This window comes from Paenibacillus apiarius, assembly GCF_017052585.1.
Lineage (GTDB): Bacteria > Bacillota > Bacilli > Paenibacillales > Paenibacillaceae > Paenibacillus_B > Paenibacillus_B apiarius.
The window spans coordinates 3,215,001-3,272,671 of the sequence record NZ_JAFFHZ010000001.1; the positions used below are offsets into that span (position 1 = coordinate 3,215,001).

Genomic DNA, 57,671 nt, shown 5'->3' on the forward strand with positions numbered 1-57,671 from the left:
AGCGACTGTTTAGCAAAAACACAGGTCTGTGCGAAGCCGCAAGGCGAAGTATACGGGCTGACGCCTGCCCGGTGCTGGAAGGTTAAGGGGAGTGGTTAGCCGCAAGGCGAAGCTATGAACCGAAGCCCCAGTAAACGGCGGCCGTAACTATAACGGTCCTAAGGTAGCGAAATTCCTTGTCAGGTAAATTCTGACCCGCACGAATGGCGTAACGACTTGGGCGCTGTCTCAACGAGAGATCCGGTGAAATTTTAATACCTGTGAAGATGCAGGTTACCCGCGACAAGACGGAAAGACCCCATGGAGCTTTACTGCAGCTTGATATTGGACTTTGGTACGGTCTGTACAGGATAGGTGGGAGCCTGCGAAGCCGGTGCGCCAGCATCGGTGGAGGCATCGTTGGGATACCACCCTGATCGTATCGGAGTTCTAACCTAGGACCGTCATCCGGTTCGGGGACAGTGTCAGGTGGGCAGTTTGACTGGGGCGGTCGCCTCCTAAAGAGTAACGGAGGCGCCCCAAGGTTCCCTCAGAATGGTTGGAAATCATTCGAAGAGTGCAAAGGCAGAAGGGAGCTTGACTGCGAGACCTACAAGTCGAGCAGGGACGAAAGTCGGGCTTAGTGATCCGGTGGTACCGCATGGAAGGGCCATCGCTCAACGGATAAAAGCTACCCTGGGGATAACAGGCTTATCTCCCCCAAGAGTCCACATCGACGGGGAGGTTTGGCACCTCGATGTCGGCTCATCGCATCCTGGGGCTGAAGTAGGTCCCAAGGGTTGGGCTGTTCGCCCATTAAAGCGGTACGCGAGCTGGGTTCAGAACGTCGTGAGACAGTTCGGTCCCTATCTGTCGCGGGCGTAGGAAATTTGAGAGGAGCTGTCCTTAGTACGAGAGGACCGGGATGGACGTACCGCTGGTGTACCAGTTGTCTCGCCAGAGGCATGGCTGGGTAGCTACGTACGGAAGGGATAAGCGCTGAAAGCATCTAAGCGTGAAGCCCCCCTCAAGATGAGATTTCCCAATTAGTAAGACCCCTTGAAGACGACGAGGTAGATAGGTTCGGGGTGGAAGCACAGCAATGTGTGGAGCTGACGAATACTAATCGGTCGAGGGCTTATCCTAATAATAATGATTCTAGAGCAAATGAAACTTTCGCGTTCAGTTTTCAAGGCGCAATCCTTGAATATCTGTTTGGTGACGATAGCGGAGGGGTTCCACGCGTACCCATCCCGAACACGACCGTTAAGCCCTCCAGCGCCGATGGTACTTGGACCGCAGGGTCCTGGGAGAGTAGGACGTTGCCAAGCAGAGAAACCACTGACATTATGTTAGTGGTTTTTTTGCCTTGTCCACAACTTATCCCCATACTTTGTGGACTTGTGAGTAAGTTCGATTGTTGGCATCATCTTTTGGAAATCATCCACAGGTGAATAAGTCAGCAGATCAGTTGCGAACGCGCTTTGTTTTCCTTGTTTTCATTCACACATTCCTCCACAAATGTTTATAACCTATGGGTAAGTTGAGTGTCGTCCACATTTTCATTCATGTATGCTCTAAGGGTGGAAATTAATTGATTTTATTGTATGATCGGATGTGCAATTAATAAGCTTTGTTATATCCACATGTTAATAAGTTTTCACAACGATACCAACAGCATTATCTTTCAGCATTGTAAGGCAAGCGAAAGTTAATTCGATGGGACAGATTCCTTCTTTTTCATACAATAGCAGTAGAGAAAGGAGGTCGAGTCTGATGAGAAGCATCAAACGAGGATATACTATTCATGCATCGGTTCTGATTCCGCTGCGCGCGAAGGCTGCACACACGTTCTCCGAACGGAAGCAGCATCCAGAACAGGAATGCGCCGCAACAGAACATCGACCTGAATCCAAGGAAATAATCGCCTATAAATCGCGGTCCATTCGGTGGAAGCGTTGGGTTATATATAGTTTGTTAATCACTCTTATTGCCCCGGTGTTGGTTTGGGCCGGGATGGCTGCCATTGCTCCGGTATGGATGGACCAAGAGAAGCTGGCTGCATTCCGTCAGGAGATTGAACGGGGTGCCGTTACGGTGCAGGGACAGCATCGGGTCCACATTGCGGAAATGCCCGTTTATGTATCGGGTGCGCTGCTCGCAATTGAGGACCATCGATATCGTCTGCATCCTGGCATCGATCCGATCGGAGTGGCACGTTCGATATGGATTAATGCGACGAGGCAAAAAAAAGTTCAGGGCGGCAGTACCATTACGATGCAGCTGGCACGGAACCTGTTTTTAACGCATGACAAGACGTATTCCCGTAAGCTGAAGGAAATGGCAATCGCGGCGAACTTGGAATGGAATTTCAGCAAGCAGGATATTTTGGAAATGTATTTCAATAAAGTATATTTCGGCCATGGACGTTATGGCATTGAAGATGCGGCACGTTTTTATTTCGGAAAAACGACGGTTACGGACGGTGGGCTGCCGACGATTAATGTGGCGGAAGCGGCGATGCTGGTTGGGTTGCTCAAAGCTCCGGAACATTATTCCCCGGCTAAAAATATGGACCTTGCCGTCAAGCGGCAGCGAGTCGTTCTCAAGCGAATGGCCGATCTGGATATGATTACGGAAGCGGAGCGGCAACAGGCGTTGAAGACGGAGATTAACGTAGTTGCAAATAAAAAATAACAAATGGCACACGATTCGGGCAATGACCTGGTTCGTGTGTTTTTCTTTTCTGTTGCAGGATACATATCGTCTAATGATGCCTAGCTGCATTCTCCCCTTAACTCAGTGAGGATTGAGATGAAAATAGTAGGGCGGGGCATTTTGAATATTTGAATGCTCGTATTCTGAACAAGTGGGAGAGTGTTACTAAGGAACTAGCGCAAGGTTTTGGAGCACGGAACCTAGTCGAGTCATTCTTTATGGATATGGGCGCATCGTAGTATAATGGAGACAAGAGAGGAGGCATGTCTGCCGGATGAAGGAATGGACGCTTGTCGTATTTATTTATTTGCTTATCGTCAATATAGTTGGCTATCAGATGATGGTAATCGATAAGAAACGGGCGGTTAGGCAGCGTTACCGCATTCCTGAGCGCAAGCTGTTCTTGACGGCATGGCTCGGCGGAGCACTGGGGGTGCTCACGGGAATGTACAATAAACGCCACAAGACGCAGCATGCCGCGTTTACCGCTGGCATCCCGTTTATTTTGCTCATTAACATATTTGTGTTTGGTTTCATATTGCTGCGTTTTGGTTAAAAATAGGTCAAGAGTAAGATGTTATGGTATGATTGTTATATAGCGGTGACTAATAGAGAGAGTGGTGATAGGTATGGTATTTCAACGCATCTTAGTAGCTTATGACAGTTCAGAACCTTCCCGCAAGGCGTTAGAGCATGCGATTAGCATTGCGGAAAATAACGCGGCGACGCATTTGCGCGTAGTGCACGTGTTTCAATTCCCGCAGTATTTCGTAGGCACGGCATATGCAACAGCCTCGGCCGAGACGAATGAAGAGCTCTATGAATATGCGGAACGCATTCAGCAGGAGGCCGAGCAGAAGACGGCTTTGCTCGGAGAACGTGCGGAAGTCGCGCTGCTGCAGGGGCCTCCGGGACAGTCGATTGTCGCCGAAGCGGAAGATCATAAGTGCGACCTGATCATCATCGGCAGCCGCGGCTTGAGCGGTTTGAAGGAATTTGTTCTGGGCAGCGTCAGCCACCACGTGGTGCAGCATGCGAAAGTACCGGTTCTCGTCATGAAATAAAGCATCTCTCTACAGACCGGCAATGGGCGGATACCGCATCATTGCCGGTTTTTTGCTGCCATGCAAATCGTTATTATCAAAAACCGAACAATTATAATGACTAAGTAAATATCATTCGTTTTTAATGGTTGACATCCGCAGCGGCGCCTTGTTAAACTTAAGTTGCACTGATAATTGGCGAATGTTGATTCGCACTACTAACCGAATAATGATTCTCGTATAATTCTGGGAATATGGCCGGAAGTTTCTACCCAAAGACCGTAAATTTTTGGACTACGAGAATGACGAACATACGGTAGCTTTATTTAGGTTCGCCTTCTGTCTTCATGGAAGGACAGGAAGTGCGGACTGCATGTCATAGATGGTCTGCCGACCGTTGTTTGCTCATTTCTCATATTGACCAACCGATCACCGTTCAGGGGAGACAACTGCTTCCACTGAATTTTTTTGTTTATTTGGATAGGAAAGCATGGAACTTGGCGAAAGCGGGTGGATTACGTGGAGAACGTGACGAACAAGGAACAACAACGCCTGCCGTTAGTGGGCGTCATTATGGGCAGTACTTCCGATTGGGAGACGATGAAGCTGGCGTGCCAGGTGCTTGCCGAGCTGGGCGTGCCATTCGAGAGCCGCGTCGTCTCGGCGCACCGGACGCCGGATGAGATGTTCCGCTATGCGGAGACGGCGGTGGAGCGCGGATTGCGCGTCATTATCGCGGGAGCTGGCGGCGCGGCGCATCTGCCCGGCATGGTGGCGGCGAAGACGGTGCTGCCGGTCATCGGCGTGCCGGTGAAGTCGTCCCATCTAAGCGGGATGGACTCGTTGCTGTCCATCGTGCAGATGCCAGCCGGCGTGCCGGTAGCGACCGTAGCGATTGGACCGGCGGGAGCGACGAACGCCGGGCTGTTGGCCGTGCAGATGCTTGGCATGCACGATGAGGCTGTGCGCGCCCGCTTGGAGGCGCGCCGGGAAGCGGTGCGGCAGCAGGTGCAGGCCACGGGGGCGCTCGAATGAGGGCGCCTGTGGACGGCTGCACGCTGCCGGAAGAGCGCAGCTCGCGCGCCGATGCGCCGGTGCTGGCACCCGGCGCGACTGTCGGCGTGCTCGGCGGTGGCCAGCTGGGGCGCATGCTGGCGCTTGACGGCGTCCGCATGGGCTACCGCTTCGTCGCGCTTGAGCCTGCGCCGGATGCGCCTTGCCGCGACGTGGCGGCGATCATCGCTGCCGACTATGGCGACGAAGAAGCGGCGCACCGCCTGGCGGCACATTCCGACGTCATCACGTATGAGTTCGAGAACGTGTCTGCCGAAGCGGTCGAGCGGCTGGAGCGCGAAGCGTATGTGCCGCAAGGAAGCCGCCTGCTGCGCCTGACGCAGCATCGCCTGCGCGAGAAGGAAGCGCTCAGCGCCGCGGGCGTCCCGGTCGCGCCATACGCGGCCGTCGCGTCCGCCGCAGAGGTGCGCCAGCGCTTGGCCGCCTTCGGGGGCATGGGCGTGCTGAAGACCGCCACCGGCGGCTACGACGGCAAAGGCCAACGCATCCTCCGCCATGAGGATGAGGCAGAGGATGCTTACAATGCCCTCGCTGCGCTAACGCCCAATCTCATATTGGAAGCGTTCATTCCGTTCGTTCACGAGCTATCCGTCATCGCGGCTCGCAGTCCGCGAGGTGAAATCGCCACCTTCCCGGTGGCCGAAAATATCCACCGCCATCACATCTTGCATCTATCGATCGTGCCTGCGCGCATTCCCGCTGCCGTACAGGCGGAGGCGGAGCGACTGGCACGGCGCATCGCCGAAGCGCTTGATGTCGTCGGTCTTATCGCCGTGGAAATGTTCCACACTGCAGATGGCCGCCTTATCGTTAATGAGTTGGCTCCGCGCCCGCACAATTCGGGGCATTATACGATGGATGCGTGCCGGACATCCCAGTTCGAGCAGCACCTGCGGGCGATATGCAACCTGCCGCTCGGGGATACTGCACTGCAATCGCCAGTCGTCATGGCGAATCTGCTCGGCGATCACGCCGCAGACATGGTACAATGGTTCCGTGCCGATGATCCGGCCGCGAAGCGATACGGTGTTACGCCGAAGCTTCATTGGTACGGGAAGTCGGAAGCGAAGCTGAAGCGGAAAATGGGGCATATTAACATTTTAGCGCCTACCATCGACGCTGCGCTTGAATGGATGAAAGAAACGAACATGTGGAGGAACGCAGACAATGATTGAACGGTACTCACGCCCGGAGATGCGGGCCATTTGGACGGAAGAGAACAAATTTAAAGCCTGGCTTGAAGTCGAACTGTGCGCTTGCGAAGCATGGGCGGAGCTTGGTGTCATTCCGAAGGAAGATACGGTGGAGCTGCGCGCGAAGGCAAGCTTCGACATCGATCGGATTATTGAAATCGAGGCGGAAACCCGCCATGACGTAATCGCCTTCACCCGTGCGGTCTCGGAGACACTCGGGCCGGAACGGAAATGGGTGCATTATGGTTTAACGTCAACCGACGTGGTAGATACCGCGCTTGGATACTTGATGAAGCAGGCGAATGAGATTATTGAGCAGGACCTGCTCCGTTTCATTGAAATCCTGAAGAACAAGGCGCTTGAATACAAAGATACGCCAATGATGGGCCGCACCCACGGCGTGCATGCGGAGCCGACGACGTTCGGCCTCAAGATGGCGCTTTGGTATGCGGAAATGCAGCGCAACCTGGAACGGTTCCGCCAAGCGGCGGACGGCGTCCAGTACGGCAAAATTTCCGGAGCGGTCGGCACTTACGCGAACATTGACCCGTCCGTAGAGAAATTCGTCTGCGAGAAGCTCGGCACGAAGCCGGCTCCGATTTCCACACAGACGCTGCAGCGCGACCGCCATGCCGAATATATGGCTACGCTGGCGCTGATCGCGACTTCGCTTGATAAGTTTGCGACCGAAGTTCGCGCCCTGCAGAAGAGTGAATTCCGCGAAGTGGAGGAAGCGTTCGCGAAAGGCCAGAAGGGTTCATCCGCGATGCCGCATAAACGCAATCCAATCGGCAGCGAGAACATTTCCGGCTTGTCACGCGTTATGCGCGGCTACATGCTCTCCGCTTACGAGAACGTGCCGTTGTGGCATGAGCGCGATATTTCGCACAGCTCGGTAGAGCGCATCATTTTGCCGGATGCGACGATGCTGATGAACTACATGCTGAACCGCTTCATGAACATCGTGAAAAATTTGACGGTGTTCCCGGAAAATATGAAACGAAACATGCAGCGCACGTTCGGCGTGCCATTCTCCGGCCGTGTCATGACGAAGCTCATCGATCATGGCTGGAGCCGCGAGCAAGCATATGACACGGTACAGCCACGCGCCATGCAGGCATGGGAAGAGCAGCGGAGCTTCCGCGATATTATTGAGAGCACGCCGGAGATTACGTCCGTGCTGAGCGCGGACGAGATTGCAGATGCGTTCAACCCGACGTGGCATTTGAAGCACGTGGATACGATTTTCAAGCAAGTGGGATTGATGGAATAGAAGGGTAAGGCCGCTTTTGATTCGCATCATGCTTGGGGGAGGCTGTTAACGTGTCAACCGTAGCGATATCATCCGCAGCAGATTTGGTGAAAGCGCCGCTTGTGTACAAGGGGAAGGTGCGCGAGCTGTATGATTTGGGGGAACATTTCCTCATCGTGGTGACGGACCGTATTTCGGCGTTCGACTATGTGCTGGACCCGGCTGTTCCTGAGAAAGGCAGCGTGCTGAACCGTTTGAGCGCATTTTGGTTCGAAGAGACGAAGCCGCTTATTGGCAATCACGTCGTGCATACCGATGTGGAACGGCTTGGCGGGATTGTCACGGACAAGGAACTGCTGCGCGACCGCATCATGGTGACGAAGAAGGCGGAGCGCATCGATATTGAGTGCGTCGTGCGCGGCTACATTACCGGCGGAGGCTGGCGCCAATACAAGCAGACGCAGGCCGTGAACGGTATCGGGCTGCCTGCCGGACTGCGGAAGAACGAGCGCTTTCCTGCGCCGCTGTTCACGCCAGCGGCGAAGAACGACGTCGGCCATGATGAAGATATTTCATTCGCGCGCATGCAGGAACTGGTTGGGACGGAGCTGGCGGACAAGCTGCGCGACAAAAGCATCATGCTATATGAGCATGCCCGCGCATATTGCGAGGAGCGGGGCATCATTCTGGCAGATTGCAAATTCGAGTTCGGCCTCGTTGACGGCAAGCCAATCCTGATCGATGAAATTTTCACGCCGGATTGCTCCCGTTTTTGGGCGAAGGAAAACTATGCGCTCGATATTGAAATCGACAGCATGGATAAGGAGCCTGTGCGCACCTATTTGGCGCATTCGGACTGGGATCAGAACAGCAAGCCAGATCCGCTGCCGCAGCACGTCGTTGACGAGACGACGCGCCGGTATGTGGACATTTGGATAAGATTGACGAACTAGGGCATTAGGGGAGCTAGCCGCACGGGTAGCGCGAAGCAGGGACCCATAGAAGCATCGCACGGCATGAGCCGAGCGATGCTTTTTTTGTGTTAACAAATACAAATTGACTTCTTGCTCAACTAGTGATAAATTAATTCATACTAAGTTTATAGGAATTTACTAATTTAAATCATGCTAAGGATAGTGATAGAGATGAGAGGCCAACTGATTGACGAGTTAGGAGAGCAATATGATCAAATCGTTGCTTGGCGCAGGCATTTGCATCAGCATCCCGAACTTTCGTTTCAAGAAACGAATACGGCAAAGTTTATTGCCGAGCAGCTCGCAAGTTTCGGAATCGAAGTGAAAGCGGGTGTAGGAGGAGGCGGTGTTATCGGATATTTGCGCGGCAAGCAAGCGGGACCGGCGATTGCATTCCGTGCCGATTTCGATGCGCTTCCGATTCACGAGGAGAACGATGTTCCTTACAAATCGTCCGTCGATGGAGTTATGCATGCTTGCGGACATGACGGGCATACGTCCACGCTGCTTGGTGTGGCCAAAGTGCTGAGCGGCTATCGGGAGCAGCTTCATGGAACACTCGTATTTATCTTTCAGCATGCCGAAGAGAAACCGCCTGGCGGCGCTAAATTGATGATCGAAGACGGCGCTCTAGACGGAGTGGACTATATATACGGAGCTCACTTGTCGAGCGAGATCCCGCTCGGACAGATTGGATTGCGGGAAGGGGCCTTCATGGCAGCGGCCGATGCTTTTGCCATTACGATTCAGGGCAAGGGCGGGCACGGCGCCAAGCCGCATCAGACCGTGGACGCGCTTGTTATCGGCAGTCAGGCCGTGCAAGCCTTGCAGCACATTGTGGCCCGCCGCGTGAATCCGCTTCACTCTGCTGTCGTGACAGTCGGTGTCTTTCAAGCCGGCAATGCTTTTAATGTCATTGCGGATAAAGCGCGAATGGAGGGAACGGTACGCACGTTCGATCAGGCCGTCCGCGGGCAAATCGAAGCGGATATCCGCACGATAACGAAAGGCATCAGCGAAGCGAACGGCGCAGGCCACGACGTTGCGTATACGTACGGTTATCCCGCGCTCATCAATCCGCACGCGGAGACGGCGCAGCTTCGCGACATCATTGCGAACCTGTTGGGCAACGATGTTTTCTATGATCAACAACCGTCTATGGGGGCTGAGGATTTCGCTTACTATCTGCAACACAAGCCAGGGGCTTTTTTTAACGTAGGTTCTAAAAATGAGAGTCCAGATACGGCATATCCGCACCATCATCCGCGTTTTGATATCGATGAGCAGGCTTTGCTCGTTGCAGGCAATATATTTGTAGCGCTGGCAGCTCATTATTTACTTAAATGAGGTAGGTATTATGATTGAATTGCAAAATGTGCACAAAGTGTACGCAGGCAAAGAAAAAAGTGTGGCAGCATTGAAGGAAATCAATCTTAAAGTTGAACCAGGGGACATTTTCGGCGTCATCGGATTTAGCGGAGCGGGCAAAAGCACGCTTATCCGCACGATAAACTTTTTGGAAAGGCCCTCTTCCGGGCATGTAATCGTTGATAATAAAGAGTTGGGCAGTTTAACAAGCAAGCAGCTGCGTGAAGCCAGAAAACGAATTGGCATGATATTTCAAAATTTTAATTTGTTGGATTCGAAGACGGTTTTCAAAAATGTTGCCATTCCTCTTATATTGAACGGCACGGACAAAGCTCAAATTACGCAAAGGGTACATGAGCTGCTGACGTTTGTTGGACTGGAAGACAAGGCTCACAGTTATCCAAGCGAGCTCTCAGGGGGGCAAAAGCAGCGTGTGGGCATAGCTCGCGCTCTGGCGACCAACCCGTCGGTTCTCTTATGTGACGAAGCCACATCGGCGCTTGATCCGCAAACAACGGCATCCATCCTGCAATTGCTGGAACGCATTAATCGTCAATATAACATTACCATTTTAATCATTACTCATGAAATGCAAGTCATTAAAAACATTTGCAATCGTGTAGCTGTAATGGAAAACGGGAAAATCATCGAACAAGGAAATGTGCTGGATGTGTTTGGCAACCCGCAGGCAGAGACAACGAAAAATTTTGTCAGCACTGTTATTCATGATGAGGCGCCGCCATCTATTTTAGACAGTATCCGTAACGCACAGGGGGATAGCCGCTTTTTCAAGCTCAAATTTATTGGGAATAGCGCGCAGAAGTCATTGTTATTCGATATTGCCAAAAAATTTGATGTGCAAGTCGAAATTTTATTTGCTACCGCCACAGAAATGCAAGGCACGATGCTCAACAACTTTATGATTGAACTGAGCGGCGCGGAGCCAGAGGTTGAACAAGCCTATCATTTTATGACGAAGCAGCATATTACGGTAGAAGAAGTGATGAAATATGAATAACGCAATTACTAGTGATCAAGTCATTCAGGCCATACAAGAGACGCTGCAAATGGTAAGCATTTCGTTGCTTGTCGGAGCGCTTATCGGGATTCCGCTAGGGCTGCTGCTAGTTCTTACACGCAAAGGCGGAATTTTAAAAAATAGCGCCATTTTTTCCGTTTTAAATAACGTAATCAATATTGTACGCTCGTTGCCGTTCATTATATTGCTGGTAGCGATCGTCCCTTTCACGAAATTCATTGTCGGAACATCGATTGGAACTAGTGCCGCGATTGTGCCTTTAATCGTCTATATCGCTCCTTATATAGCCAGACTTGTTGAAAATTCAGTGTTGGAAGTGGACCAAGGCATTATCGAAGCGGCAGAAGCTATGGGAGCGACACCGCTGCAGATCATTTGGCATTTTATTTTGCCTGAAGCTTTGAGTTCCTTAATCTTATCTTTAACGACTGCGACCATCGGCTTAATCGGCGCTACCGCTATGGCGGGCACGGTCGGTGGCGGCGGAATTGGCGATCTGGCCATCAGTTATGGTTATGAACGTTTTAACACGGCAGTCATTGTGATTACGGTCATTATTCTCATTATTTTAGTGCAGGGCATTCAAACTTTGGGCAATGTGTTGGCTCGTAAAATACGAAGACAATAAGTTGGGACCATCATAGAGCGGGATATAAAAGAGGAGCCGGAAGGGGAGAATATATAAATGAAAAAAGGATTTAAGGGGCTGATGACGGGGGTGCTTGCGGTCAGCGTGCTCGCGCTTGCGGCTTGCGGAAATTCCAATGAACAAGCGATTGACAGTGACAAGAAAACATTGCGGGTCGCTGTTTCGGCTGGTCCTTACAATGAATTATTCGATGCCGCGGTCAAGCCGATTCTCGAGAAACAAGGCTATACGATTAAAGGGGTGAATTTCTCGAATATGCTGCAAGCGGAAGTTGCCATAACCGAGAATGCGATCGATTTTAATGTGTCACAGCATACTGCCTACGTGAATGCGTTCAACAAAGAAAAAAACGCGCAGCTCGTTCCGATTGTCCATATCCCAACTGTTCCGGCAGGCATTTTTTCTAATCGGTTCACATCGATACAAGACGTTAAACCAGGGGCTAAAATTGCGATACCGCAGGATCCTTCTAATGCGGCGCGCGCTTTTGCATTGTTGCAGAAGGCAGGTTGGATCAAATTGAAAGAAGGCATCGATCCGACGCTTGCGACGAAAAACGATGTGATTGAGAATAAACAAAATCTCGATATTACGATGATGGATTCTTCGCAGATCCCGCGGGCGATGGATGATATTGATTTTGCCGTCTTGCCTGGAAGTATCGTATACGCGGCGAGTATTGATGCCTCCAAATCTTTGCTGGCTGAAGACGTCGTTGCCGATCTGGAGCTGAACGTAGTCGTTAATAAAGGCAACGAAACGAGTAAATGGGCCAAAGATATTGTGGCTGCCTATAAATCCGATGAATTTAAGCAGTATATGAACGAGCATAATAAAGATAACTATTGGTTCATCCCTGACGAACTGAAATAAATAAGTTGAGATTGCAGCCTTGTTCCAATGTTTGATTGGAACAAGGTTGTTTTTTTGAGGACATCCCCCAAGGAAGAAAGGATTTTGGATAACCAAATTGTTGGTTGACAGAGAAGAGGGAGAGCATTTATGATTACGATGCAAGCGTTTTCAATTGATTCATCCAAGGGATATATCCCATAATGGTATTATCCCCTTTAAGTAGACACTCAAAAAAAACCTTGTGCTATCATGAGGAACAAGAGTGAACTTGGAGGGGATTTTTCTATGGCTAGAAAGGGACAAGTGTTTCAACAGTATACCGAAGAATTCAAACTAGCAGCAGTCAAAGCGTATTTAGAAGGGAAGTCCAGCTATAAAACGGTAGCGGAAAAGTTAGAAATCAGAAACTGTACCCAATTAAAAGTATGGGTAAGGAAGTGGCAGCATGGAGAAGCGTTCGATATCCGTAAAGGGGTATCGAATCCTCTTAAGGGACGTCCGCGTACAGCCTTTGACACTGTGGAACAAGAACGGGATTATTTGAAAGCACAGGTCGATTACTTAAAAAAGCGGTATCCAAATCTGGTAAAGGAGGCACGCTCCGTTCGCAGGATAACTACCAAGTGATTGAAGAGCTGCGTGATCTCTATGATGTTACGCGTTTGTTAGCCATTGCGGGGGTACCTAGGGCTAGTTATTACAAGTGGCGAGCGACACGGTCATTAAGGGCCGAAAGACAAACAAGGGATCACGAGATCAAGGAGCACATGATGGCTATTCACTTTGCGCACCCCTATTTTGGATATCCTCGTATGATGACAGCTTTATGGGAGGCTGGTTATCGTATTAACCATAAAAAAGTATGGCGGCTTATGAAGGAATTATCTATCCAGTCCGTCATTCGCAAGAAACGAAAGCGTTCTAGTTCTACGCCTTCCGTCGTGTATCCTAACCGATTGAAGCGTCAATTCCATGCTGTAGGTCCGCAGCAGAAGCTAGTCACCGATATTACGTATATCTCCGACGGCACACGCTTTTATTACCTGTCGGCGATACAAGATCTGTTCAACAATGAAATTGTGGCTTGGCAATTATCCGAGCGAAACGACGTAAAGCTGGTGCTGGATACGATTGAGCAGTGGACACGAAAAAGAGACGTTTCGGAAGCCGTGCTCCATTCGGATCAGGGCTTCCAGTACACGTCTCAGGCCTACAACTCACGATTGGAAGCATTCAGCGTCAAAGGCAGCCACTCTCGCAAAGCAACCTGCCTGGATAACGCCTGCATCGAATCCTTCTTTTCGCATCTCAAAACAGAGAAGTTGTATCTTCACCAGTGTACGTCAGAAGCTGAGATTCTTCAAGCTGTAGAAGAGTATATCTACTTTTATAATTATCAGCGCTTTCAAGCCAAACTCAAACAGCGCGCGCCAATTGAGTATCGGCACGCGCTGGCTGCATAGCTTTTTTCATCTGTCTACTTGACAGGGGTATGACCATAACGGAAAGAAAGCGGCAGTTTTTTATTCCGTTTTTTTCTCTCATTTATGCAAACGTTTGCAGAGATTGAGGAGAGGGGTTAAGGCATGAGGAGAACATGGAAGGCTGCAATTTCCCGCGTGCTTGCCGGTGTAATGCTGGCGGGCATGCTGCAGGGGACGTTTGGAGGTGAGGTTAATGCTTCAACGCCACTGCTTGATCAACGTGATCAACCATTTCAGGATCGGCAAGAGCAGAGTCAAACTCTCGAAAACAATCAATTTGAAGGTCTAAGGCAGGCTGAAACCAACTTAACAGCGGAAGCCGCGCTCCAGGCCATTGATTGGAGCATGGTGAAATCGCTGGGCACTTCGCCGGCCGCCGGATGGCAGGGATTCAAGCTGGATCAGGTGAAGCTGGCGAATGACGGCAGCTATCTGTATTTTCGGGTCGATGCGGCCAAGGCCGAGCAATGGCAATACATAGACATTGCTTTGCTAGTGAACGGCGCCGATTCCGGCATCTCGGGCAATCCGATGAATCGGCAGTTTACTTATGACGGCACGGCTGCGAAGCCGAAGTATCACATTGTGATGGATGCCAAAACAGGCGGTGAAGCGGCTGTATATGAAAGCGGTTCCAAGACGCCGCTGCTGAGTACAGGCGATTTGAAGGGATCTTACTTCGAGGCTGCGGCAAATGCAAGCATATTGAAGGGGGCCATACCGCTGCAGCAGCTCCGCCTGAAAAATGGGGACGAATTGCAGACCATTGTCGTGCTGAGCGGCGATAGAGCCGATGAGCATGGTGCATTCGATGTCATTCCCGAAACGCCGGACAACGCCATCGCGGACGATTGGAACATGAAGGAGAATCCAAGCCGTCAATCGAGTTATAGCCAAGCTTACACCATTTCTTATTCTCCGATAATTGACGGGGAGAAGGATGCGCTGTGGAGCGAGGTTCCTGATTTGGGTATTTCTGTTACCGATAGCACATACGGTGCGCCAAGCAAATTGGGCGGGGTAAAGCTGACAAATGACAGCAAGAAGCTGTACGTATGGGTAGATGCCGAAGTGCCTAATTGGGGAGAAAAAGGACAATTTATCGATATTGCTTTACATGTGAATGAGGCAGATTCGGGTATATCCGATAATCCGTGGGGATATCCGTATAACTTTAGCGGCACGCAGCAGAAGCCGCAATATCATATCATGATGCGTGTGCAGCATGATAATGGAATCAACGGTGCGGCACTGTATGACTCCATGGATATGAGGACGCCTATCCTGTCCAGCTGGACGGGGCAGATGGGAGCGGAATTCGCCGCTAACGGCAAATCCGGCTTCGAGGCCGCGATACCGCTTCATCTCTTAAAGCTGAAGAACGGTGATCGTCTCCGTCCGCTCGTCGTGCTGAGCGGCAACCAAGACGCCGAGCATGGGGCGTTCAACGTTATTCCCGAAGCTGCCGGCAATGCGCGCGCAGCCAGTTGGAATGAAGCGGCGGCCCCTAACGTGCAGAGCGAATATGGAGGCGCGTATGTTGTGGAGCGCATGAATGATAAACTGGAGCTCATCAGTACAGAGCCGGCCGAACATCATATGCAGGCTGACGTGGATCAGCCCATCGTCATGACCTATTCCGAGCCCATTGCTGTCAATGGAGCGGGAATTACGTTGACGGATGATAAGGGCGCGACAATCCAAGCTGCAGTCACAAGCAGCGCTCAGCAGTTGATGATTGTTCCGGCCCAGCCGCTGGCTTACGAAGCGGAGTACACGGTAACGGTTCCCGCTGACGTATTGACGGGGCTCGAGACAACAACGGCCAATAAGGCATATTCGTTTGCGTTTAAGACGAAGGCGCAGCCATCGATGCGTGCCGCAATTGCCGATCAGGACAATGAGATACTTGTGACATTGAATGATGTCGTTCGCGATCTCGATTACACGGCATTCGCCGTATATAATGGCGCAGTGAAATTAAACGGCAAGTCTGAAAAGGGGGAAGATGATAAATCGGTTGTCATTCGTCTGACCGATCCGATTGGGGATGTATCGGATCCATATGCCGTTCGATACGAAGGAAATCAGCAGGGCATTTATCGCGACCGTCCGCTTACGATGCGCGGCATTCTGGACAGTTATGTGTACACAGGGGACGATCTGGGCGTTACATTCGGTCCGGAGGCCAGCACGTTCAAAGTGTGGGCGCCGACTGTTGCCGAGGCAACGCTTGCCCTGTATGATACCGCTGAGTTGGCGAAGGAAACGCCAAGCCGGGAACTGCCGCTGGAGCGTGACGCGGATACAGGCGTATGGTCGGTTGCGGCCAGCGGCAACCTGAATGGAGCGTATTACATGTATAAGCTCCGGTTCCCGGACGGCACGTTGACTTATGCGCTCGATCCTTATGCGCGTTCTTCTTCCGTAAATAGCGGAAAGTCGGCTGTTGTCGATCTGGCGGCAACCAATCCGTCCAATTGGGAAGCGGAGATGAAACCGCCATTCCTGCAGCCGACGGACGCCGTCATCTATGAGCTGCATATGCGCGACTTCTCCATCAGCTCCGATTCCGGTGTGTCCGCCGCCAACCAGGGCAAGTTTACGGCTTTCACGGAGACAGGGACGACGCTGCCAGGGAAGCCGGGTATCAAGACAGGCATCAGTCATTTGAAGGAGCTTGGGGTTACGCATGTGCACCTGCTGCCTGCTTATGACTTCGGTTCAATCAATGAACGGAAGGTAGATGATCCGGCCTCGGCAGAACGTAAATTTAATTGGGGCTATGACCCGGTGAACTATAATGTGCCGGAAGGTTCTTATGCGACCGCCTCGGCACAGGAAGATCCGGCGAAGCGCATCCGTGAATTCAAGGCCATGGTGCAGGGACTTCACGATCAAGGCATTCGGGTCGTGCTGGACGTTGTGTACAATCACACGTTCGTAACCGGTATGGAATCGGACTTGTCCGTATTCGACAAGCTTGTGCCGGGGTATTATTACCGGACCGATGCGCAGGGCGCATTGACGAATGGCTCCGGCGTCGGCAACGAGGTGGCGACTGAACGGCCCATGGTCAGCAAGTATGTGCGGGATTCCGTCAAGTATTGGGCAGAGCAGTACAATGTGGACGGCTTCCGCTTTGACCTGATGAAGCTCGTCGATCTCAATACGACACGCGGCATCATGAGTGATTTGAAGGCGATTGATCCGAGCATTATTGTGTACGGCGAGCCTTGGGCTGGCGGCAATACGCCGCTTGCTTCCGAGCTGCAGATTGAGAAAGGCAAACAGCGCGGCGAAGGCTTTGCGGTATTTAACGATAATTTCAGAGGGGCGATCAAGGGCGGAAGCGACGACGCTTCAAAAGGGTTTGCAACAGGCGCGGCCGGTCAGGAAGCCGGGATAGTAAAGGGAGTGCTGGGAGCCACGACAGACTTCACTGCGGCACCGACGGAGACGATTAACTACGTCACGGCGCATGACAACTTGAACCTATGGGATAAGGTGCTGAAGACGCAGGGCAAGGATGCGGACATTAAGACGAATCCGTTCGCTACGCTTACAGAGCGCAATGTGCTCGACAATGAAACCGTAAAGCGTTCATTGCTTGCCAACGGCATGGTGCTGACCGCGCAAGGCATTCCGTTCCTGCATGCGGGCGACGAGCTGCTGCGCAGCAAATTCGGCGATCATAACAGCTATCAGAGTCCGGATGCGATTAACCAGATAGTCTGGAAGCAGAAGGATGAATATAAGCCGGTATTTGATTATTTAAAAGGGCTTATCGAGCTCCGCACATCGCATCCGGCCTTCCGGATGACGACGAAGGAGGCGGTAGCCGCCAATCTGGAGTTGTACCGTCAAGACGGACAGATCGTCGCCTTTAAGCTGAAAAATTACGCGAATGGCGACAAGTGGCGCAATATAGCCGTTATTTATAACGGAGCCGATGTGGATCAAGATGTCGCGCTTCCGTCGAATGAGCCATGGAACGTGGTCGTCGATCATACGGCTGCTGGCGTGGAGACGATTCGTACCGTACAGGGCGGCAAGGTGAAGGTTGCCGGCTTGTCGATGATGGTGCTGTACGATCAAGCTGATGAGTACACGCAGGTCCCTTCAAAGCTGGAGGCAGAACCGCAGGAGATCGGTTTGGAGCCAGGGGCATCCAAGCAGTTGACGGCGGTTGTTAAGGATCAGAACAATCGTCCAATGCCACAGGAGAAGGTGACGTGGACGACCTCCGATGCTTCAATCGCCATAGTTAGCGGAATGGGTAAGGTTGCCGCGGTGACGGAAGGAACCGCCGTCCTGACAGCGACGGCCGGGAAGCTGCAAGCCGAGGTCACGGTAACGGTCGCCAAGCTGGAGCCGGCAACGCTGGATATTTATGGAGCAGAGCAAATCTATTTGGGCCGTACTGTCCCTTTTACGGCTGTAGTGAAGGATCAGTTCGGACAGACGATGTCTGGCGCGAGCGTGCGGTGGAGCTCGTCTGATCCGGCTGTGGCACGGGTCGATCGCGCCGGGAAGGTATCCGGCGTTCAAGAAGGAACCACCACGATTACGGCTCAAGCAGGTTCTGTCCAAGCTTCGCAGAAGGTTGCGGTCAAGCCGCTCTTGAAGCGTTACGTCCAAATTAATTATGTTCGCCCAGATGCTAAATACGATAAGTGGGGATTATGGGTATGGCAGACAGGCGTACAGGACGACGGACATGAGTTCCAACGATACGAGAACGGCATGGCAACGGCGATGATTGAAATCGGGCCGGAGACGGAGAGCATCGGATTTATCATTAAGAAAGGCGATTGGGAAGAAAAGGATACTGATTCCGACCGATTTATACGCACGAATCTGAATGATACGCTAACGAAGGTGTACGTTCATAGCGGGCAAACGGCATTCAGAACGCTGCCTTCCGTAACGGGGCCCGTTCTTGACGAGGGGAATATTACGTTCTACTACAGGGACGACGCGTTGTTCGAGAGCGGAGAGGCGGAAAGAATCACCAAGGTCGAAATTGTCGTCAACGGCATCACTTATCCGATGATGTACGATCGGGACAATGAGCGCTACGTCTACACATTGCAGGATGCGGCAACTGGGGTATATGAATACAAGTTTCTTGTAACGAAGGATGGCAGCACGAAGGAGCTTGCCGATCCGAAGAATACGGTGAATGGCCGTTCCATCGTCAACTACAAAAAACCGGAGATTGCCATTGATGCCGCCATCGAGGGCGGGCCTATATATGCAGGGCTGCACCGTATACTGAACATTCGATATGAATCCATCGACAAGGTCGGCGTCCGCGGAATCATAGCAGACTTGTCCGCTTTGGGCGGCAGCGCGGCGACCAGCGTGGATACGGAACTGCTTGCGCACTCCTTTACGGTTCGGGATGCTATAGAACCGGGCATCAAGGAGATCCCGATTACGTTGATTGACGAGTTTGGGAATCGGCATAAGTCATCCGCACAAGCGGAAGTCGTCGCGAAGCCGGCGTCCACAGGCAAGCTCGGGTTTGATTGGGATGAAGCCCGGATTTATTTTGTGCTGACGGATCGCTTCTATGACGGCGACCCAAGCAACAATGGAACAACCGGGCAAGGCTATGACAAGCACCATTTGGAAGCTTATCATGGCGGTGATTTCCGCGGTCTGATCGACAAGCTTGACTATATCGAACAGCTTGGTGTCAATACGCTCTGGATTACGCCGATTGTTGAAAATATCGACTTCAATCAAGGGGCAAGCTTCAACGGCAAGCAGTATGCTTACCACGGCTATTGGGGCAAAAACTTCGAGAAAATCGATAAGCATCTCGGAGACGTGGATACATTCAAGGAGTTGATCGAAAAGGCACATGATCGCGGCATCAAAATTATGGTGGATGTGGTGCTTAATCATACCGGCTATGGATTAAAGCCGGATGATCGCAGTCCGGGCATCACGGAAGAGGATAAGCAGCGATTTGCAGGCATGCTGAGAAGCGATGGCGTCAGCGCCGATACGAATCCAGTCCGCGGAGAGCTTGCAGGTCTGCCGGACTTTATGACGGAGCTCCCGCACGTTAGGGATACAGTTATCAACTGGCAAGCAGGCTGGTTGGAACGGGCGCGAACCGATCGCGGGGATACAATCGATTATTTCCGCGTCGACACCGTCAAGCATGTGGATGATACGACATGGAAGGCATTCCGCAACAAGCTGACCGAGCTCAATCCCGAATTCAAGCTGATCGGGGAATACTTCGGCGCTTCCGTTGACAACACAGGTTCATACTTAAGAACGGGCGAGATGGATTCTTTGCTGGACTTTGACTTTAAAAGCAAGGCCAGAGATTTCGTCAACGGCAAGCTTGATGCGACAGAAGCGGCGCTGCAGGACCGCGAAACGCGCATGGACAACACCGCGATGCTCGGCCAATTTTTGAGCAGCCATGACGAGGATGGCTTCCTGAGCCATTATGTTGGCGGCGACAAGGGCAAGCTGATGGTGGCTGCGGCATTGCAGATTACGGCTAAAGGCCAGCCTGTCGTCTATTATGGCGAAGAGCTCGGACGATCGGGCGCTAATGCCAGAGATATGTCGCAGGGGCAACTGAGCGAGAACCGGGGCGATATGCCGTGGGATAAGCTCGATTCGGAGAAGAAGCTGCACGATCATTACAGCAAGCTGCTCCATATTCGCGCTGCGCATTCCAAAGCTTTCTCCAAGGGAGAGCGGACCAAGCTGGCGGGTGGAGACGCCGACGGTTATATGATCTTTGCAAAAAGCTATCAGAATGACACTGTAATCGTCGGCTTGAATCCAAAAGCCGAGGCGAAGGAGAAAGTGACGTTCCGTGTTCCTTATGCGCCGGATACGAAGGTGACGGACGAATATAGCGGCGCCGTCTATGTGGTTAGCGCCGGACAGACGGTTACGGTTCATATTCCGAGTAAAGATGACGGTGGCACGATCGTGCTTGCTGCGGAGAAAAAGGATACTGGAACGAAGCCTGATACAGGAGCTGAAAACGGCGGCAATGAAGGCACAAGCTCTGGCGGCACAGGCGGCGCTAACGGAACAGCCAGCACCCTCGGAACGGAGTCGGGTGATGACGGATTTACGGTTACGGCAGATGGCGTCCGTTACGAGCCTAGCACAATCGCCAAAGTGACGAACGCCGACGGCACGGTAACAGCCGAGGTCCGAATTAGCGCCGTGTCGGTTCGCGCCATGTTGAATCTGTTAGGCAAAGCGCAGAACAAGCATATGTGGACGATCGCCGTTCCTGACGAATCGGCTGACGTTCGAATCGTGTGGCCGATGAACGTGCTGAAGAATGCCGTTCAAGAGCATCCGCAGCTGGACATCATCGTGAAGACGGGGGCGGGAAGCTATCAGCTTCCGCTGGCACGCGTCATGAAACAGGCGAACGGCGACGCTGCGACGAACTTGACGCTGCACATAAAGCAGCTGTCAGGCGAACAGCTGAAGCCGATGCAAGCGGCGGCATCTTATTTGACAGGTTCAAGCGTGCCGTCAGCGGCTCAATTCCAATTAGGCAGGGAGGCGAACGGCAAGCTTGAAGCCTTGGATAAGGCAATCGGCAGCTTTACGGCACGTTCGATTACCGTTCCTGGGCAACATGCTCGAATAGCCGCTGTAAAATATAACGAGGCAACGAAGAACTTCTCGTTTGTCCCTTCACAGATAGATCTGTCTGCAGACGGGAAGCAGACGATTGTCACGATGAAGCATCAGGGTGACGGCATCTACGCGGCCTTGGTCTACGCGCCGGCCTTCGAGGATTTAAGCGGTCATTGGGCAAAGGCTGATCTTGAACTGTTGGCTTCTAAGCTCATCGTTAATGGTAAGGAGCACGGGCGATTCGTGCCGAATGAATCAGTGACCCGAGCGGAGTTCGCCGCAATGCTCATACGAGCATTGGGATTCGGTGACCAGCTTGGCCAGAATCGACTGCAACAAGGGCGACAGGCGTCATTTACAGACGTGTCAACGTCCGCTTGGTTTGCGGATACAATTGCGCTTTCCGTGGAATTAAAGCTTGTTCGGGGGTATGCGGACGGCACGTTTAAGCCGAACGAGCCGATCACACGCGAGCAGATGGCGCAAATGCTCGTGAATGCCGCTGCGCTTACGGAACTGAAGCAGTTGGGGGCTGACAATGAGGCAGCCGCGGCTAGCTTTAAAGATAGCAAGCAGGTTGGTGCATGGGCGAGGAAGGCTGTCGATTCCGTGGCAGCTTCCGGTCTGATGAACGGATTCGCGGATAAGACGCTGCGCCCTGGCGCGAAGGCAACCCGTGCGGAAGCCGGTTCTCTGTTGAAGCGGTTGCTTCTGCAGTTGGACTACATCGCTGAATAGAGTTACGTTGCATGATGACTCATTAAACACCACCTAAGTAATCCTCGGTTTGCACAATATGCTCCCGGGCTGCTTGTGAAGCGGCGTCGGGAGTTTTTTATGCTGCTTGGCGCCACTCTCCCAAGGACTCAGAGCGGGGAAGGATGTAGCGGGTAAATGATCTTAGCATCACTCTCCCAAGGACTCAGAGCGGGGAAGGAAGTAGCAGGTAAATGACCTTAGCGCCACTCTCCCAAGGACTCAGAGCGGGGAAGGAAGTAGCAGGTAAATGATCTTAGCGTCACTTTCCCAAGGACTCAGAGCGGAGAACGATGTAGCGGGTAAATGATCTTAGCATCACTCTCCCAAGGACTCAGAGCGGGGAAGGATGTAGCGGGTAAATGATCTTAGCACCACTCTCCCAAGGACTCAGAGCGGGGAAGGAAGTAGCAGGTAAATGAACTTAGCGTGACTCTCCCAAGGACTCAGAGCGGGGAAGGAAGTAGCAGGTAAATGACCTTAGCGTGACTCTCCCAAGGACTCAGAGCGGGGAAGGATATAGCATGGAAACGGCCTTAGCGTCACTCTCCCAAGGACCCAGAGCGGAGAACGATGTAGCGGGTAAATGATCTTAGCACCACTCTCCCCTCTATTCAGCAGTTAGTACGGGATGAGTGATTGAAGTGTCTGAGCTTGAGCTAAACGTATCGATTCTTTTCATGTAGTCGTCTGAAAGTTGAAGCGTACATTTTCTGAAATAGGTGTGCTGCAGCGGTTTCTTTCTGATCCAAGGGGAGAGTGTCTCAAGGAGCTAAAATAGGGACACCGGTTGAAGCGGTGCCATAAACGGGACGTTTCGACTAAAAACGAACTATATATTTTTGGTTTTATGTTAATGTTCGTGTTTTACGGTTGACAGAGGGGTTTGAACCTTGTTAAACTAAACTCAAATTCAATATATGACGTATGATGATCGCTCTCGTATAATTCCGGGAATATGGCCCGAAGTCTCTACCCAAAGACCTTAAATTTTTGGACTACGAGAGAAAGCGTCGAGCAGCCGTATACCCTTCGAGGGGCGGGCTTGCTTTCGTTTTCTTTCCTCTGTTCAACTGGGTCCGAGATAGAGCTTCTGCAGCTATCAGCGGGCCTTTTTATGTAAGTCATCCAGAATCTTCTTCATCCTTGCCTCACTTGTTCAGCATTCCGGCCAACGATAATTCGTTTCGTTCGGCACCCATTTCATACTCACACTGGGGAGGACCTATCCAATGTTCAAAGTAAAGGTTTATGTCACGACGAAAGCAAATGTACTTGATCCGCAAGGCACTGCCGTTCAACAGGCGCTGCACACGATGGGATACGGCGACGTCGAAGAAGTGCGCATCGGCAAATACTTGGAACTGACGCTCGACACGGAAGACCGCGCCCAAGCGGAAGCGGATGTGGAGAAGATGTGCAAGCAGCTGCTGGCCAATCCGGTTGTTGAAGACTATCGTTACGAGTTGGAGGACTAAGGGCATGAAGGTAGCTGTACTCGTTTTTCCGGGCTCCAACTGTGATTGGGATTGTGTGCATGCGGCAGAAGAGACGTTGGCGGAAGCGACAGTAGAGCGTGTCTGGCATACGGCTGAAGATTTGACTGGCTACGATTTGATTATGATACCGGGCGGATTCTCGTACGGCGACTATCTGCGCAGCGGCGCGATTGCCAGGTTCGCTCCGGTGATGAACGCGGTGGCGAAGGCGGCGGACAAGGGCACCTATGTGCTCGGCATTTGCAACGGATTTCAAATTTTGACTGAAGCGGGTTTGCTCCCGGGCGCACTGCGCCGCAACACGGGGTTGAAATTCCGTTGTCACCACTCGAAATTGCGCGTTGTTCAGCCGAACACGCCGTTTACGAGCGAATACGGGCAGGATGAGGTCATCGATATTCCAATCGCCCATGGCGAAGGCAATTATTACTGTGACGAGCAGACGCTGGAGCAGCTGAAGCGCAACAACCAAATTGTATTTACGTACGAAGAGAACCCGAATGGGTCTTTGGAACATATAGCTGGCATTATTAACGAACAAGGCAATGTGCTCGGCATGATGCCGCATCCGGAGCGTGCGGTCAGCGACCTGCTCGGATCGAAGGACGGCGTGCGCATGTTTCAGTCAATTATGAAGGCTTGGAGGGAACGTCATGCAACGAACGTTAACTAAGAACGAGACGGATGCCGTGTTGGAGCAAGGCAAAGCAAATATGCGGAAGGAGCCGACTGCGCAGCAGATTGCGGAGGAGCGGATTTATGCGTCGATGGGCGTGACGGATGCGGAGTACGCGCACATTTGCGAGCTGCTTGACCGGAAGCCGAATTATACGGAAATCGGCGTATTCAGCGTCATGTGGTCGGAGCACTGCGCCTACAAGAATTCCAAGCCCTTGCTGAAGCGGTTCCCGACGACAGGCGAACGCGTGCTGGTCGGTCCGGGCGAGGGCGCCGGCATCGTCGACATTGGCGACGGTCAGGCAGTCTGCTTCAAGATCGAGAGCCATAATCACCCTTCGGCCATTGAGCCTTATCAAGGCGCGGCGACGGGGGTTGGCGGCATCATCCGCGACATTTTCTCGATGGGCGCGCGTCCGATCGCGGTGTTGAATTCGCTTCGCTTCGGCCAACTGACGGATGAGCGCGTGCGTTATTTGTTCGAGCATGTCGTATCCGGGATTGCAGGGTACGGCAACTGCATCGGCATTCCGACGGTAGGCGGCGAAGTGATGTTCGACGCGAGCTACGAAGGAAATCCGCTTGTGAATGCGATGTGCGTCGGGCTGATTGATCATAAAGATATTCAGAGCGGGGTGGCGAGCGGCATCGGCAACCCGGTCTATTATGTCGGACCTCCGACGGGGCGCGATGGTATCCACGGAGCGACATTTGCTTCGGAGGAGCTGACGGAAGAGTCGGAGGCGAAGCGTCCGGCGGTCCAGGTTGGCGATCCGTTCATGGAAAAATTAGTGATGGAATCGTGCTTGGAGCTCATTCAATCCGGCATCGTCATCGGCATTCAAGATATGGGCGCAGCGGGCTTGACCTGCTCAAGCGCCGAGATGGCAAGCAAGGCGGGCAACGGTCTGGAGCTGCACTTGGACGAGGTGCCGCAGCGCGAACGCGGCATGACGCCTTACGAAATGATGCTGTCTGAATCGCAGGAGCGCATGCTGTTCGTCATCGAAGAGCATAACGAGCCGATTGCGATGGAAATCTTCGACCGCTGGGGCGTCATCTGCCGCCAGGTCGGCCGCGTTACGGATGATGGCCGGCTCCGCCTGACCTATGGCGGCGAGGTGGTGGCGGATATGCCGGTGCGCGGCTTGGTGGACGAATGTCCGGTCTATGAGAAGCCGTCTCAGGTTCCGGCTTACTATACGGCGAACGAACAGGTGGATACGACGAATTATCCGGAAGTGACGGATGTGAACGGGGCTTTATTGAAGGTGCTTGGTTCTCCGACGGTGGCGAGCAAAGAGTGGGTGTACCGCCAGTATGACAGTATGGTGCGCGCCAGCACGGCGGTAGCGCCTGGATCGGATGCGGCGGTTGTCATGGTGCGCGGCACACGCAAGGCGCTGGCAATGACGACGGACTGCAACGGGCGCTATGCGTATCTCGACCCGTTCATGGGCGGGCGCATTGCGGTAGCGGAAGCAGCGCGCAACATCGTATGCTCGGGGGCCGAACCGCTCGCGATTACGGATAATTTGAACTTCGGCAATCCGGAAAAGCCGGAGAATTTCTGGCAAATGGAGCAGGCCGTCGACGGGATGGCGGAAGCTTGCCGTCATCTGTCGACTCCGGTAATCGGAGGCAATGTCAGCTTATACAATGAGAATGCGAAGGGAGCCATCTATCCGACTCCAGTAGTCGGCATGGTCGGTCTCGTGCATGATGTGGATCATATTACGAAGCAAGGCTTCAAGCAGGCAGGCGATATTGTGCTTCTGCTTGGCGCAACGAAAGCGGAGCTGGGCGGCAGCGAATTCCAGACCGTCATTCATGGGGTGACGGAAGGGCGTCCGCCGGCGGTGGATCTGGATGTGGAGCAGCGTCTGCACCGTGCCGTGCTAGGCGCGATTCAAGCGGGCAAGGTGCAATCCGCTCATGATGTGGCGGAAGGCGGAATCGCGGTTGCGCTCGCGGAGTGCGCCATCAGCGGCGGCCTTGGCGTGACGGCAGATTGGCAAGCAGAAGGCTTGAGACCGGATGTGGCGTTGTTCAGTGAATCTCAATCCCGTATCGTGCTGTCGGTAGCGCCGCAGCATGAGGAAGCGGTCGTTGAGTGGTGTGCCCAATATGAAGTGCCTGTTCAACGCTTAGGCGTCGTTGGCGGAGACCGGATTCAGCTGCGGGTGAACGGTAAGGATGCCATTGATGTGACACGATACGAAGCGGAGCGGGTGTGGAAGGATGCGATTCCATGTCTGATGCAATAAAGCAGCATGCGCAGGAACGTGAAGAGGCCGCCCGAGCGTACGATCTGGCGGGTATGGACGAGAGAGGCAGTTATTTTAATGAAGGCATTGGCAAAGACGGCCCGTTCGACCGTCTGCGCGAGGAGTGCGGGGTGTTCGGCGTATTTGGCTACGCCGATGCCGCCTCGCTCACGTACTACGGCCTTCATACGCTGCAGCACCGCGGCGAGGAAAGCTCAGGCATCTGCACGTCGGACGGCCGGGCATTCAGCTATCACCGCGGCATGGGCCTTGTGAAGGAAGTGTTCGACAAGGACCGCCTGGACAGCTTGAGCGGCGACCGCGCCATCGGCCATGTGCGCTATTCCACGTCTGGCGACAGCCGCTTGACGAATGCGCAGCCGCTCGTGTTCAAAACGCGCGACGGCGACCTGTCCGTGGCGACGAACGGGAACATCGTCAATGCGCCGGCCATTCGCAGAGAGCTGGAGCAGAAGGGCTCCATCTTTCAGACGACGAGCGATACCGAGGTCATTGCGCACTTGATCGCCCGCTCGGAGGCCGATGTGGTGACGGCGGCGAAGGAAGCGCTTCGTCAGCTGGTGGGCGGCTTTGCGTTTCTCATTATGACGAATGACAGGCTGCTTGTTGCATCCGATCCGCACGGGTTGCGTCCGCTGGCGATGGGACGCATCGGCGATGCGCATATCTTTTCGTCCGAATCGTGCGCTTTGGACGCGGTGGGGGCGGAGTTCATCCGCGCGATCGAGCCGGGCGAGCTGCTCGTGTTCGACGAGATGGGCTGCCGATCGGAACGGTTCGCGCCTATAGAGCGCCGGGCTTTATGCGCGATGGAATTTATATATTTTGCGCGTCCTGACAGTCAAATGCATGATATGAATCTTCATACCGCCCGCAAGCGGATGGGCAAGCAGCTGGCTCAGGAGTCTTATGTCGAGGCAGACATCGTATCCGGCGTGCCGGATTCCAGCATCTCCGCAGCTATCGGTTATGCGGAAGCGACAGGCATTCCGTATGAAATGGGCATGATTAAGAGTAAATATTCAGGCCGCACGTTCATTCAGCCTAGCCAGGAGCTGCGCGAGCAGGGCGTGAAGATGAAGCTGAGCGCCGTGCGCAGCGTTGTGGAAGGCAAGCGCGTCGTCCTCATAGACGACTCGATCGTGCGCGGGACGACGTCGCGCCGCATCGTCAAGATGCTGCGCGATGCGGGAGCGACAGAGGTGCATCTGCGCATCGCGTCGCCGCCCTTTAAGCATCCATGCTTCTATGGCATCGATACGCCGGACAGCAATGATTTAATCGCTTCGAGCCATTCCGTAGAAGAGATTTGCAGCTTGGTGGGGGCGGATTCGCTTGCGTTTCTGTCTCACGAGGGCACGGTGGAGGCAATCGGGGGCGCGTTCGCGAAGGAAAAGAACGGCGGGCTGTGCATGGCTTGCTTCGATCGCGATTATCCGACGGAGCTGGCTGCCGAGGCGAAGACATTAGGCTGCGGCTGCTGAGAAACATGCGTGGTATAAGTGGATGCCAATTGTTACGCATCGTACTGATTTTAAGGCGATGAATAACAGCCGGAAGTCCACGCATACACGCATATCGTTGAGTCCAGCTTGCGGCAAGATTTGAGGAACTGCAAATGTGCATGTAAATTCATAAAAACAGACGATGTTTGGTCCTTGAAATGTAATAGTACACTTAAAAGGTTCTTAAAACAGGCATATGTCCCAAAATGACCGAATTTTAATGTGTTTTTGCAGCTTGTTCTAGGAAAATAGCGTGTCTCACTCTATCGACCTGCACTTTTGCAGCTTGTCTTGCCTTTTCACCGGACTGTTAGAAAATAGTTGTAAATAAGACGCTTTCAAATAACCTCTAAAAATGTTGCAAGGGAGAGAAACCCATGTCTGAAGCTTACAAACAAGCGGGTGTCGACATCGCGGCGGGCAATGAAGCCGTCGAACGGATGAAGAAGCATGTGCGCCGCACGTTCCGTCCCGAGGTGATGACGGATCTCGGCGGCTTCGGCGCCCTGTTCCAGTTGAACAGCAAAAAATACGAGGAGCCTGTGCTCGTCTCGGGAACCGACGGCGTTGGAACGAAGCTGATGCTTGCCTTTGCCATGGATAAGCATGACACGATTGGCATCGACGCCGTGGCAATGTGCGTGAACGACATCGTCGTGCAGGGGGCGGAGCCGCTGTTCTTCCTCGATTACTTGGCCTGCGGCAAAGTAAAGCCGGAGCGCATCGAGGGCATTGTGAGCGGGATTGCGGAAGGCTGCGCGCAGGCGGGCTGTTCGCTTATAGGGGGCGAAACGGCGGAAATGCCGGGCATGTACGGCGCGGAAGAGTACGACATCGCAGGCTTCAGCGTGGGGGTCGCCGAAAAGAGCCGCATTGTAAACGGAGCGGATATCAAGCCGGGCGATGTCGTGCTCGGCCTGCCATCGAGCGGCGTGCACAGCAACGGCTTCTCGCTCGTGCGCAAGCTGCTGCTGGAGCAAGCGGGCTACAGCTTGAATGCGCAGGTGCCGGAGCTGGAGACGGATGCGACGCTTGGTGAGGTGCTGCTCACGCCGACACGCATCTACGTAAAGCCGCTGCTTGAGCTGATGAAGCAGGTGCAAGTGAAAGGAGCGGCGCACATTACGGGCGGCGGCTTCTTAGAAAATATTCCGCGCGTGCTGCCGGAAGGGACAGCGGTTCATATTGATTACGGCTCTTGGCCGGTGCACCCGGTGTTCCGTGTAATGGAGCGGGTCGGCGCCTTGAAGGCGGAGGAGCTGTTCACGACGTTCAACATGGGGATCGGCATGATCGCCGTCGTCTCGGCACAGGATGCGGATGCCGCAATGGCGTGCTTGGCTGAACAGGGAGAAGCGGTATATCGCATCGGGACCGTAACGGAAGGCGCACGGGAAGTACGGATACCGGAGGTCGGGATATAATGCGTCCGATGGATACGAGTTCTTTAAATAAAGAAACGGCCGACTTCCGTGTGCCGCCGTTAGAATTGCGTGAAGGGGAACGGATGCCGCGCATTGCGGTGTTCGCCTCCGGTTCGGGCTCGAACTTCCAGGCGCTTGCGGATGCGGCTTCTTCGCAGAAGCTGGGTGCGGAGCTGGCGCTCCTGGTGTGCGATAAGCCTCGGGCGTATGTTCTGGAGCGGGCGCAGGCGGCGAACGTGCCGCACGTGGTGTTCGAGCCGAAGCAATATTTGTCCCGCGAGCAGTATGAACACGATGTGCTGCATGTGCTGGAGGAATACGACATCGATTGGATTGTGCTTGCCGGTTATATGCGGCTGATTACGCCAGTGCTGCTTCAGGCATATGTAGGGCGCATGGTCAACATTCATCCGTCGCTGCTCCCGGCCTTTCCGGGCCTGCACGCGGTACGCCAAGCGCTGGATTACGGCGTGAAGGTGACGGGAGTGACGGTGCATCTGGTCGACGAAGGGATGGATACGGGGCCGATTGTTGCGCAGCAAGCGGTCGTGATTGAACCGGGTGTTACGGAGGCAGAGTTGACTGCCCGTATTCAAGCGGTGGAGCATGACTTGTACCCGCAGGTGGTTCGCCGTCTGGTGAGCGGAAAAAGGTAGGTTTTTCGGATGCAGGCAGGCTGAGCCTGTCTGGACGAATGGACTTTATCGCATTAAAATGATATACAATCAGAATTCCAAATGTTAGCACAACGGAGCGGGGTTGGAAACGAACGGCACATCCGCCCGGCTCGGAAGTGGCAGCCATATATTTGAGCAAGGGAGAGGACAACATGACGATTCAAAGAGCGCTTATTAGTGTTTCTGACAAGACGGGTGTCGTTGAATTTGCGCGTGCGCTGGCAGAAGCGGGCGTGCAGTTGATTTCAACCGGAGGAACGAAGTCGCTGCTGGAGCAAGCTGGCGTCCCGGTAACGGGCATTTCGGATGTGACCGGATTTCCCGAAATATTGGACGGGCGGGTGAAGACGCTCCATCCTGCCGTGCACAGCGGTCTGCTCGCGGTACGGAGCAATGAAGAGCATCGCAAGCAGCTTGAAGAGCTCGGCTTATCCACGATTGATATGGTCATCGTCAATCTGTATCCGTTCCAGCAAACGATAGCGAAGCCGGATGTGTCCTATGAAGATGCGATTGAAAATATAGATATCGGCGGCCCGACAATGCTGCGCTCGGCGGCCAAAAACCATGGTGACGTTACCGTGGTGGTCGATGCGGCGGATTACGAGACGGTGCTGGAAGAAATCCACAGCAGCGGCGATACGAAGCTTGAGACGCGCAAACGCTTGGCGGCGAAGGTGTTCCGCCATACGGCGGCGTACGATGCGCTTATTGCGGATTACTTGAGCGGACAAGTCGGCGAGACATGGCCGGAGCGCTACACGGTTACGTATGAGAAGGTGCAATCGCTTCGTTACGGGGAGAATCCGCACCAGGAAGCAGCGTTCTATCGCCAACCGTTGGCGGCGCCGGGCAGCATCACGACGGCGGAGCAGCTGCACGGCAAGGAGCTGTCCTACAACAACATCAACGATGCGAACGCTGCCCTCTCCATCGTGAGCGAATTCGAGATGCCGGCGGTCGCCGCCGTAAAGCATATGAATCCTTGCGGCGTCGGTATCGGCGCTGCGGTGCTTGAAGCGTATCAGAAGGCGTATGCTTCCGATCCGACTTCCATCTTCGGCGGAATCGTCGCCGCGAACCGGGCAATCGATGGGGACACGGCCCGTTTGCTGCATGAAATTTTCCTTGAAATCGTCATTGCTCCAGACTTTACGCAAGAGGCGCTGGATATATTGCAGCAGAAGAAAAATCTGCGCCTGCTGCGCACCGGCGTCGTTCCAAGTCCGGCTGAGCGCGGCGCTTCCCGCCAGCTCACTTCGGTGAACGGAGGCTTGCTTGTGCAGGAGAATGATTTGCATACGCTTGACGCTTCCAAGCTTCAACCGGTGACCGAGCGCAAGCCATCGGAAGCCGAGCTGGAGCAGCTGCTGTTCGGCTGGAATGTGGTCAAGCACGTGAAATCGAATGCCATCGTGCTTGTGAAGGATGGCATGACTGTCGGGGTTGGCGCAGGACAGATGAACCGCGTGGGTGCAGCCCGCATCGCGATCGAGCAGGCCGGAGAAAAGGCGCGCGGCGCGGTGCTTGCATCGGATGCGTTCTTCCCGATGGGAGATACGCTCGCATTGGCGGCGGAAGCCGGCATTACGGCGGTCATTCAGCCGGGCGGTTCCATCCGTGACGACGAGTCCATCCAAGTGGCGAACGAGCACGGACTGGCAATGGTCCTTACCGGGGTCCGTCACTTCAAGCATTAAGAACGGGGGATGTGCAGATGAAGGTATTGGTCATTGGCAGCGGCGGCCGCGAGCACGCGCTCGTCTGGGCGCTCAAGCAGAGCCCGAAGGTGGATGACGTGCTGTGCGCGCCGGGCAATGCCGGTATTGCGCAGCTTGCGGAATGCGTTGCATTGTCCGTCGACGACTTTGAAGGCATTGCTGCCTTTGCCGCGGAGCAGAAGGTGGACCTGGTCGTGGTCGGTCCGGACGATCCGCTCGCTGGCGGCATCGTTGATGTGCTGCATGCGCATGGGTTGCGCGTCTTCGGGCCGGACCGCAAGGCGGCCGAGATCGAAGGCAGCAAAGTGTTCATGAAGCATTTGCTGCGCAAATACGAAATTCCGACTGCCGCCTATGCAGTCTTTGATGACGCGGGTGCGGCGAAGCGTTATGTGCGTGAGCAATCGCTGCCTGTCGTCATCAAGGCAGATGGCTTGGCGGCAGGAAAAGGCGTGACGATTGCGCATAGTCTCGCGGAAGCCGAGCAGGTGCTGGAGGAAGTGATGGTCGAGCGCAAATTCGGGGCTTCCGGCCAGCAGGTGGTCATTGAGGAATTCATGCAGGGCCAAGAGATGTCCATTCTCGCGTTCGTGGACGGCGAGACGGTGCGCGCTTGCGTGCCTGCGCAGGATCACAAGCCGATATTCGACGGCGATCAGGGTCCGAACACGGGGGGAATGGGGACGTATAGCCCGTTGCCGCAATTTTCGGAAGCGGTGTTCGTGAACGCTGTCGACACGATAATTCAGCCGGCGGCCCGTGCGATGGTTAGTGAAGGCAGGCCGTTCAAAGGCTTGCTCTTTGCCGGACTGATGATTGCGCCGGATGGCACGCCGAAGGTCGTTGAATTCAACGCGCGCTTCGGGGACCCGGAGACGCAGGCCGTGCTGCCGCGCATGAAGAGCGACCTGTTCGACGTATTGTGGGCGGTGGCGGAAGGAACGCTGCATGAGGTGGAGCTGGAATGGCACGCCGCTGCAGCAGTATGCGTTATCGTGGCGTCGGAAGGGTACCCTGGCACATATCGCAAAGGGGACGTGATAATGGGCTTGGATGAAGCAGCGGAGCAGGCGTTGCTGTTCCATGCCGGAACGTCCCGCGATGCGGATGGTGCGTGGAAGACGAATGGCGGCCGCGTGCTTGGCGTGGTTGGCCGAGGTGCGGATGTGGCGGCTGCGGCGGAGCAGGCGTACAAGGCCGTCGATATGCTTCATTTCGACGGGATGCAATACCGGAAGGACATTGCGGCCAAAGCGAAGACGCCTGTTATGTAATTTTGCGAATGGAATTAATGCGGGTCTTTCAAGCTCTCTCCCTAATTTGCAGGGGGAGGGCTTTTTTTGATGCTTAAAGACGCAGGCGGGGCTTGATACTAGGGTAAAGGGGATGGAGATGTGATGTGTGATGCGGTATAATAGGATGCTCATCTGAGGGTGCAGGGGGAACTCATTGGATAATGTGCAGTGGAAAGCTGTGTCGGAGCGGCTTGAGAGGCCTTTGACTGGATTTGGTCCAATAGAAATCGTGTTGAGGCAGCTGTGGAGCGGGATAGAGGGGATTTGATTGGAGCTTTTCCACTGGAATGCAGTCTTTTGAAGAGAGATGGACCTTTCTACTGCATGTTTTCCAATGCACTGTAGTTTGCGGAAAACGCGGTAGTTAAGGGGCGATTACATTTGGATTTTCGGGCTCTTGGCTCCATGGCCTGCAAATTTCAGGTTGTTGAGAAACCCTGCATGAAACAAATAAGAGTGGAGTGTGTTCGCAGGAGAGACCTGGCGATCGCCTTGAATCCGAGTCATCCCCGCACCGTCTCATCCTGAATGACTTGGATTCAACAGCGACGGAAGCGGAGACCCCCACCATACTTGTTTCTTTTTACATTCTGGGTTTCTCAATAAGCTCAAATTTATTATTCGTGCCATTCTCCCATCAACTCAGTAACGTGTCGCGGGGCATATCAGAAACACAGAACACCAGAGTCAGAACACCAGAGTCAGAACACCAGAGTCAGCACATTAGAGTCAGAACATCAGCGGCAGTACATCTGCTTCAGAATATTGCCATCTGAACATTGCAATTCGCGCATTATCGCCTGCCATAGCCCGTGCCATTGTGTAATTGGTTCTATTGCAGGGTTTTGTACTATCGATTACCTTTGAGTATAAATATATATTGAAAACAAATGTTGTTACTCATATAATGTACTCAATAAATAATTAAAGTATATAATGGGGTGGGCGAGATGGATGTTGTGAAAATGTGCGGTTTGACGAAAAGGTACGGTAAACAGCTCGGTATCAAGCAGGTGAATCTGACGGTGAAGCAAGGGGAAGTATTTGGCTTTATTGGACCGAATGGGGCTGGAAAGTCTACAACGCTGCGCACGATGATGCAGTTGATTCGTCCGACGGCCGGAGCGGTTGAGCTGTTCGGGGAACGGGTGAGCAAGGAGCGGCCGGATTTGCGCAAGCGTATCGGTTATTTGCCCTCCGAGGTGCACTTCCATCCGGATATGACGGGGCTGGAGGTACTATCGTTCGCCGCTTCCGTGCATGGTCTCGATCTCAAGCATACGCCTGCGCCCGACTATGCGGAACGTCTGAAGCTGGATGTGCGCAGACGCGTCAAGTCTTATTCGCTCGGAAACCGCAAGAAGCTTGGCATCGTTCAATGCATGCTTCATCAACCGGAGCTTCTCGTGCTGGACGAACCGACGTCTGGTCTGGATCCGCTTATGCAGCATACGTTCTTTGACATGCTGAGCGAGCAAAATGAGCAGGGGGCGACGATATTTTTCTCCACGCATGTATTGAGCGAGGTGGAGAAGCTGTGCCAGCGGGTTGCGTTTATTCGCGAAGGCAAGCTGCTGCGCGTCTGTGATGTCGACTCCATTCCAGGCAAGGACGCACGCATCGTGCATGTCCGCTTCCGGCAGTATGGGGATTGCATAGACAGTTATCAACTGCGGACGCTTGATCCGGATGCCGTATATGACGGCAGAGAGCATCGGCTATTGCTGCGCGGGGAGCTGCATCTTGCGCTGCGGCAACTGTCTGCTTATGAGATCGATGATATTCGGATCGACCAGCCGTCGTTGGAGCAGTTGTTCATGGCGGAGTATGAACCGGGGAACACGGCAGAGAGCGCAGCTTTTCACCACAGCAAAGCCGGGAAACAAGAAGGGAGCGAGTCCTGATGTGGCAAGTATTTCGGTATGAGTGGCGCACGAATCGGCGCAGCTTCGTCATATGGGCCGCTATTATTGTGTTATTCCAAATGATGTTCGCCGGAGTCGGCGATATGTATATGAACAACGAGCAGCTGCTGCAGGCGTTGGATCAATTCCCGCAGGCGCTGCTGGAAGGCTTCGGGTTCCATGCCGAAATGCTCGGGAGCTTCGAAGGCTGGATGGGAGGAGAACCGCTCGTTTTCTTCACCATGCTGCTTGGGGCTTTTGCTGCCATATGGGCCGCATCCACGGTATCCCGTGAACGGGACGGCGGCACGGTAGATTTCATGTTCACGCTGCCGATAACGCGCGGCGGGCTGTTCATGGGCAAAGTGGCTGCCCATCTGTCGGGTCTGCTTCTTATTACCGCGTTTTGCTATGGGGTAACGCTTTTGTTCGGGCAGTGGTTCAGCACGATAGAGGATGCGGCGATTTTGCTGGTATACATGGCAGCCGGGGCATTGGCGGCGCTGGCGTTCGCCGGTATCGGATATTTGATTACGGTGTTCGTCGCTTCGGAGCGGGCGGGTCTTGCGATAAGCATAGGCATCGTCATTATTTCGTTTCTCCTGAATATGCTGGCAGGGATGAATGAGTCGTTGTCCTGGCTCTCCGGCTTCAGTCTGTTCACGATCTTCAGCGGAGAAGAAATGTTCACTTCGGGCAGCTTGCCATGGGACGGCGTATTCATTACGATATTAGTATATATAGTCGGAGTGCTGGGAGGCTGGCTGATGTTGTCCCGCCGGGATTTATAACGGGTTAAGGCCAGCCGTCCGCGTCATCCGTTGAGAAAGGGGAACGCATGTCACTTGAACAGTAAAGCCATCGCCATCGTGCAAGCGGGTCGGCGCTTATTTTTCGAACAAGGGATTCAAGAGACGAGCATGGAGCAGGTGGCCGAAGCGGTTCCAGTCGCGAAGATGACCATTTATAAATATTTTCAAAGCAAAGAAGGATTGCTGGAGGTCATCATCGCTCAGATGCTGGAGGAATCTCATCAGCATCTCCGCAAGGTTATTGCGGAAGCGGGCGATACGTACGATTTGTTCCGGCGCATGATGGAATACCACGATTTCGACGACGTGTCCAAAGCATTTATTAACGATCTGGTGCAATATTATCCGGCTGTCTTTCAGCGGCTGATGTCGTATTCGGAGGAGCATATATTGCCGGAATTCGAGGCGGCGATCTTCCGCGGGCAGCAGGAGGGCCATATCCGCAAGGAGCTGTCCCCGCATCTTATCGTCAGGTTCCTTGTCTCGATGAAGCAGTTCATGGCGCAGCCGGGCAAGCTGGACGGATGCTTCAGCATGCGGACGATTTCGGATCAGCTGATGACGATGCTGTGTCATGGCATGTTGGTCGATCGCGATCCGCATCGCGTATAATTTATCCTCCTTCCTCCATAATAATGTCGTATAAGAACCAAGTTATTAGACGGCAGGAGGGAACCGAGGATGAAAAATCCGTATCCGTTAGGCCATGCGTTAACACAGTTGTACTTGTCCCAGGAGCATACGCGGGGACTGGATGAGGCATCAGACCTGGAATCGATGCTGCAGGACGAAGCGGGAGCGGATTCTCCGTCATCTCCGGCCGATCCATCCGAGGAGCCGGCTTCTACCGCGTTGCTGCACGAAGGCATGTCGGATGGAACGCTTAAAACGCATCAAATGGTGCAGCGTTCCTACGGTCTATACTAGGGAGAACAGGCAGGGCATTCATAGCTCAATCGACCGGTCCCGTGTTGTGTTCTCATGAACACAAGAGCACGATCAACCGTCGGGCTGAATGAAGGCTGTAATGCTGCGGGAGCAGTGTTGCGGCTATTTTTTTGCCGAAAATTCAGGTGTATGAATTTGACTTGCTAAACACTTGACACTTTAAGGGAAGATGGAGTAAACTTTATCTAATTCATAGTAAATTAATCGGAATTATAAGATATCAGGCAAACACATTCATTGTTAAGGAAAAAGCGAGGGGAATGGCGATGGAACGACAAATCGATATTCGATGGCAGCAGGAGCGGTTGGCGGCTACGCTGCACTATCCAGTGGAGCGGGCGCCTTTTGAGTCCGGATCGGAGCGGCGGGCTCCGGTCACGATTATTTGCCATGGCTTCGTCGGCAGCCGGATCGGCGTCGATCGGTTGTTTGTGAATGCTTCGCGGCAGCTTGCCGAAGAGGGGCATATTGTGATCCGGTTTGATTATGCCGGTTGCGGTGAGAGTACGGGCGAGTACGGACATTTCGGCCTCGACGATATGATAGAGCAGACGCAAGCGGTAGTGAATTATGCGCTTGGCTGCGGCAATGTCGATCCACAGCGTGTGACGCTCATCGGTCACAGTCTGGGCGGGGCCGTGGCGATCCTGGCGGCGGTCCGCGATCCGCGCATCAAGCGGTTGGTGCTGTGGTCTCCCGTCGCCTACCCGTTCAACGATATCGTGCGCATCGTCGGGCGCGAACGGTATGACGAGTCCATGACCCGCGGCGCATCCGATTATTTGGGCTACACGTTCACTCCGGCCTATTTTAATTCGCTGGGCAAGCATCAGCCGTTTCAAGAGGCGTCGAAGTTCAACGGCGATGTGCTGCTCGTCCACGGCACGAGCGATGACATCATTCCGGCGGACTACACTTTCTTGTATCAGAAGGTGTTCTGGATGCGAAGCGACGGACAGTGCGACAAGGAGATTATCTTTCAGGCGGACCATACGTACTCTAGCGGCGAGCATCGGGAGAAGCTGTTCTCCTGCACGATTCATTGGCTGAAGCAATGGGAGAAGCGGCAGGAGGAATGGGCGAACTGGAGCATTTGAGCGGCGTGATAAGATTGAGGGCAGTCTGTCTGATGCAAGCGGGATAGAAGCAGATTGAACAGCATGAGAAAGTCGATGGCAACATGAGCGACGCGAGAGAAACGGTGCCAGTTAGCGAAAGACGAGCGGCATGATGAATGAAAATGGAAGGTTGTCAAAGAGCGAAGAAGACGGGCGAAGAGCCGGATTCTTCGCTCTTTTGTGTTTGCCGGCCTCCGCGCAATGGGCATTTGTCTAGTCTCCCTTACATTCAGGAGGGGGACGGAAGGGACATAGTGGACAAGCGGCGCAAAACATTGGAAAATAAAAGAAATGGGATGTCGGGGAGGCGTTGCGATTGTTGGGAAAGTTACGCGTAATGGTCATCGGCTCGTTATGTATGCTTATGCTCGCGATGACGGCTTGTCAATCCGGGGCGGGAAAAGGGATTGCAACCGAGCCGCCGGCAATGGAGCGGGAAGACGGAGTCAACGCTCTGGATGGAAGTGAGTCTGAAGAGCGTCAGCCAGCGCCGTATCGTGCGCCGTTTACGGGATTGGAAGCGCAGGAGCCGCTGAAGAAGCGCCCGATTGCCGTCATGGTAAACAACTTCAAAAGCGCCAGACCGCAATCCGGCTTGTCATTCGCCGATATGCTGATAGAAGTGCTTGCGGAAGGGGGGATTACCCGCATTGTAGCTATTTATCATAGTCAGTTGGACTATGACGGGGCGATCGGACCGGTACGGAGCATCCGGCCTTACTTGATCGAGCTGGGGGAGAGCTTCCACGCCGTGCTCGTTCATGCGGGCGGAAGCAACGATGCGTATTCTATCTTGCAGAAGCAGCGCAAGCCCTACTTGGATGAAATCACCAATGCAGGCAGAGCGTTTTGGCGGGAATCGTTCCGCAAGGCGCCGCACAATTTATACACGAAGCTGAGCAAGATCACGGAGACCGCTGCCACACGGTTTCCGATGGAGGATGAGGCCTTGCCAGCTTTGCACCGCTGCATACGGAAATAGAAGCTTCCGCCGCCATGCCTTCCACGAGCCAGCCATCCGCTTCAAGTGAAGCGGCAACCCGCATCGAAGTCGCCTTTATGAACAATGGCGATCGTGTGCAGTATGCATATGATGAAAATAGCGGAAACTATATCCGACATATCAATGGCGAGCCGCATCTTGACATGGCAACGGACAAGCCGCTCACGGCCGATAATGTGCTCGTGCTCGCTGCGCCCCACCGCGTATTGGACAATGTCGGGCGGCTCGAAGTACAGCTGGATGGCGGCGGCGAAGCGCTCTTGTTCACGGGCGGGCGCACATATAGCGGCACATGGTAGCGTAACGGGCAAGGAGCTTTTGCATTCATGCAGTCCGGACAAGCCCTTCCGCTGAAGCCGGGGAAGACTCATATGTTGATCGTGCCGCACGAGCCGCCATTGCTTTAACACGTCGATTGGGAATGATTGGTTAATTACGCAAAGCCGTGTGGTAGCAAGGTTTACGGCGTACTTTTTGAAAAAACACGAAACTTGTCGAAAAAGAAAGGATACTAGTCCTAAAAATGACGTAAACTTTCGACAAATGTCCACTTTCGCTTTACGGTTTCTTTACAAACCTACCGGGTCATGTGATAAACTATGTAAGGCTTGAAAAGTTTACATCACATAGGCAATTTCTTGTTGCAAAGGAGATCTCGGAATGTTCAAGAAGAAGGACGTGTTTTTCGAAACGCTGCAAAATATGGCGGATACGCTCGTTCAAGCAGCAGAAACGTTCGCACAAGGTGTAGAAGATTTGAGTGATGTGTTGTCTTTTACCAAGGAAATGAAGGAACTAGAGAGCAAATGCGATATGTTTACCCACACGATTTTGACAGAGCTCAACAAAACCTTCATTACGCCGATCGAGCGTGAGGATATTATGGCGCTGACGACGGCATTGGATGACGTTCTGGACGGGATGGAGGCCAGTGCTTCGCGTTTCGACATGTACCAGATGCTTGAACGTGATGAAATCGTGGTGTTGTTCGCGGATATTATCAAGCGCAGCACGTATGAAATTCAGAAAGCAATTCGTTTGTTGTCACAGAAGAAGCTCCTCGCGATTCGCGAGCACAACATCCGCGTCAACGAACTGGAAAATGCGGCCGACGATATTTACCGCCGCGGGATCCGGGCTTTGTTCGTCGATGTGACGGACCCGATTGAATTGATTAAACGCAAAGATGTGTATGAACGGTTGGAAGCGACTACGGATAGCTGCGAGGATGTAGCGAACCAGTTGGAATCGATCGTCATGCGGAATTCCTAATAACTGTCGTAGCATAAGCAAGCTGAGTGTACGAAGGAGGTTGGGTATTGCGCGGACGCGAGCGGTTCTCGGTTCAGTGCAATCGCGGGTAAATGGACATAGATATGACTTTAATGGTCGTGGGAGTCGTCATCATTTTGGCGCTGGGCTTTGACTTTATCAATGGCTTCCACGACACGGCGAACGCTATCGCGACGTCGGTATCGACGCGGGCATTGCCGCCAAGGGTAGCGATTTTGATGGCTGCCACAATGAACTTCGTCGGAGCCCTTACGTTTACGGGCGTAGCGAAGACGATTGGGGGCAGCATTGCCGATCCCGCCAAGCTGGAAAATGGGCTGGAGATCGTGGCGGCAGCGCTCATTGCCGCTATTATTTGGAACTTGGTTACATGGTGGTTCGGCATTCCGTCCTCCTCCTCCCATGCGCTCATTGGCGCGTTGGCAGGGGCGGTGTTCGCCGGAGCCGGAATGGATTATTTGAATATGGGCGGATTCAAGAGCATCGTTATCGGTCTCATCATTTCGCCGATCATTGCATTTGTCGTAGGTTATATCGTCATGATGATACTGAAATGGATCTTCGGCAGGCACAGTCCGCATACCGTCAACAAAGGGTTCCGGACATGCCAGATTATTACGGCGGCCTTCCAATCATTCACCCACGGGACGAACGACGCGCAGAAGGCGATGGGTATTATTACGTTCGCTCTCGTAACGGCGCAGGTTCAGACCGATATGGAAGTCCAATTGTGGGTTAAGATTGCAGCCGCTACGGCGATGGCGCTCGGTACGTCCATCGGCGGTTGGAAGATTATCAAGACGATGGGAACGAAAATTTTCAAGATTGAACCAATTAACGGCTTTGCCGCTGATTTGTCCGCCGCTTCGGTTATTATGTCGGCGACGCTGACGCACTTGCCAATTAGCACTACGCATGCTATCACCTCCGCCATTTTGGGGGTAGGGTCCGCCAAGCGTTTTTCGGCTGTCAAGTGGGGGGTAGCAGGCCGGATCGTCATTACATGGTTTATTACGATTCCGATCTGCGCGGTGCTGGCAATGGTTGTTTTAAAAATAATCCATTTTGCTTTCTATTAATCAATACGGGGTGTTCCGGGAGTAGAGCTTCTACTTCGCGGGAACGCCCCTTATTTGTCGTTGCCGTCCGTTGCATGGTTCATGTGCCGCTTCATGTTGACAGCTTCAGACCGATGAGCGAAATGACGATAAGCGAGATGAACAGCAGCCGCTTCCACTCCTTCGGTTCTTTGAAAAATATCATTCCCGCCAGCACGCTGCCGGCGGAGCCGATACCGGTCCAGATGCCGTAGGCGGTTCCAATCGGAATCGTCCGGAGCGAGGAGGACAGAAGATAGAAGCTCGCGCCTCCGAACGCGATGGCACACAGGGTAGGCGCTAATTTACGGAACCCGTCCGATTTTTTTAGGCTGATGACGCCGCCGATTTCTGCAAAGCCAGCGAGTATAAGGAATATCCAATTCATAACGAATCCCCCTGTGAAAAAGTGTAGTTAGACATTGTGGCACGGCTGAATTATTTCACTCTTGCCGGTTGCTGTGCTGGTTCGGGCTCTTCCGCTGTGACCAGCTTCAAGCCGATGATCGATCCGACGAGCAGGATGATGCAGGCGATCCGAAGCAAGCTTGCCGGTTCTCCCATGAACAGGATGCCGACGAGCGCTGTTCCGGCCGAGCCGATGCCGGTATATACCGCATAAGCCGTTCCAATCGGAAGCCGTCTCATCGCCTGCGTAAAGAAGTAAAAGCTAATGATAATCAAGCCGATAGTAATGAGGCTGGGCAATAGCACGGTAAAGCCATGCGCATATTTCAGGCCGATGGCCCAGCCGATTTCAATAATTCCTCCAATGACTACGTAAAGCCATGCCATAGGTCAATCCTCCTTCATTTTTGGGTTGTTGCGATGCGAAAGAAACCGATGAGCTTGTCCCATTTATTGTCGCCCTGATCGGACGAAGACATGCTGCATCGAGCCGAAGATTAGACCGGAAATGATAGGGAGAGAGGCTGCCCCCATAGTAGAATTTCCACTAAGGAGACAGCCTCTAGGTGCCTGAGTCGGGAGGGGATCCCTGCTGTGCGGTGTCCGGTGGTGCCCATCCGCAGGAAAATAACGCGGCTGACGGGTCCGGACAGGATAGTGATAAATGCCGATCCTGCTTGGGGGGAGAAGGCGGTGCTTCAGCGCTCTATCGTTTGCGCCGCTGGTTCGGGCGCGTCGTCCGGCGCTGCTTCGCAGGTCTTCTCGTGCCGGTTCGATTGCTCGGGCTGGGTCTGCGCTGGCGTCGTCTTCTTCGTCTGCGCTGCGCTTCCTCCACATCCCAATCTTCCACATCGTCGTCGGCTTCCTTCTTGCCCTTCTTATTAGGGAGGAGGCTGCCCATGAGCAGCTTCGCTACCGGCGCAATTTGCGAGACGCTTTGCATTACCTTTTGAACCTTGTTCATCGTGGCGACGATGCCGTCGATACCGCCCATGCGGTCGATGACCTGCTTGATGTCATTCATGGAGAAGCTGCTTTTCTTCTCGGTATTGAGGGGGGTCACCGGTGTCTCCGCAACCGGGGTGTATGGCACGATGGCTCCTTCGGGCGCTGACGGCGGCTGGAACTGGGAAGGGGGCAAGCCGCCCGAGAAGCTGCGGGTCCACTGAGCCGATGAGGAGTGGGAATGCTGCTTCGGTATATGCAAGCTTGGCACGGCCATGAGGTCCTGCGGATTCGTCGGGGCCCGCCGTCCGTGGTGAGGCGCGTTCATATGATCACGACCTTTTTAAATAAAATATTGATTGGCTCTAACCTATGGGTTACTATACTGTATGTGGTAGGCGAACAACTCGTTTGGACGATCGCCCGTAGGCGTACGCCCGATCCTGAATGGAAACGCTTTATTTTCACTACTATTCTCTAAAGCACAAACTTGGTAACGCTTGAAAAGGTAGGATAAAGGAAGTACAATGAGGTTACAAGCGATGAAGTAGGGGTGGATAAGGTTGCAATTGAAAAAATTGAACGATAAGACGATCGACCAGCTGTTCGAGGCGGTTTTGACCCTTGAATCAGTGGAAGAGTGCTATATTTTCTTTGACGATCTGTGCACGGTGAATGAAATTCAATCCTTATCCCAGCGATTAGAGGTTGCTCGCATGTTGGGCAAGGGCTGTACGTACAATCAGATTGAAGCGGAGACCGGAGCGAGTACAGCCACGATTTCGCGTGTGAAGCGTTGTTTGAATTACGGGAATGACGGTTACAAAATGGCTTTGGAGCGTCTCGGGCGATAAGCATGAAGCCGGGTCTGTTGGTGGTTAGCCACGGTTCACGAGACGGCTCTTGGGTTACACTGGTAGATGAAGCGATTGCCAAGGCTGCGTGGCCGGAAGGCGTACCGATCGCTTCTTCTTTTTTGGAATGCGTGCCGAGCCGGAATATTCAGGACGGCGTCGACGCGCTGGAAGCGCAAGGGGTGGACCATATTGGGGTCATCCCCTTGTTCGTGTCCGCGGGCAGCAAGCACGTGGACGAGATCGCGTACGCGCTCGGCGTAACGGCGGCGCCGCTTGCGAAGACGGAGCTGGCGCCGTTCCGCGTGAACGCGCGCGTGCTGTACGGGCGCCCGCTTGACGGCGGAGCCGTGGCGGCCGAGCTAGGCGGGCGGCCCGGGTTGGCCGGCGGCAAGGAGGCCAACGGAGGCGCGGGCGTTGCCGCGCGCGTGTTCGGCGGGGCCGATGATGCGGAGGAGGATATTCTCCTCCGCATGGTGGAGGCCCGCCTGCGCGGGCTGGGCGTACGCCCCGGCGCGGATGGCGTGCTGCTGATAGCGCACGGCAGTCCGCACGAGCCGTTCCAGGCGCGCTGGCATGATAGCCTGCGCGGCTTGGCGCGGCTGCTCGTGAAGCGCGGCATGTGCGCGGCCGCGTCGCACGCGCTGCTCTGCTGTGAGGACATCGCGGCCGCCGCGCAGCGGTTAATGAGCTTGCTGAGCGGCGCCGCAGACGGGTTTGGCGAGCGCGCGGAGAAGCTGGCCGCACCACTTCCAATGTTCGATGCTGCTCCATCCCTTGGAGCGGATGAAGAGCTTGGCGAGCATGCGGTGAAGCGGCGAGTGGCGGTGGTGCCGGTATTTCTGAGCCGAGGGTATTTTACGACTCATGTTATTCCTGAGCGCTTGGCAGACGTTCCGGTTATGTACGACGGACAGACGCTGCTGCCGTATCCGGCGCTAAGCCGCTGGCTGGAGCGTGAAGCAGAGAGGCTGCTGGGGATGCTGGCTGGCAGATTGAGCGAATGAAAATAGTTGTTTTTTTCACCAAAACGTTTAACATAGAAGATTGAACGATAAGTTCTTGTGTTCCTTGTTTGAAGATGGTTTCTGTGAAAGGGTTCACGGTTCACGATATAAGATTCGGTTGTTCTGATTGGCATGCAAGCAGAGAGAACGGCGCTGGTGAGATTGTTGCTGCGCACGGATAATGGTTGTGAGATCGCATCGATATGAATAGATTGTAAATGGGTGACGCAGTCATGATAAAAAAAGCGAGACTAATCTATAACCCGACCTCCGGACGGGAGGAAGGCAAGAAGCGGCTGGCGGATATTTTGCAGATGCTGGATGCCGCAGGCATCGAAACGACGACGCACGCGACGGACGGCGAGGGCGATGCGACGACGAGTGCGGCGGAAGCGATCGACCGCGGCTACGATATGATTATCGCGGCTGGCGGAGACGGCACGTTGAACGAGGTCATTAACGGCATGGCAGGCAAGCCGGAACGGCCGCCGCTTGGCATCATCCCGCTCGGGACGACGAACGATTTCGCCCGGGCGCTTGGCATTCCGCGCAATTGGGAAGAGGCATGCTCGATCATTACGCGGCAGGTGACGCGGGTCATCGATCTGGGGCAGGCGAATGATAAATATTTCATCAATATCGCGGGCGGCGGGTCGTTGACAGAGCTGACATATGAGGTGCCAAGCAAGCTGAAGACGATGATTGGACAGCTCGCTTATTACATGAAGGGCCTCGAGAAGATGACGCGCCTGCGTCCGACGGAGCTGCGCATCGAGCTGGATGGCCATGGCGTATTCCATGAGGAATTCATGTTGTTCCTCATTACGAACACGAACTCCGTCGGCGGCTTCGAGAAGCTGGCGCCGGATGCGCGCATTGACGATGGTCTGTTCGATGTCATCATGCTTAAGAAGTGCAATCTGGCGGAATTCATCCGCGTGGCAGGCATGGCGCTGCGTGGCGAGCATGTGAACGATCCGCTCATCATTCATGCTCAGACGAAGCGCGTGTCGGTGACCTCGCCGGATATGGTGCAGCTCAATCTGGACGGGGAGTACGGCGGACTGCTGCCGGCGACGTTCCAGGTGCTGCCGTCGCATTTGCGGATTTTTGTGGATGGTGAATAGAAAATGGGAAGCATCGTTCGGATGAGAACGAGCGGCTTGGCTTGCTGCCGGTGCGGGGCGGGTCAGGCCATTTCTTGCTCTTTAGGGAATGTTTATGTTAGGCGGGTGGCGGGGCGTTAAAGTGAATGAAATCACTTTTTTCTTCCCGGAGCAGGTATGTCTGTTTTCATCCTTTGTTTCACTCTCCCCTTCATTCAGAATGGCAGCCCGCTTCTCCTTTTTGAACGTGTAGACGGTCATTTATGTACTTATGGTTCTTATGCCCATTCTCCCTTACAGTCAGAAAAGTAAATGTTGAGGATAAGGCACATGGCGTACTGGATGCCGTGGGATGAAGCGTGTGAAAATAATGGAAGTGAATTAGAGTGATCGTTGGTCATGCTCTCTCCTGATGGAAGGGTAGAATGAAGCAAAGTAACCGGTGAAACAAATCTCCGTAGTCTGAAAGGCATTGTGTGCACGGAACATTCGTTACATGTTATGAACATGAACAATCACGGTTCTTAGCTTTTTTTAAACGCGGTTGCTTACCTTTCAAAGGTCTCGGTAGAGATTTTCTCATTGAAGGCGCAGCTATGGTATGATGGGAACGATGTTGAAAAGGTCAGTAAGATTGTGCGATGGATAAGTTTTATGAAGGTTGTACAGGTAAGGACAAAAAGGCTGAATTGAGATAGAAGCAACGAGGAAGCGGGAGGGCATAGCGTGAAAGGGAACAAGCAAGGCAAACGGCCAGGGCGCCGGAATGAAGCAAGGTCTGCATCTGCGACGCGTTCACGGACGACGGCGGGTGGACGCGCGGCACATGCAAACGAGCGGACTGCTCCGGTGCAGAAAAATGAAGAGGTCGTACTGGACATAATCGGATTGACCCACGATGGCGAAGGCGTCGGCCGGGTGGACGGCTTCACGCTGTTCGTCAGCGGTGCCCTTCCCGGCGAGCAGGTGCGGGCGCTCGTGCTGAAGGTGAAGAAGCAGTATGGCTATGCCAAGGTGCTGGAGCGTCTGGTCAACAGCCCTTATAGAGTTGAGGCAGAATATCCGGCAAATTACTATGGCGGCTGTCAACTGCAACATCTGGCGTATACAGAGCAGCTGCGCTGGAAGCGCCAGCATGTCATTGATGTGCTGGAGCGAATCGGCAAGTTCCGCGTCGAGCCTGTGCTTGAGGAAGAGGGGGAACAGGCTCGGGGGGAGGCGGCAGAGTTATCGGGTGTGAACGCTAATGAAAATGGACAAGCAGGTCCTGACGCTGCTGCTGTTGAACGGGAAGACGGCATTTTGGAAATGCAGATGCAGGCAAAACCAGTCCAGGTGCTGCCGACGCTCGGCATGGAACATCCTTGGCGCTATCGCAACAAGAGCCAAATGCCGGTCGGCAAGAACGACCGTACGGGCGAACTGATTGGCGGATACTTCGCCAAGGCGAGCCATCGCATTATCGATACGGATGTGAGCCTTATTCAGCATGAGGCGAATGATGAAGCGATGCGCGCCGTGAAACGGATTGCCCGCAAATACGGCATTGAGCCGTACAATGAGGAGACGCATAGCGGTCTGCTGCGTCACGTTATCATGCGTGTCGGCTTCCGTACGAACGAGCTGATGATTACGCTCGTCACGAACGGGGAGCGGATTCCATATGAAGCGGATATCGTGTCCGAGCTGGCAGAGGCTCTGCCGCAGCTGAAGAGTGTGTGCCAGAACATTAACACAAAGCGCACCAACGTTATTATGGGCGACCAAACCCGTGTGCTATGGGGTTCCGAATATATTACCGATTATATCGGGGACATCAAGTTTGAGATTTCCGCACGTTCGTTCTATCAGGTGAATCCGGTGCAAACGGAAGTTCTGTATGAGAAGGCAGTGGAGTATGCCGGCCTGAGCGGGCAGGAGATCGTCATTGACGCGTACTGCGGCATCGGGACGATCTCGCTGTTCCTGGCGCAGCGCGCGAAGCGGGTGCTCGGCGTGGAAATTGTTGAGGAAGCGATTGCCGATGCGCGCCGCAACGCGGAGCTGAATGGAATTACGAACGCGGAGTTTGCCGTTGGCGCAGCCGAAGAGGTCATCCCGCGCTGGAAAGAGTATGGCGAGTCTCCGGATGTGATTGTGGTTGATCCGCCGCGCAAAGGCTGTGATCAAGCCTTACTGGATACGATGCTGGAAATGAGTCCGGAGCGGATCGTGTATGTATCGTGCAACCCGTCTACGTTAGCGCGCGATTTGCGTATTTTGGCAGATGGAGGATATAAGGTAGTTGAGGTGCAGCCGGTGGACATGTTCCCGCATACGGTGCATGTGGAGTGCTGTTCACTGTTAGTGCGGAAAGACAAATAAAAAGGAGATGTATTGGCGAACATTGTAAAAGAGGGGCATCGCCCCTCTTTGTTATTCAATTATTTTGTCCTTTCTCCTACCTTTGTCTTTTGATTCTGTCCAACTTAATTCGACTACGGTTGCTCTTTTCGTCAATAAATGAACTTAATAATTTACTTAACTCTATTAAGTAAGTCATAAACTGAAGCTTCCACTGCATCGGTTAAAGAATATCTCGTATTAACTCCCAATTTTTTGATTTTGTTGTCATCCCAAATTCTATTTATTGTAAAATTTTTTACCATTATTGTTTGTTCAGATGTCGATAACTGAACAATTTTAGCATTCCTGCCAGTTTGCCGATCAATTTCTTTCTTTAATTGAAACCAAGTTGTATCAAAACCTTTAAGTAAATAAACCCCATTGTCAGCCTTCGGTTTTTCGTAAGTTCCTAACCATTCCATTGCCCTTCCAATATCTCTTGTATCTATTAGAGACACTTTAGTATCGCCATTTCCAACCATCGGAAATTGGTCATTCGTATGAGCGGTAAATAGCCTTGCAAAAAATGATTTGGTATCTCTAATGCCAATGGTACTTGCTGGACGTAAAATCACGGTTTCAATCCCAGTCTTTTTCGCTACTTCTTCAATCACTTTTTCCCTTTCAATAGCTACTCTTTGTGTTAGGTACTCAGGTTGTGAAACGTAGGATTCATCAATAGGGTTATTACTTTTAAAATCATATACAACGATTGTGCTTAATTGAATAAATCGGGAAACACCTTGTGAAACGGCTGTTTCAATTAACGTTTTAGTTAATTTTGTTTCTACTGGAGCATCCAAGCTGTTTTGTGTATGTAGATTTGTATCAGCCGTACAATTATAAACCACTTCATTCCCTTCTATTGCTTTTCCAATTGCTTCAGGATTCGAAAAGTCAATCCTAACTACATTGACCCCTAAACTCTCTAAAAATGTTGTATTACTTGTATCACGAATCGCTGCCGTTACTTGATGTCCAGCTAATTGCAATTGTTCCACTACATGACTACCAATAAATCCAGTGCTTCCAAAGACAATTGTCTTCATTCTTTTCATGCCCCCATTATTCACTTAAGGATTCTTTAGCACTATACTATATGAAGTACAAAATAAATAAAAGTACGGTATTTTATTATAGTTACTATACTTAATGATAGTCGGAGGTATAAAAGATGTCTCACGAATCTAATCACCAAAACTGTCCCATCGAAAAGACAATGAATGTAATTGGAGGTAAATGGACGTTTCTAATTCTAAGGGACATCTTTTACGGTCCACAGCGGTTCGGGGAGTTACAGAGGTCTTTAAGAGGGATTAGTCCAAGGACACTCTCTCTGCGATTAAAAGAGTTGGAAGAAGAAGGGGTTATTAGTCGTGTTATTTATTCAGAAATTCCTCCGCATGTCGAATATTCCCTTACTAAAAAGGGGCAATCCCTTCATCCGATTTTTGAAGCTATGAAAGAATGGGGAAATTCATGGGATGTATTAGAACAGAAAAAATAAAAATGAGCATTGTGCTTTTTACAGAGCCTGTTAATCTGGCCAGGGGCACATCGTATGTTGCCTACACTGTCCACTCAACTCATGTGGAGTGCTGTGTGTTGCTAGTGAGGGAGTAGTATCTTTGGGGTCACATTTACCTAAACATCTAATAATCCATGAAGGTTTCAAGTCTTAAAGCTTGAAGCCTTTTTGTTTATAAATGGCTGACCGGAGCGTCTGCACCTGTCTGGACAATAAAAATAGGCTCACGTAAACTGAACCTAAACCTAATGTTTTTCAACAAATCCGGTCACACTTAAACAAAGGAGGCGTTCACAATGCCGAATGCAGCAACAAACAACAACTATCAGATCAGCATGGAAAATATTCGGTCGATGCCCCCAACGAGTTATTTTGGAACGAAGATTCTGTTTGTGATCAGCGGGAGCCTGACCGTGAGCTGTACGGCTCGTGATTATAAGCTGCAGGCTCATGATATCTTGATCCTTAACCGCAATGACAGGCATGAGATCTCAAGCCAGGAGGATAATATCGTCATGGTGCTGAGCCTGACGGCACAGTTCTTTGCACAGCATGATAAATCGTACTTCTCCTATCACTTCGACTGCTTCTCGCGAGAGATGGACCGCGGGCGCGAGCAGATGGTCGCACTTCTGCGGCGTTATCTTGCCGAGATCATGATTGCTTACTCGCGAACAGGCGAGCTTCAGGACCTGGAACTGCAGAGCAGCTTATTCCAAATGCTGCTGCTGCTGACTCGTTTCTTTAAGACCGAGGCTCCCGTGCGTGAAGGGAGTTCTCACGACGATGAACGGATTATGCGCATCATTCAGGAGATTGAGCAGCGCTACGACGAGCCGATTACCTTAAATGAGATCGCACAGAAGGAGTATTTATCGGTTTCTTACCTCTCTCGGTATTTCAAGAAAATGACAGGTTTTGGATTCGTACAGTACGTCAATCTGGTTCGGCTGAAGCATAGTTTTGATGATCTGGTTCATTCCACAGATTCGTTATCTCATATTGCGTTAAAGCACGGATTTGCAAGCTCGAAAAACTTCAATGCCGTCTTTAAAGCGGCCTACGGGATGTCCCCGGCCCAATATCGGAAGGAGCATTCGGAGCAGCAGGACGATGCACAGCCAGCGTCTAACCATGCTTCTGAGCCCAGAACGGCGCTGCAATCACCAGATATTCTGGCGAAGCTTGCCCAGTACATTGAGACAGGGGAGCAGATCTCTGATATTAGCGAGGCTCTATTTGAGAAAAGGCAGATCGAACTTGACCCAACCAGACAGGAGGAAGTGGCGGCTTCCACGCATGTTCTCTTCATCGGCCAGCTTAAGGAGCTCCTTAATGAGAATGTCAAAGAGCAGCTTCTCATGGCTCGGCAGGAGCTCCGCATCCGATATATCGGAATTCGCAACCTGATCTTTGGCAAGACGCTGCTTCCCGAAGCGGAAACGGACGAGCTGGTGGCTACCTCTACGCCGTTCATGAATTCCGATCTTGCCCTCCAGTTCCTAAAAGATCATCATCTCCATCTCCTGATCCGCATCGAATACCAGGAGATTTCCTCAGACGAGAACCAGTATTTCGAGCTGCTGGATAAGTTTATCCGCCACTCGATTCAAATTTTTGGACGGGATACCGTAGCGAAGTGGCGCTTCATGTATTATGAGCCTCATGTCACGATTGCCTCCCCAGAAGAGCTGCGGCGGATATATCTTCGCCTTCAGTCTTTAGTGAAGAGCAGGGAAGAGCGAGTGCAGGTGGGGACCTATCTTCCTTTTTCCGAACGAACAGGGACAACGGCTACACAGCATGAATGGCAATTAAGCCACGGCGACGTTATTGACTTCCTTGCATACGAAGCGAATCCGAACGAAGTCGTTGATTTCGATAAATCGGCTGACGATGATTTCACCGAAACGCGGGACTATATCCTCTCCGTTACGTCCAAGCTGAAAGCTTTTTTAAGGAAGCATCGCATGGAAAAATCGCTGTTTCTCATGTCTTGGAATACGTTGACCGGGAATACTAGGTATACGAACGGAACGTTTTTCCGCGGTGCCTTAGTGATGAAGGCGGTGCTGGATATAAGCCGTGAGGTCGACGCGATCGGCTTCTGGATCAATACGGAGCAGCATGAGGAGGAGCGCAGCGCTCGTAATATAAGCATTGACGGGCTGGAGCTGTTTCACTTTTTCAATGGAAAGAGACCTGCTTATTACGCGGTCATGTTCAAGGAACGCCTGCGAGGACGAATTGTCGCACAAGGGAAAGATTATGTGATGACGGAGCATGCAGATGGATACCAGCTCGCTCTATTGAACTGCAATAATTTCAATCCTCGCCTCTCGGTGGAAGAGCTGTTTCTGAGACAGCGGAAGAAGGAGATGCATATTCGCCTGCTTGGCATGAGGCCAGGTGCGTATCAGATTCGCAAATTCCAATTCGACCGCGATCATGGGGCATTGTATTCGGAGTGGGGGAAGCTCAATAGCAAGCATGGCGTCGATCAGGAGATTATGAATTATATCATCCACCGCTCGACCCCTTCCTTGAAAGTCATTGACGAGCAGTTGAGCGATGATTGGTCCTTTTATGTGTACTTGGACATGAACGCGATTCACTTTTATGAGTTCCGTAGAATGTTCGATGATATGCAATAAATCACATGTGACGAAAGTGGGTAAAAATGCCCCCTTCTGTTTTGTCCAAACAGGAAGGTCAAACAAGAAGACGGCAAAACGAAGGACATGAGAGTGCAAAGATAGGGCCGATTGCAATCGCTTTCTTTCCTATAATAAAGGCGTAGAACAAGTTTCTACACTGGCCGGTGACAAGCATCATGTTATAGGAGGGCAGAGGTCATGAAAACGGAACTATTTAGACGACTAGACGAGAAAAAAGAACGCATCATTGAGATCAGACGGTATCTGCATGCGCATCCGGAGCTTTCCTTCCAGGAGGAGAATACCGCGAAGTATATCGCTGAATTCTATAAAGACAAGCCCTGTGACGTTCGCGAGCATGTCGGCGGCAACGGCGTGGTTGTCACGATTGATAGCGGCAAGCCGGGCAAGACCTTAGCGATCCGCGCGGATTTCGACGCGCTTCCGATCACGGAGCAAACGGGGCTTCCATTTGCCTCGCAGAATCCGGGCGTCATGCACGCTTGCGGACATGATGGGCATACGGCTTACATGCTTGTCTTTGGCGAGACGTTAATGGAGATGAAGGATCAGTTAGAGGGCAAGGTCGTTATTTTGCATCAACATGCGGAAGAAACACCGCCTGGCGGAGCGATTCATATGATTCAGGATGGCTGCCTGGATGGGGTGGACCATGTGCTCGGCATCCACGTCATGTCTACCATGGAGACGGGAGGAGTCTTCTACCGTGAAGGACCGATCCAGACGGGACGTGCCTACTTCAAGGTGAAGATTCATGGGAAAGGCGGTCATGGCTCCTCGCCGCATATGGCCAATGACGCCATTGTTGCCGCAAGCGAATTCGTATGCGCCGTACAAACGATCGTAAGCCGCCGCTTGAATCCATTTGATGTCGGCTCCATTACGATCGGGTCCTTTGACGGAAAAGGAAGCTTCAATGTCATTAAAGACTCGGTCGAGCTTGAAGGCGATGTTCGAGCGATGACGGAAGAGACTCGCAGCTTGATTGAACAGGAAATTCGCCGCATCTTATCCGGACTTCAAGAAATGTTCGGGATCACGTATGAGCTTGAATACAACAATGACTATCCTGTTCTCGTCAACGATCCGGCATTGACGGAATTTGTGGTGAAGTCACTGACTCAGAGCGGCATTCCTGAGGTCACCTCAATCGAACGCTGTGAACCGCAGCCGCCTTCAGAGGACTTCGCTTATTACGCGCAACAGCGTCCAAGCGTATTTTTCTATGTAGGCGCGATGCCTGGCAATGGAGAGTATTACCCTCATCATCACCCTAAATTCGATATCAATGAAGACTGCTTGCAGATTGCTGCTAAAGTCATGGGTGCACTCGTTATAGACTACATGAAAGAGGGCGAAAGAGATGAAGACACCAACAGTTCCGTATAAAGGCAACGATAAGCTTATCGTAGGGATCGTGTTCGGGGTTATCACCTTCTGGCTCTTCGCGCAATCCATGGTTAATATCGTTCCTGACGTTCAGGCTGATCTCGGAATATCTCTAGATACGCTGAATATCGCCATAAGCTTGACGGCGTTATTCTCGGGGATTTTTATCGTCGTTGCCGGTGGCTTGGCGGACAAGTTCGGGCGAATGAAGATGACGTACATTGGGCTCATTCTTAGTATCATTGGTTCCTTATTGCTTATTCTCGCACATGGTTCCGGAATGCTGATCGCAGGCCGGATTATCCAAGGTCTGTCCGCAGCCTGTATCATGCCGGCAACGCTGGCTCTGATGAAGACGTACTTTGAGGGAGCAGAAAGGCAGCGGGCGTTAAGCTTCTGGTCCATCGGATCTTGGGGCGGCTCTGGGGTATGTTCCTTTGCCGGCGGCGCAATCGCAACGTATATGGGCTGGCGCTGGATCTTTGTCTTCTCGATCGTGTTCGCTTTGCTCGCGATGCTGCTCATCAAAGGTGCGCCTGAGAGCAAGAGCAAGGTCGAACAATCGGGCAGCAAGGCTCGCTTCGACTTTGGCGGCTTGGTTACGTTCGTGATTACGCTCGTTACCTTGAACCTGATCATTACGCGGGGCTCCTCCTTCGGCTGGACAAGCGCGATTACATTGTCTCTTGCTGTAGTGTTCCTTGTGTCGACGTTTATTTTCTTCAAAATTGAGTTCCGCCATGCGAATGGATTCATTGACTTTTCTCTGTTCAAAAATAAAGCCTATACCGGGGCAACCGTGTCGAACTTCTTATTGAATGCCGCAGCAGGCACCTTGGTTGTCGCGAATACGTACGTTCAGATCGGGCGCGGATTTACCGCCTTCGAATCCGGGCTATTGTCCCTTGGCTACTTGGTGTGTGTGCTCGTCATGATTCGTGTCGGCGAGAAGCTGTTGCAGAAGCACGGCTCACGTAAGCCAATGATTACGGGTTCACTCATTACGGCAATTGGAATTGCCATGATGTCATTCACCTTTGTCCCAGGCTTTCTCTATACGTTGCTTGTCTTTGTCGGCTTCATGCTATTTGGTATCGGACTTGGCATGTACGCGACGCCATCGACGGATACTGCGGTCTCCAATGCGCCAGAAAGCAAGGTCGGTATTGCTTCCGGGATTTATAAAATGGCGAGCTCGCTCGGCGGTTCGTTCGGTGTCGCCATCTCCGCAAGCGTGTATGGGGTTATCGCTGCTGCCGGAAGTATAGAGCTGGCCGCAATGGTCGGGCTGTTAACGAACGTTGCATTCTGTGTGGTATCCTTACTGTCGGTCATTATCACGGCACCAAAGGGCAGCAAAAAAGATAATGTATCTCTCGCTCCAGCTACAAAGTAAGAATACCGCTTGGAGTTCGGATTAGAGCTATACAGATTCACAGGAGGATATGAACATGCGTGAACAATTATTAGCGATGCTCGATGAACGTAAGGATGAGATCATTGCGATTCGCAGATATCTGCACGCCCATCCGGAGCTATCTTTCAAAGAGGAACAAACCGCGAAGTATATTAGAGACTTCTATGAAGGCAAAGATGTGATGCTGGATACGGAAGTTGGAAACGGGCATGGCATTATCGTCACGATTCAAGGCGGCAAGCCGGGCAAGACGATCGCGCTGCGGGCTGATTTCGATGCGCTTCCGATTCAGGAAGAGACCGGTCTTCCCTTTGCTTCTGAAAACCCAGGCATCATGCACGCTTGCGGCCACGACGGGCATACCGCTTACTTGCTCGTGCTTGCGGACTGCTTGATCCAGCTCAAGGATGAGCTTCCTGGCACGATTAAGATCATTCACCAGCATGCGGAGGAAACGCCTCCTGGAGGCGCGAAGAGCATTGTTGATTCGGGCCTTCTTGCTGACGTGGAGCATATCTTCGGCGTTCACGTCTTCCCTACGGGGGATGTTGGCGAAGTGATGTATCGGAGCGGCTTTGCAATGGCAGGCCGCAGCTACTTCAAGCTCGGCATTCAAGGGAAAGGCGGCCACGGCTCTTCGCCACATATGGCCAATGACGCGATCGTCGCTGCCGCGCACTTCGTCACGACCGTTCAGACGATCATTAGCCGTCGCCTGAACCCATTCGATACCGGCGTCGTGACGATCGGATCCTTCGACGGCAAAGGAAGCTTTAACGTCATCAAGGACTATGTCGAGCTTGAAGGTGATGTGCGTTACATGACGACAGAGACCCAAGCGTTGATCGATAAAGAGATTCATCGTATCGTCAAAGGGATTGAAGAGACATTCGGCGTAGAAGCGACCTTAACCTATACGGCGGACTATCCACCGCTCTATAATGATCCAGAAGTAACAGCGAACGTCGCTCGTTATCTAGAGCAGGGAGTTGGCGATTATTTGACAGCTGTCCGTGAAGGCGATATGTTATCTGGCTCTGAGGACTTTGCGTACTATTTGGAAAAAATTCCGGGCTGCTTCTTCTACATTGGCTGTAAGCCGAAGAACGCGGAAGAGGTCTGCTTCAATCACCACCCGAAGTTCGATATCGACGAAGACGGGCTGCTCGTGGCCGCGAAGTCGGTTGCTGAAGTGGTGTGCGGATACTATGATTTGAAGTAATAGGACAACTGATGGATGGTCATGGGAATAACATGAGAATGGCTCAGGGTTCTGAGCGTTCAAAGTAAAGCTTAGTTTTGTAAAAATAGAATGGTGTTGAAGTATCCCCTCGTGGTTAACATAGTGAGATCATTGGTAGTGATGGCCTCCGCTGTTGATCGGAGGGGATATTTGCTTAGTATTTTCTTGGCTGAGATGGTAAGAGGTTTATATTATACAGGGTACCGAGATTATCAGGAGTTGGATGGTGTTGATTTAAGGTTTATTGACTAGATGGACAATCCTCTACATGCGGTATTTATTGGACCATTTCTCGAGGATGGGAGGTAGAGTAAGCTTCGAATCGATTAGCTTTAGTTTTACCAGGCGTAATGCCGCGTTTGCCTTTTGTCAATTGCTTCATTCTATCAATGAGCGAGAAAAGAGTGTCTGAAGATGAGCCATTGGCAGCCGTTTCAGCTTTCGCTATAGTTGGAAAGCGCTTATGCTCCTGATTCCAAGCAGATCTTGAAATTCAGGATTGGCTGCTAAATGCTACGATATGACTTTGATGCAAGGCTATTGGCTAAGATGCAGTTTTTTTGAACAATTTAGGCGTTTATGAAGCGAAATTGATGCTTATTTTCAGGCATTTTTTTTGAGAAGAGGGCTCACTGGAAAAGCTACACTTTTGGAGTGTTTTGCAGCTGTTGAAGGGAATGAGTGTATCCACTAGCGTTCCAGCTAGATTATAGCTGAACTGATTGAAGTGTTTCCGCAGTTGCACGAAGCGCATGAACGTGATTATGGGGGACAAGACCCGCGTTCTGTGGGGCTCTGAATATATAACGGATTATATCGGGACATCGCGTTCAAATATCCGCGCGCTCGTTCTACTAGGTGAATTCGGTGCAGACAGTAATGCTGTACAAAAAGGCGGTGGAGTATTTCGCCTGAGCGGGCAGGATACCGTCATCGACGCTTTCTGGGGCATCGGGACGATCTCGCTGTTCCTGGGCAGCGCGCGAAGCGGGTGCTCGGCCTCGAGATCGTGGAGGAAGCAATCGTCGATGCACGACACAATCCCGAGCTGAACATCATCACGAACGCGGAATTCGCCGTCGACACCGCCGAAGAGGTCATCCCGCAGTGAAAGGAAAACCGTTTGACGCCGGATGTCACCGTTGTCGATCCGCTGCTGAAAGGCTGCGACCTCACAACTCGACACGATGCCGGCGATGGGCCCCGAACGAATGGTACGGATATATTGTGACCGAGGTGTAGTCGGTGGATATGTTCCCGCAGACGGCGCATGTGGAGCATGTATAATAGTCCCATCCAGTGCGAATGAATTTATTGTTGGTCTCGTGATAAAGTTTTTTCCATCTATACTTTGTGTAAATTTTTCCGAAAAAATAATTGTAGTATGGTATACCTAATGGGATGTACAGGGAAAAGGGTTA

43 protein-coding genes, 2 rRNA genes, 1 pseudogene and 2 riboswitches (1 of these 48 only partly in view) are annotated in these 57,671 nt (G+C 52.6%); of the genes and pseudogenes, 42 read left to right on the forward strand and 4 right to left on the reverse strand.

Annotated features, from left to right (window positions below; all coding sequences use genetic code 11):
• The 32 genes from JSQ80_RS14530 to JSQ80_RS14685 form a co-directional block, all read left to right on the forward strand.
• Window positions 1-1,125: ribosomal RNA gene (locus tag JSQ80_RS14530) — 23S ribosomal RNA — on the forward strand (it extends 1,802 nt beyond the left edge of the window).
• Between the two features lie 68 nt (window positions 1,126-1,193).
• Window positions 1,194-1,310, forward strand: a 5S ribosomal RNA gene (gene rrf / locus JSQ80_RS14535).
• A 445-nt stretch (window positions 1,311-1,755) separates the two neighbouring features.
• Window positions 1,756-2,676, forward strand: a complete 921-nt coding sequence (locus tag JSQ80_RS14540) for a transglycosylase domain-containing protein (protein WP_206095776.1) — start codon at window positions 1,756-1,758, stop codon at window positions 2,674-2,676.
• A gap of 295 nt (window positions 2,677-2,971) precedes the next feature.
• On the forward strand, window positions 2,972-3,253 hold the full coding sequence (locus JSQ80_RS14545) for a DUF1294 domain-containing protein (protein WP_206095777.1): 282 nt from the start codon (window positions 2,972-2,974) through the stop codon (window positions 3,251-3,253).
• A gap of 73 nt (window positions 3,254-3,326) precedes the next feature.
• A complete protein-coding gene (locus JSQ80_RS14550) occupies window positions 3,327-3,761 on the forward strand; it encodes a universal stress protein (RefSeq protein ID WP_087432041.1) in 435 nt (144 codons plus the stop codon).
• A 195-nt stretch (window positions 3,762-3,956) separates the two neighbouring features.
• Window positions 3,957-4,057: riboswitch (purine riboswitch) on the forward strand.
• A gap of 256 nt (window positions 4,058-4,313) precedes the next feature.
• Window positions 4,314-4,775, forward strand: coding sequence for a 5-(carboxyamino)imidazole ribonucleotide mutase (gene purE / locus JSQ80_RS14555; RefSeq protein WP_087432070.1), 462 nt, complete (start codon window positions 4,314-4,316; stop codon window positions 4,773-4,775).
• Window positions 4,772-5,989, forward strand: coding sequence for a 5-(carboxyamino)imidazole ribonucleotide synthase (gene purK, locus JSQ80_RS14560; RefSeq protein ID WP_206095778.1), 1,218 nt, complete (start codon window positions 4,772-4,774; stop codon window positions 5,987-5,989). The genes purE and purK overlap by 4 nt, the downstream gene beginning before the upstream one ends.
• Complete coding sequence (purB, locus tag JSQ80_RS14565) at window positions 5,982-7,280, forward strand: adenylosuccinate lyase (RefSeq protein ID WP_206095779.1); 1,299 nt, start codon at window positions 5,982-5,984, stop codon at window positions 7,278-7,280. The genes purK and purB overlap by 8 nt, the downstream gene beginning before the upstream one ends.
• A gap of 50 nt (window positions 7,281-7,330) precedes the next feature.
• Window positions 7,331-8,212: a phosphoribosylaminoimidazolesuccinocarboxamide synthase gene (locus JSQ80_RS14570; RefSeq protein ID WP_206095780.1), complete on the forward strand. Its 882-nt coding sequence runs from the start codon at window positions 7,331-7,333 to the stop codon at window positions 8,210-8,212.
• Window positions 8,213-8,404: 192 nt separating this feature from the next.
• Window positions 8,405-9,580: an amidohydrolase gene (locus tag JSQ80_RS14575; RefSeq protein ID WP_206095781.1), complete on the forward strand. Its 1,176-nt coding sequence runs from the start codon at window positions 8,405-8,407 to the stop codon at window positions 9,578-9,580.
• Window positions 9,581-9,590: 10 nt separating this feature from the next.
• Window positions 9,591-10,619 carry a methionine ABC transporter ATP-binding protein gene (locus JSQ80_RS14580; RefSeq protein ID WP_206095782.1) on the forward strand — a complete coding sequence of 343 codons (1,029 nt, stop codon included), beginning with the start codon at window positions 9,591-9,593 and terminating at the stop codon, window positions 10,617-10,619.
• Window positions 10,612-11,268, forward strand: a complete 657-nt coding sequence (locus JSQ80_RS14585) for a methionine ABC transporter permease (protein ID WP_087432047.1) — start codon at window positions 10,612-10,614, stop codon at window positions 11,266-11,268. The genes JSQ80_RS14580 and JSQ80_RS14585 overlap by 8 nt, the downstream gene beginning before the upstream one ends.
• 57 nt (window positions 11,269-11,325) lie before the next feature.
• Window positions 11,326-12,162: a MetQ/NlpA family ABC transporter substrate-binding protein gene (locus tag JSQ80_RS14590; protein ID WP_206095783.1), complete on the forward strand. Its 837-nt coding sequence runs from the start codon at window positions 11,326-11,328 to the stop codon at window positions 12,160-12,162.
• A gap of 267 nt (window positions 12,163-12,429) precedes the next feature.
• A protein-coding gene (locus tag JSQ80_RS14595) for an IS3 family transposase (protein WP_206095731.1) occupies window positions 12,430-13,607 on the forward strand; the annotation gives its coding sequence in 2 pieces (ribosomal slippage) (window positions 12,430-12,718 and window positions 12,718-13,607; 1,179 coding nt in all).
• Window positions 13,608-13,730: 123 nt separating this feature from the next.
• Window positions 13,731-22,010 (forward strand): type I pullulanase, encoded by an 8,280-nt coding sequence (pulA, locus tag JSQ80_RS14600; RefSeq protein WP_206095784.1) that lies wholly within the window; start codon window positions 13,731-13,733, stop codon window positions 22,008-22,010.
• A 938-nt stretch (window positions 22,011-22,948) separates the two neighbouring features.
• Window positions 22,949-23,049: riboswitch (purine riboswitch) on the forward strand.
• Between the two features lie 211 nt (window positions 23,050-23,260).
• Window positions 23,261-23,506: a phosphoribosylformylglycinamidine synthase subunit PurS gene (gene purS, locus JSQ80_RS14605; RefSeq protein ID WP_206095785.1), complete on the forward strand. Its 246-nt coding sequence runs from the start codon at window positions 23,261-23,263 to the stop codon at window positions 23,504-23,506.
• 4 nt (window positions 23,507-23,510) lie between these two features.
• Window positions 23,511-24,200, forward strand: a complete 690-nt coding sequence (gene purQ / locus JSQ80_RS14610) for a phosphoribosylformylglycinamidine synthase subunit PurQ (RefSeq protein WP_206095786.1) — start codon at window positions 23,511-23,513, stop codon at window positions 24,198-24,200.
• 40 nt (window positions 24,201-24,240) lie between these two features.
• Window positions 24,241-26,472 carry a phosphoribosylformylglycinamidine synthase subunit PurL gene (gene purL, locus JSQ80_RS14615; protein ID WP_206097607.1) on the forward strand — a complete coding sequence of 744 codons (2,232 nt, stop codon included), beginning with the start codon at window positions 24,241-24,243 and terminating at the stop codon, window positions 26,470-26,472.
• A gap of 53 nt (window positions 26,473-26,525) precedes the next feature.
• On the forward strand, window positions 26,526-27,977 hold the full coding sequence (gene purF, locus JSQ80_RS14620) for an amidophosphoribosyltransferase (protein ID WP_206097606.1): 1,452 nt from the start codon (window positions 26,526-26,528) through the stop codon (window positions 27,975-27,977).
• A gap of 398 nt (window positions 27,978-28,375) precedes the next feature.
• Window positions 28,376-29,422, forward strand: a complete 1,047-nt coding sequence (purM, locus tag JSQ80_RS14625) for a phosphoribosylformylglycinamidine cyclo-ligase (RefSeq protein ID WP_206095787.1) — start codon at window positions 28,376-28,378, stop codon at window positions 29,420-29,422.
• Between the two features lie 83 nt (window positions 29,423-29,505).
• On the forward strand, window positions 29,506-30,078 hold the full coding sequence (gene purN / locus JSQ80_RS14630; RefSeq protein ID WP_240464117.1) for a phosphoribosylglycinamide formyltransferase: 573 nt from the start codon (window positions 29,506-29,508) through the stop codon (window positions 30,076-30,078).
• Between the two features lie 173 nt (window positions 30,079-30,251).
• Window positions 30,252-31,799 carry a bifunctional phosphoribosylaminoimidazolecarboxamide formyltransferase/IMP cyclohydrolase gene (purH, locus tag JSQ80_RS14635; RefSeq protein ID WP_206095789.1) on the forward strand — a complete coding sequence of 516 codons (1,548 nt, stop codon included), beginning with the start codon at window positions 30,252-30,254 and terminating at the stop codon, window positions 31,797-31,799.
• A gap of 17 nt (window positions 31,800-31,816) precedes the next feature.
• On the forward strand, window positions 31,817-33,094 hold the full coding sequence (purD, locus tag JSQ80_RS14640; protein WP_206095790.1) for a phosphoribosylamine--glycine ligase: 1,278 nt from the start codon (window positions 31,817-31,819) through the stop codon (window positions 33,092-33,094).
• A gap of 971 nt (window positions 33,095-34,065) precedes the next feature.
• A complete protein-coding gene (locus tag JSQ80_RS14645; RefSeq protein WP_206095791.1) occupies window positions 34,066-35,019 on the forward strand; it encodes an ABC transporter ATP-binding protein in 954 nt (317 codons plus the stop codon).
• Complete coding sequence (locus tag JSQ80_RS14650) at window positions 35,019-35,810, forward strand: ABC transporter permease subunit (RefSeq protein ID WP_087432058.1); 792 nt, start codon at window positions 35,019-35,021, stop codon at window positions 35,808-35,810. The genes JSQ80_RS14645 and JSQ80_RS14650 overlap by 1 nt, the downstream gene beginning before the upstream one ends.
• 54 nt (window positions 35,811-35,864) lie before the next feature.
• Window positions 35,865-36,443 carry a TetR/AcrR family transcriptional regulator gene (locus tag JSQ80_RS14655; RefSeq protein ID WP_087432059.1) on the forward strand — a complete coding sequence of 193 codons (579 nt, stop codon included), beginning with the start codon at window positions 35,865-35,867 and terminating at the stop codon, window positions 36,441-36,443.
• Between the two features lie 69 nt (window positions 36,444-36,512).
• Window positions 36,513-36,758, forward strand: coding sequence for a hypothetical protein (locus JSQ80_RS14660; protein ID WP_087432060.1), 246 nt, complete (start codon window positions 36,513-36,515; stop codon window positions 36,756-36,758).
• A gap of 287 nt (window positions 36,759-37,045) precedes the next feature.
• The gene (locus tag JSQ80_RS14665; protein ID WP_206095792.1) at window positions 37,046-37,876 is read left to right on the forward strand and encodes an alpha/beta hydrolase; all 831 of its coding nucleotides are present in this window, start codon (window positions 37,046-37,048) and stop codon (window positions 37,874-37,876) included.
• 337 nt (window positions 37,877-38,213) lie between these two features.
• Entirely contained in the window at window positions 38,214-38,879 is a 666-nt protein-coding gene (locus JSQ80_RS14670; protein WP_240463668.1) for a DUF3048 N-terminal domain-containing protein, read from the forward strand.
• A 14-nt stretch (window positions 38,880-38,893) separates the two neighbouring features.
• The gene (locus tag JSQ80_RS14675; RefSeq protein WP_206095793.1) at window positions 38,894-39,199 is read left to right on the forward strand and encodes a DUF3048 C-terminal domain-containing protein; all 306 of its coding nucleotides are present in this window, start codon (window positions 38,894-38,896) and stop codon (window positions 39,197-39,199) included.
• A gap of 361 nt (window positions 39,200-39,560) precedes the next feature.
• The gene (locus JSQ80_RS14680; RefSeq protein ID WP_087432062.1) at window positions 39,561-40,172 is read left to right on the forward strand and encodes a DUF47 domain-containing protein; all 612 of its coding nucleotides are present in this window, start codon (window positions 39,561-39,563) and stop codon (window positions 40,170-40,172) included.
• A 98-nt stretch (window positions 40,173-40,270) separates the two neighbouring features.
• Window positions 40,271-41,272: an inorganic phosphate transporter gene (locus JSQ80_RS14685; protein ID WP_206097609.1), complete on the forward strand. Its 1,002-nt coding sequence runs from the start codon at window positions 40,271-40,273 to the stop codon at window positions 41,270-41,272.
• Window positions 41,273-41,363: 91 nt separating this feature from the next.
• Here the strand turns inward: JSQ80_RS14685 and JSQ80_RS14690 are convergent, their stop codons facing one another.
• From JSQ80_RS14690 to JSQ80_RS29105, 3 genes are all read right to left on the reverse strand, one after another.
• Complete coding sequence (locus JSQ80_RS14690; RefSeq protein WP_206095794.1) at window positions 41,364-41,678, reverse strand: DMT family transporter; 315 nt, start codon at window positions 41,676-41,678, stop codon at window positions 41,364-41,366.
• Window positions 41,679-41,728: 50 nt separating this feature from the next.
• On the reverse strand, window positions 41,729-42,085 hold the full coding sequence (locus JSQ80_RS14695; RefSeq protein WP_087432064.1) for a DMT family transporter: 357 nt from the start codon (window positions 42,083-42,085) through the stop codon (window positions 41,729-41,731).
• A 319-nt stretch (window positions 42,086-42,404) separates the two neighbouring features.
• Window positions 42,405-42,971, reverse strand: a complete 567-nt coding sequence (locus JSQ80_RS29105; RefSeq protein WP_240463670.1) for an oligopeptidase — start codon at window positions 42,969-42,971, stop codon at window positions 42,405-42,407.
• A 235-nt stretch (window positions 42,972-43,206) separates the two neighbouring features.
• Here JSQ80_RS29105 and JSQ80_RS14705 point away from each other — a divergent pair, with 235 nt between their 5' ends.
• The 4 genes from JSQ80_RS14705 (at window position 43,207) to rlmD (ending at window position 47,974) form a co-directional block, all read left to right on the forward strand.
• Entirely contained in the window at window positions 43,207-43,497 is a 291-nt protein-coding gene (locus JSQ80_RS14705; protein WP_087432065.1) for a YerC/YecD family TrpR-related protein, read from the forward strand.
• Window positions 43,498-43,499: 2 nt separating this feature from the next.
• Window positions 43,500-44,504, forward strand: a complete 1,005-nt coding sequence (locus tag JSQ80_RS29505; RefSeq protein ID WP_206095795.1) for a sirohydrochlorin chelatase — start codon at window positions 43,500-43,502, stop codon at window positions 44,502-44,504.
• Window positions 44,505-44,737: 233 nt separating this feature from the next.
• Window positions 44,738-45,631: a diacylglycerol kinase gene (locus tag JSQ80_RS14715; RefSeq protein WP_176392719.1), complete on the forward strand. Its 894-nt coding sequence runs from the start codon at window positions 44,738-44,740 to the stop codon at window positions 45,629-45,631.
• Window positions 45,632-46,336: 705 nt separating this feature from the next.
• Window positions 46,337-47,974, forward strand: coding sequence for a 23S rRNA (uracil(1939)-C(5))-methyltransferase RlmD (gene rlmD, locus JSQ80_RS14720; protein ID WP_206095796.1), 1,638 nt, complete (start codon window positions 46,337-46,339; stop codon window positions 47,972-47,974).
• Between the two features lie 152 nt (window positions 47,975-48,126).
• On the opposite strand, the gene JSQ80_RS14725 is transcribed toward rlmD, so the two are convergent.
• Complete coding sequence (locus tag JSQ80_RS14725) at window positions 48,127-49,044, reverse strand: NAD-dependent epimerase/dehydratase family protein (RefSeq protein ID WP_206095797.1); 918 nt, start codon at window positions 49,042-49,044, stop codon at window positions 48,127-48,129.
• Between the two features lie 125 nt (window positions 49,045-49,169).
• Between JSQ80_RS14725 and JSQ80_RS14730 the strand changes: the two genes are divergently transcribed.
• The 6 genes and pseudogenes from JSQ80_RS14730 to JSQ80_RS14755 all read left to right on the forward strand — a co-directional run.
• Window positions 49,170-49,502, forward strand: a complete 333-nt coding sequence (locus tag JSQ80_RS14730; protein WP_206095798.1) for a winged helix-turn-helix transcriptional regulator — start codon at window positions 49,170-49,172, stop codon at window positions 49,500-49,502.
• Window positions 49,503-49,819: 317 nt separating this feature from the next.
• Window positions 49,820-52,177, forward strand: a complete 2,358-nt coding sequence (locus JSQ80_RS14735) for a helix-turn-helix domain-containing protein (RefSeq protein ID WP_206095799.1) — start codon at window positions 49,820-49,822, stop codon at window positions 52,175-52,177.
• Between the two features lie 201 nt (window positions 52,178-52,378).
• Window positions 52,379-53,590 (forward strand): M20 family metallopeptidase, encoded by a 1,212-nt coding sequence (locus JSQ80_RS14740; RefSeq protein ID WP_206095800.1) that lies wholly within the window; start codon window positions 52,379-52,381, stop codon window positions 53,588-53,590.
• The gene (locus JSQ80_RS14745) at window positions 53,565-54,986 is read left to right on the forward strand and encodes an MFS transporter (RefSeq protein ID WP_206095801.1); all 1,422 of its coding nucleotides are present in this window, start codon (window positions 53,565-53,567) and stop codon (window positions 54,984-54,986) included. Before JSQ80_RS14740 ends, JSQ80_RS14745 begins: the two co-directional genes overlap by 26 nt.
• Window positions 54,987-55,041: 55 nt before the next feature.
• Window positions 55,042-56,229 carry an amidohydrolase gene (locus JSQ80_RS14750; RefSeq protein WP_206095802.1) on the forward strand — a complete coding sequence of 396 codons (1,188 nt, stop codon included), beginning with the start codon at window positions 55,042-55,044 and terminating at the stop codon, window positions 56,227-56,229.
• A 764-nt stretch (window positions 56,230-56,993) separates the two neighbouring features.
• Window positions 56,994-57,537 (forward strand): annotated as a pseudogene (locus JSQ80_RS14755) (23S rRNA (uracil(1939)-C(5))-methyltransferase RlmD); the annotation flags it as partial.
• Window positions 57,538-57,671: the final 134 nt, after the last annotated feature.

Excerpts from the sequence above, each read along its gene's own strand:
- purN (WP_240464117.1), top strand. The coding sequence starts at position 29,506 with ATGCCGCGCATTGCGGTGTTCGCCTCCGGTTCGGGCTCGAACTTCCAG.
- JSQ80_RS14645 (WP_206095791.1), top strand. The coding sequence starts at position 34,066 with ATGGATGTTGTGAAAATGTGCGGTTTGACGAAAAGGTACGGTAAACAG.
- purF (WP_206097606.1), top strand. The coding sequence starts at position 26,526 with ATGGACGAGAGAGGCAGTTATTTTAATGAAGGCATTGGCAAAGACGGC.
- JSQ80_RS14540 (WP_206095776.1), top strand. The coding sequence starts at position 1,756 with ATGAGAAGCATCAAACGAGGATATACTATTCATGCATCGGTTCTGATT.
- purE (WP_087432070.1), top strand. The coding sequence starts at position 4,314 with ATGGGCAGTACTTCCGATTGGGAGACGATGAAGCTGGCGTGCCAGGTG.
- JSQ80_RS14585 (WP_087432047.1), top strand. The coding sequence starts at position 10,612 with ATGAATAACGCAATTACTAGTGATCAAGTCATTCAGGCCATACAAGAG.
- purS (WP_206095785.1), top strand. The coding sequence starts at position 23,261 with ATGTTCAAAGTAAAGGTTTATGTCACGACGAAAGCAAATGTACTTGAT.
- JSQ80_RS14575 (WP_206095781.1), top strand. The coding sequence starts at position 8,405 with ATGAGAGGCCAACTGATTGACGAGTTAGGAGAGCAATATGATCAAATC.
- JSQ80_RS29505 (WP_206095795.1), top strand. The coding sequence starts at position 43,500 with ATGAAGCCGGGTCTGTTGGTGGTTAGCCACGGTTCACGAGACGGCTCT.
- JSQ80_RS14745 (WP_206095801.1), top strand. The coding sequence starts at position 53,565 with ATGAAGACACCAACAGTTCCGTATAAAGGCAACGATAAGCTTATCGTA.
- JSQ80_RS14550 (WP_087432041.1), top strand. The coding sequence starts at position 3,327 with ATGGTATTTCAACGCATCTTAGTAGCTTATGACAGTTCAGAACCTTCC.
- JSQ80_RS14695 (WP_087432064.1), bottom strand. The coding sequence starts at position 42,085 with ATGGCATGGCTTTACGTAGTCATTGGAGGAATTATTGAAATCGGCTGG.
- purB (WP_206095779.1), top strand. The coding sequence starts at position 5,982 with ATGATTGAACGGTACTCACGCCCGGAGATGCGGGCCATTTGGACGGAA.
- JSQ80_RS14690 (WP_206095794.1), bottom strand. The coding sequence starts at position 41,678 with ATGAATTGGATATTCCTTATACTCGCTGGCTTTGCAGAAATCGGCGGC.
- JSQ80_RS14750 (WP_206095802.1), top strand. The coding sequence starts at position 55,042 with ATGCGTGAACAATTATTAGCGATGCTCGATGAACGTAAGGATGAGATC.
- JSQ80_RS14660 (WP_087432060.1), top strand. The coding sequence starts at position 36,513 with ATGAAAAATCCGTATCCGTTAGGCCATGCGTTAACACAGTTGTACTTG.
- JSQ80_RS14580 (WP_206095782.1), top strand. The coding sequence starts at position 9,591 with ATGATTGAATTGCAAAATGTGCACAAAGTGTACGCAGGCAAAGAAAAA.
- purL (WP_206097607.1), top strand. The coding sequence starts at position 24,241 with ATGCGGAAGGAGCCGACTGCGCAGCAGATTGCGGAGGAGCGGATTTAT.
- purK (WP_206095778.1), top strand. The coding sequence starts at position 4,772 with ATGAGGGCGCCTGTGGACGGCTGCACGCTGCCGGAAGAGCGCAGCTCG.
- JSQ80_RS14715 (WP_176392719.1), top strand. The coding sequence starts at position 44,738 with ATGATAAAAAAAGCGAGACTAATCTATAACCCGACCTCCGGACGGGAG.
- JSQ80_RS14650 (WP_087432058.1), top strand. The coding sequence starts at position 35,019 with ATGTGGCAAGTATTTCGGTATGAGTGGCGCACGAATCGGCGCAGCTTC.
- JSQ80_RS14665 (WP_206095792.1), top strand. The coding sequence starts at position 37,046 with ATGGAACGACAAATCGATATTCGATGGCAGCAGGAGCGGTTGGCGGCT.
- purH (WP_206095789.1), top strand. The coding sequence starts at position 30,252 with ATGACGATTCAAAGAGCGCTTATTAGTGTTTCTGACAAGACGGGTGTC.
- purD (WP_206095790.1), top strand. The coding sequence starts at position 31,817 with ATGAAGGTATTGGTCATTGGCAGCGGCGGCCGCGAGCACGCGCTCGTC.
- JSQ80_RS14680 (WP_087432062.1), top strand. The coding sequence starts at position 39,561 with ATGTTCAAGAAGAAGGACGTGTTTTTCGAAACGCTGCAAAATATGGCG.
- purM (WP_206095787.1), top strand. The coding sequence starts at position 28,376 with ATGTCTGAAGCTTACAAACAAGCGGGTGTCGACATCGCGGCGGGCAAT.
- JSQ80_RS14590 (WP_206095783.1), top strand. The coding sequence starts at position 11,326 with ATGAAAAAAGGATTTAAGGGGCTGATGACGGGGGTGCTTGCGGTCAGC.
- JSQ80_RS14730 (WP_206095798.1), top strand. The coding sequence starts at position 49,170 with ATGTCTCACGAATCTAATCACCAAAACTGTCCCATCGAAAAGACAATG.
- JSQ80_RS14725 (WP_206095797.1), bottom strand. The coding sequence starts at position 49,044 with ATGAAGACAATTGTCTTTGGAAGCACTGGATTTATTGGTAGTCATGTA.
- JSQ80_RS14545 (WP_206095777.1), top strand. The coding sequence starts at position 2,972 with ATGAAGGAATGGACGCTTGTCGTATTTATTTATTTGCTTATCGTCAAT.
- pulA (WP_206095784.1), top strand. The coding sequence starts at position 13,731 with ATGAGGAGAACATGGAAGGCTGCAATTTCCCGCGTGCTTGCCGGTGTA.
- JSQ80_RS14740 (WP_206095800.1), top strand. The coding sequence starts at position 52,379 with ATGAAAACGGAACTATTTAGACGACTAGACGAGAAAAAAGAACGCATC.
- JSQ80_RS14735 (WP_206095799.1), top strand. The coding sequence starts at position 49,820 with ATGCCGAATGCAGCAACAAACAACAACTATCAGATCAGCATGGAAAAT.
- JSQ80_RS14675 (WP_206095793.1), top strand. The coding sequence starts at position 38,894 with ATGCCTTCCACGAGCCAGCCATCCGCTTCAAGTGAAGCGGCAACCCGC.
- purQ (WP_206095786.1), top strand. The coding sequence starts at position 23,511 with ATGAAGGTAGCTGTACTCGTTTTTCCGGGCTCCAACTGTGATTGGGAT.
- JSQ80_RS29105 (WP_240463670.1), bottom strand. The coding sequence starts at position 42,971 with ATGAACGCGCCTCACCACGGACGGCGGGCCCCGACGAATCCGCAGGAC.